Here is a 55633-nt window from a genome sequence, read left to right as displayed (position 1 = left end):
CGACGGTCGGCGTGACCTGCGACTGGCGGCGGGCCGACAGGAACGCCGAGATCTCCTGCGCGACGATCGCGCGGACCCCGGCGACGTCCTTGGCGGCGGGTACGTCGCGCAACTGCTCGGCGAGCATCGCCAGGTCGGTGAGGCGGACTCCCGGCAGCTCGGCGACGGCCGGGTCGACGTCGTGCGGCAGGGCCAGGTCGACGATCTCGAGCGGCTCGGTGCGGTCACCACGGGCGGCGTCGATCATCGCCCGAGTCACGAGCAGCCCGGCGGCGCCGGTGCAGGTGATGAGCACGTCGGCCTCGGGCAGCGCGCCGGGCAGTGACTCCAGCGGCAGCGACCGGGCGGCGTACTCGAGGGCGAGCCGGTCGGCCTTCTCGGACGACCGGTTGACGACGGTGACCGAGGCGGCGCCCAAACGCGACACCGTGGCGGTGGCGAGCGAGGCCATGGCTCCGGCGCCGACGATGACGACGCGCGCGCCGGCGATGCCGCCGCGCTCACCGGTGGCGTGGTCGAGCGCCGCGGTCACCAGGGAGGGTGCGGCGCCGTCGATGTCGGTCTCCGCATGGGTGCGCTTGCCGACACGCAGGGCCTGCTGGAAGAGGAGGTTGAGCGCCGGGCCGAGAGTGCCGAGCTCTTGGCCCGCCCGCAGGGCGTCGCGGGCCTGGCCGAGGATCTGGCCCTCGCCGACGACCATCGAGTCGAGGCCAGCGGCGACGTGGAAGAGGTGGGAGACGGCACCGTCGTCGTAGTGGACGTAGAGGTGCGGCACCAGCGACTCGGCCGGCTCGTCGGCGCGCTCGACGATGAGCCGGCTGACCTCCTCGACGCTGCCGTGGAAACGGTCGACCTCGGCGTAGATCTCCAGCCGGTTGCAGGTTGCGATGACCGCGGCCTCGGTGACGTGGTCGCTCGCCGCGGCGTCGATCGCCAACTTGCGGGCGCCGTCGGCATCGAGCGCGAGACGCTCCAGCAGCGCGACCGGCGCGGTCTTGTGCGAGATGCCGACAACGAGGACGCTCATGCGATCACCTCGGCGGCCGATGACTTGCGCTGCTCGTGGTAGGCGAGGATCTGCAGCTCGATGGAGAGATCGACCTTGCGTACGTCGACGCCGTCGGGCACCGCGATCACGCTCGGTGCGAAGTTGAGGATGCTGGTGATGCCGGCCCCGACCATCCGGTCGGCGACGTCCTGGGCGGCGACAGCGGGGGTGGCGATCACGCCGATGGCAACGCCCTGGTCCGCGACGATCTGCTCGAGGTCGTCGAACGGGCGTACGTCGACTCCGGCGACGACTTCCTGGTGGCGCTCGGGGTCGGCGTCGAGCAGGGCCACGACCCGGAAGCCACGGCTGCGGAAGCCGGAGTAGTTGGCCAGCGCGTGGCCGAGGTTGCCGATGCCGACGATGACCACGGGCCAGTCCTGGGTAACCCCGATCTCGCGGGCGATCTGATAGCGGAGGTACTCCACGTCGTACCCGACACCACGGGTGCCGTAGGACCCGAGGTAGGAGAGGTCCTTCCGCAGCTTGGCGCTGTTGACGCCGGTGGCGTGGGCGAGCTCCTCACTGGAGCAGGTGGCCGTGCCGCCGTCGACGAGCGTGGTCAGGGCGCGGAGGTAGATCGGGAGACGCGCAACCGTGGCCTCGGGAATGTCCCGGGCCGGGTCGGCAGAGTTCCGTGCGCTCACTGGGTGCTTCTTTCCAGCAGGCCGATCCCGGACTACGACGGTCCGTTTCAGGTCGGTCGGCCAGATCACTGTAGGAGTTTGTGAACGCGAGAACAAACTGAGCGGCCGGCATGTGACAAGCCCCACGCGGCTATGTCGAGTCGGCGGCCAGCGCAGCGCGAAGACGAGCGGGGTCGACGCGCCAGAAGTCGTGCTGGCGGCCGTCTACGAACGTCACCGGGACCTCCTCGCCGAAGCGGTCCACCAGTGCCGGGTCGGTGTCGATGTCGACCTCGGCGTACTCCTCGCCGAGCTCCTCGCACACGGCGGCGATGACCGTCCGCGCCTCGTCACAGAGGTGGCAGCCGGCGCGGCCGTAGAGGGTGACGCGCGCAGTCATTCGAGCAGGCCTAGCGCGCGGCGGCGTTCGAGACCGCGCAGCCTGCCCTTCTGCACCTTGCCGGTGACCGTCAGCGGGAGCTCGTCGACGACCTCGATGCGGGCCGGCTGTTTGAAGCGGGCCAGGCGCGTGCCGACGTGGGCGCGGACCGCCTCACCGAGGTCAGCGGGCGACGACTTCGGTGACGGGACGACGTAGGCGACGACGGCTTCTCCGGTGACGCCGTCGGGAGCGCCGATCACCGCGACGTCGGCGACGGTGGCCAGCTCGCGGATGACGTCCTCGACCTCCGACGGGTAGACGTTGAAGCCGGAGACGATCACCAGCTCCTTGATGCGGTCGACCAGGAACAGGTCACCGGACGCGTCGAGGAACCCGACATCGCCCGTGGCCCACCAGCCATCGGCGTCGGGACCGCCCGCGCCGTCGGGCCAGTAACCGCTGAAGAGGTTGTCGCCGCGGATGGAGATCTCGCCCGGGTCCTCGCCCGACGGGGTCGCACCCCGCTCGTCGACCAGCCGGATCTCGATGCCGGGCAGCGCCGCCCCGACCGAGCCGACCTGCGACACCTCGCTGCACAGCGTGCTCGTCACCACCGGCGCGGCCTCGGTGAGGCCGTAGCCCTGGTGGACCTCGATGCCCGAGACCCGGGTGAACTCCTCGATCACCTGCGGAGCCAGCGGGGCCGAGCCCGACAGCATCAGGCGCACGGGTCCGAGCCGCTCCGCGAGGTGCTCGACCGGCAGCCAGTGGGCGAAGACGGGCGGCGCCACGGGCACGACGGAGATCGCCTCGTCGTCGATAAGGTCGAGGGTGCCCTGGGAGTCGAACCGGTCGACCAGCAGCAGCTTCGCCCGATGCCGGAGCACTCCGCCGAGCACGGCGTTGAGCCCGTAGACGTGGAACAGCGGCAGCACGCCCAGCACTACGTCGTCGCCGTGGATCATCGGCGGCTCGACCTGCGCGACCTGGTCGATGTTGGCCAGCAGCGCGCGGTGCGTGAGCATCGCGCCGCGCGGTCGGCCGGAGGTGCCGCTGGTGTAGAGCAGGGCGGCGAGCTTCTCGGGGTCGAGCAGCGGCGGCACCGGCCGGGCCTCGGGCGCCAGCACGTCGTCGTAGGGCATCTCACCGTCGGCAGCCGGAGCACCCACCAGCACGACGCGAGGCGCGGAACCCAGCCGGGACACGGCTTCACGCACTACTGCGCCGGTATCGCCGTCGGCGATCACCACGCGGGCGCCGGAGTCGGCGAGCATCCGCTCGATCTCGTCGGCGGTCGACTTCGGATTCACGGGTACGGCGACCGCCTGGGCCCGCAGCACGCCGAGATAGGAGGTCACGAACTCGAGACGGTTGCCCATCACGACCATCACCCGGTGTCCGGCAAGCGCTCCAATGTGACCCAGACCCGTGGCCAGCCGGGCCACCTCGTCCTCGAGGGCGAGCCACGTGAGCGACCGCCCACCGGCCTCGACGACAGCCAGCCGTTCGGGACTCTCGTCGGCGGCGATGGCCACCAGCTCGGAGACGTCAGTGATGCGCGACATGAGGAGATACTTCCACACGCGTCGACCCCTCGAACTGCCTCTAGGCTGATGCCGTGACCCCGCCCGAGAAGCCCCGGCGCGCGCCCAACCTGCAGCGCCGTTCGACCCTCGCCGGCGAGGCAGCGGCCGCCGCCGCCGAGGTCGAAGCAGCGCTCGACCACCCGGCCGACGCGGGCAGCGCGGCATTCTTCGACGTCGACAACACCGTCATGCAGGGCGCCAGCATCTTCCACCTCGCCCGGGGCCTGCACCGCCGCGAGTTCTTCACGACCCGTGAGATCCTCGGCGCCGCGTGGAAGCAGGCCTACTTCCGCATCGTCGGGGTCGAGGACCCCGAGCACGTCGCCGAGGCACGCAGCTCGGCGCTCAGCTTCATCGCCGGCCACACCGTCGCCGAGCTCGAGGAGCTCGGCGAGGAGATCTTCGACGAGGCGATGGCGCACCGCATCTGGCCCGGCACCCGGGCCCTGGCCCAGCTGCACCTCGACCAGGGCCAGCGGGTGTGGTTGGTGACCGCCGCACCGATCGAGATCGCCACCACGATCGCCCGGCGCCTCGGCCTCACCGGCGCGATGGGCACAGTCGCCGAGCACGAGAACGGCGTCTACACCGGCCGCCTCGTGGGCGAGATGCTGCACGGGCCGGCAAAGGCCGAGGCGATCAAGGCGCTGGCCGCGCGCGAAGGGCTGGACCTGTCCCGCTGCTCGGCGTACTCCGACTCCGTCAACGACCTGCCGATGCTCTCGATGGTCGGCGACCCGGTCGCCATCAACCCCGACTTCCGGCTGCGCGCACACGCCCGGGAGCAGGGCTGGCGCATCCGCGACTACCGCACCGGCCGCAAGGCGGCCCGCGCCGGACTGATGGCCGCCGCCCTCGCCGGCGCCGCGAGCGGCACGGTCGCGGCCGGCCTGGCGATCAAGGGGTGGCGCGACCACTCCTGAGACGGCGCGGCTATCTCTCCCGAACGGGTTCACAACGTGCCCGTCCAGACCTACTCTTGAGTAGGCCCCGGGGGATGGGTCGTCTGGGAGGGCATTCAGGATGCTGGGAGAGGACGATCTTGCGCGCGGTCTCGATGTGCTCAGATCCTCCGTTCTCGCTGCCCTGAGGACCCCGCAGCTCTCCCCCACCGGCCCCTCCATCCTGTACGCCGAGGCGACAACGCCGTCCGACCGCGACACGATCGTCCCGGCCGGTGGCGGTGGCCCCGGCGACTTCGGCGATGCCGACCTGGCCACCTCCTCCGAGGAGTCCGAGGCCGATCGCACCCGGCTGATCGCCCTGGTCGAGCTGGCCCGCACCGGCGACAAGGAGGCGTTCGGCCTCCTCTTCGACCACTACCACGGCTCGGTCTACCGCTTCCTCTACTACCGCACCCGCTCGGCCACCCTGGCCGAAGACCTCGCGTCGGAGACCTTCTTCCGCGCGCTGCGGAGCATGAACAACTTCCGGTGGCAGGGCAAGGACTTCGGCGCCTGGCTGATGACCATCGCGCGCAACCTCGCCACCGATCACTTCAAGGCCGGCCGCACCCGCCTCGAGATGACCACCGACGACATGGCGGCCCACGACGACTCGACCGAGGGCCCCGAGGACGAGGTGCTCGCCGAGCTCACCAACGAGATCCTGCTGGTCGCCCTCAAGGACCTGCCCGACGAGCAGCGCGACTGCCTGGTCATGCGGTTCCTCCAGGGACTCTCGATCGCCGAGACCGCCGCGATCCTCAAGCGCAGCGACGGCGCCATCAAGCAGCTCCAGCTGCGCGGCGTACGCAACCTCGCCAAGCGGCTGCCCGAGGGGGTGCGGTCATGATGCAGGAAATGGTCCAGATGTCTGCCCCCGCCGCCGTAACCTCTCTCGTCCGCGCATCGTTGGATCGGTCAAAGGCGCTTTCCGGTGATGGGGCCGGAAGCCAGACGGATCAGCAAGGACGGCGGCGATGACTCCAGTCTTCACTGCGCGTCGACAGGCTGCAGAGTTCGAGAGCGGGTTGTCGGGGGGCCTCGTCCTCTCGAGCCTGTCGCGGAGCGACGCCGCCGCCCTCGCTCCGTTGCTCGACCTGGTCAGCCAGCTGCAGGCGGTCGCCCCGCCCGCACCGCGTGCTGACTACCTCACCGACCTGCGCGCGCGGCTGATGGTCGAGGCCGACTCCGTGCTCGTGACCGTCGACACCGCCGCCGAGGCCCGTCTTCGCCTGACGCCCAGCGACCCGACAGCGCGCCGCCGCGAGCGCCGTCTCGCGACCGTGCTCGGCGGGGCTGCGCTCATCGGTGCCACCGCCTCGGTGGCGGTCGCTGCCCAGGGAGCACTGCCGGGCCAGACGCTCTATCCCGTCAAGCGGGCCATCGAGAACGTCCGCACCGACGTCTCCACCAGCGACGGCGCCAAGGCATCCATGCTTCTGGCCAACGCCTCCGGCCGGCTCGACGAGATCGACCAGCTGGCGCGCGAGGGCTCCGCCGCCGGCATCGCGGCGCTGCCCGGCACGCTCGACACCTTCTCCGACCAGGCTGGCCAGGCGGCCGAGCTACTGCTCGACGACTACCGGCGCACCGGCCGCGAGGGTTCGATCACCGAGCTGCGCGACTTCACCGGCGAGAGCATGACGATGCTCGCGCGACTCGAGGGCACCCTGCCCGACGGCGCCCGCGACGAGCTGTTGCACGCCGCGCGCACCGTGGCGGCGTACGACGCCCGGGCCAACGCCGCATGCCCGACCTGCGCCGGCGCGGGTGTCACCGAGATGCCCTCTGTGCTGGCCTCGGCCGGCATCTCGACGGCGGTGACGATTCCGGCGTCGCTGCCGGGCATCGAGCTGCCGACACCTACCAACCTGCCCGGGGACAGCACGAAGGGTCACGGCAAGGGCAACGACACGGGCGGCACCGATGACGTGATCGACACCGTGCCCGTGCCCGTCCCTGAGCCGCCGACGCTGCCGCCCACGAAGAAGCCCGACCCGGACATCGGCAAGGACACCACCAAGACCGCGACCGATGTCATCGACACGATCACCGGCACCCTGACCGGCGCCACCGCGACCGACCGTGGTGTCGTCGGGGGCGTGGTCGTCGGGGTCGAGGACGTCGTCAAGGACACCGCCGAGGTGGTCGATGGCACGATCGGCACCGTTGGTGGCCTCACGGGCGGCCTGACCAACCCCTGATCAGCAGCTGTCAGCGGAAGACCGACTGGCGGTCGAGCAGCAACGTGTAGAGCGTCTGCTGGATCGTCTCGCGCACCTGGTCGGTGACGTTGAAGACGAGCATCGGGTCCTCGGCCTCGGTCGCAGCGTAGGAGTCGGTGCGGATGGGCTCGCCGAACTCCATCAGCCACTTCGACGGCAGCGGCACCATCCCGATCGGGCCGAGCCACGGGAACAGCGGCGTGATCGGGAGGTAGGGCACGCCCAGCAGCCGCGCCAGCGACGGGATGTTGCCGACGAGCGGGTAGATCTCCTCGGCGCCGACGACCGAGAGCGGGACGATGGGTACGCCGGTGCGTAGGGCCGCCGAGACGAACCCGCCACGGCCGAACCGCTGGAGCTTGTAACGATCCGACCACGGCTTGCCGATGCCCTTGAACCCTTCGGGCCACACGCCGACGAGCTCGCCGTTGGTGAGCATCCGCTCGGCGTCCTCGTTGCAGGCGAGGGTTGCGCCGGCCTTGCGGGCCAGGCTGCTCACCAGCGGCATCTTGAAGACCAGGTCGGCGCCGAGCGGGCGCAGGAAGCGGCCGGTGCGGTCGTGGATGGTGGACATCGTCATCAGGCCGTCGACCGGGACGGTGCCGGAGTGGTTGGAGACCACCAGCGCGCCGCCCTCGGTGGGGATGTTCTCGATGCCGCGCACCTCGATGCGGAACCACTTCTCGGCGATCGGTCGCAGGGCTGCCAGGAAGAAGCGCTCGGTGACCTCCTGGTCGAAGCCGTACTCGTCGACGGCGTAGCCGCCTTCGAGCCGGCGGCGCAGGAACGCCATGAACTCGGCCAGCCGGCGCTCCCACTGGTCGTCGAAGAGCTCGACGGCTGCCTGCTGGAACGCGGAGAGCCAGTCGGTGACTGGGATGCCGGCCATCGGGTGGCGGTCGGTTGCGGTCGTCGCACTGGTGACGGGGGCGGCTGCCGCGGGCGGTGCTGACTTCGGGGCGGGCGCGGATTTCACGGCGGCCGGCTCGGGAGCTGGCTTGGCCGGCGCCTTCTTCTTCGTCGGGGCCAGGCTTCGGGCGGCCGACGACGGCTTGGACCTGCCGGTGCCGCGGCCGGGACGGCCAGAGGTGCCGATCGGGATGATCTGCGCGTCGGACTCAGGCACTGACGACCCCCCTCGCGGTGCGCCGGGACGCGCCCAGAGAGACGCCGAAGTCGGCGAAGGCCTCTTCGGTGGTGAAGCCCGGCGTGAAGCCGAGCTCCGAACGCATCCGGGTGGTGTCGACGCCCCGACCGAACGTCAGGAAGCCGATCTGCTCGGGTGAGAAGTCGGCCAGCCGCGCCGATCGCAGCACGCTGCCGGTGCGACCGACGGCGAAGGCGGGCAGCGGCACGCTCGGCTTCTCGAGGCGGCGCAGCGCCTGGGACAGCATGAGTACGCCGTCGCCCGCGACGTTGAAGGTGCCGCTGACGTCGCCGGTGGCCGCATGGCCGAGCACCGAGAGCAGGTCGTCCTCGTGCAGGAACTGGAGCCGCGGGTCGTAGCCGAGCACGGTCGGCACGAACGGCAGCCGGAAGTAGGAGGTGATCGGGCTGACGACGTGCGGGCCGATCACGTTGGCCGCGCGGAGCATCGTCACCGCGACATCGGGGCGGCGGCGGGCGAACCCGCGGACGTAGCCCTCGATCTCGTAGACGTCCTTGGCATAACCCGAGCGGGGCAGCTGCTTGGGTCCCATGTCCTCGGTGAACATCGCCGGATCGCGGCTGCTCGCGCCGTAGACGGTGGTCGTCGACTTCACCACGAGACGGCGTACGCCCGGCGCGGCCTGGCAGGCCGCCAGGAGCTGCATCGTCCCGATGACGTTGAGCTCCTTCATCGTGTTGCGGCCCCCGGCGGTGCCGGGGGTCGCGATCACGCTCATGTGGACGACGGTGTCGACGTCTTCCTTGGCGATGACCTTCGCGATGACGGGGTTGCGGATGTCGGCGCGCACGAAGGAGACGGCGCCGATGTCACCCCGCGGCGGGACGACGTCCACGCCGATGACGCGATCAATGGAGGGGTCGGCCGCGGCCGCACGCGCGAAGCGTCGACCGATGTCGCGGGAGACTCCCGTGACCAGAACGACCCGCCCCATGATCGGGCAGGCTTACTTGCCGAGCTTGCGACGCTGCACGCGCGTCTTCTTCAGGAGCTTGCGGTGCTTCTTCTTGGCCATGCGCTTGCGCCGCTTCTTGATAACAGAACCCACGGGTAAACCTTTCAGCAAAAGTGTGTGGCGGTCGGACAGGAGACCAGACCGACCAGCACAGCCTACTTGCCGTGGGTCAGGGCAGAGAATCCGGTCTCGGCGCTGCCGGACCGGAGGTCACGATCGAGGGGGTCAGCCGGCGTTGAAGAAGCTCTTGTGGAGGTACTCGTTGACGTCTTCCTCGGTGACCCGGAAGGAACGACCCACGCGCACGGCAGGGAGCTCGCCGTTGTGCACGAGACGGTAAACAGTCATCTTCGAGACCCTCATCATCGAAGCGACTTCGGCAATGGTCAGAAACTTGACGCCTGACATGTCCGCTGCAGCCATGGTGTGCACCGATCCTCGCTGGCGGCACGGCACCGGCTTCCCCACCGGTGTCACAAACGTGGCGCATTGGTGAGACTAGGGCCTGGAGTGACCCGGGGGAAGGGTGTGACTGAAGAAACTTGAGTTGCTCCGGCGTGTCGCATTGCAAATGGCCCGTATGGGCCACCAGTCCATGCCCCGAGCGGCGGCCCCGCGTCGCCGGCCAGCCTAGGGAAACGGGTCCAGCCCGTGCAAGGGGAAGACGGCAGTCCGGGTGGCGTGGATGGCCCGGTCCAGCCAGGTCTCGGGGTCGTAGCCCTCGCTCCAGTCGCGCCAGGCGGGAGTCCGGCCGTCGGTCAGCCGGTGCGGGGGCGTACGTCCGATCATGGTGTCGACGTACTCCCGCCACATGGGCGGTGTCAGCGTCTCGGGGTCCAGCGGCCGGCCACCGACGATCGCAAGCAGGTGGGTCCACGCGCGCGGCACGACCTCGACGATGGCGTAGCCACCGCCACCGGTGACGACCCACTTGCCGCCGCAGATCTCGTGGGCGAGCTCGTGCAGGGCGAGGTACGCCGCCCGCTGGCCGTCGACGGACAGCATCAGGTGGGCGAGCGGGTCCTCCATGTGCGAGTCGCAGCCGTGCTGGGTGACCAGGACCTGGGGGTCGAACTCGCGCAGCACCTGGGGTACGACGGCATGGAAGGCGCGCAGCCAGCCACCGTCTGCAGTGCCCGGCGGGAGGGCGACGTTGACCGCCGTGCCTTCCGCGTCCGGACCGCCGGTGTCGTTGGGGAACCCGGTGCCGGGGAACAGCATCTGGCCCGTCTCGTGCAGCGAGATCGTCAGCACCCGCGGGTCGTTGTAGAAGAGCACCTCGACCCCGTCGCCGTGGTGCACGTCGACGTCGACGTACGCGACCCGCTCGACGCCCTGGTCGAGCAGCCACTGGATGCCGACCGCGATGTCGTTGTAGATGCAGAAGCCACTGGCCTTGTCGGCCATCGCATGATGCAGGCCCCCGGCGATGTTGGCGCTGTGCAGGGACTCACCACTCCACACCTGCCGGAATGCCTCGACGGTGGCGCCGACGACGTGCGCGGCGGCCACGTGCATGCCCTCGAAGACCGGGTCGTCCTCGGTGCCGAGGCCATGGTCGAGGTCTTCGGCGCCCGGCGTCGTGCCGCACCGCGTGACGGCATCGATGAAGTCACGGCTGTGCACCGTGGCGATGAGGTCCTCGTCGGCCATCGGCGCGGGCACGACGTCGAGGTGCTCGAGCACCCCGAGCTCCTCGGCCAGCCGCATCGTCAGGTCGACCCGCAGCGGCGACATCGGGTGAGAGGGTCCGAAGTTGTATTCGGTCAGGGTCTTGTCGAAGACCACGCTTGCCGGTCCGGGACAGTCCACCATGGCCGCGAGGCTACTCCGCAGTCACCGCAAGGTGGTTCAATGGACTCGTGCCGAACACCTCGATCCAGCTGTGGTGGGCCGCCTGAGGCGGACCACCCTTCGAGCACACCCATCGAACAGGCCGCCCACGGGCGGCCTGTCGTCATTTCGGCAGCAGGTCTCCGCGGGCGCACACACCCACGGAGAACCTCATGACCACACTCTCGCTCATCAAGCCCACCGGCCACCTCACGCTCGGCAACCTGCTCGGCGCACTGCGCCCGATGGCCGAACGGCAGGACGACGCCTTCTACGGCATCGCCGACCTGCACGCCCTCACGGTGCGGCACTCCCCGGCCACCCTGCGCGCGCTGACCGACGAGATCGCGACGCTGATGCTCGCCGTCGGTCTCGACCGCTCGACGCTGTTCGTGCAGAGCAGGGTGGCGGCGCACACCGGGCTGGCTTATGTCCTCGAATGCACGGCGTACACGGGTGAGCTGAACCGGATGATCCAGTTCAAGGAGAAGGGTAGAGGCGTCGACTCGACGCGTGCGTCGCTCTACACCTATCCGGTGCTGATGGCGGCCGACATCCTGCTCTACCGACCCGAGCAGGTGCCGGTCGGCGACGACCAGCGCCAGCACGTCGAGCTCACGCGTGACCTGGCGATGCGCTTCAACGCGACGTACGGGCCGGTCTTCACGGTGCCGGAGATGACGGCGCCGCCGGCCGGGGCGCGGGTGATGTCGCTGTCTGACCCGACAACCAAGATGGGCAAGAGCCACGACGACGCGGCCGGTGTCGTCCACCTGCTCGACCCGCCCGACGTCGTACGCCGCAAGGTCTCGCGCGCGGTCACCGACTCCGACGTCGGCGCCGATGCCGTGCGGCCCGACCGGGAGGCCAAGCCGGGCGTCACCAACCTGCTCGAGATCCTCACCGCGTGCGGGGGCTCGGCGACCGGCATCACGACGTACGGCGCGCTGAAAGCCGCCGTCACCGACGCGGTCGTGGCGGCGCTCGACCCGATCCAGAAGGCGCACGCCGACCTGGCCAGCGACCCCGGGCATGTGCAGTCGGTCTTTGCAGCAGGTGAGCAGCGCTGTCGCGACGTCACCGCTCCGGTGCTCGCCGCTGCCCAGGCCGCGATCGGCCTCTAGCGTCGGTGGTCGCGCGCGAACTCGACGAGGCCCGCGCTGCGGCAGCGACCTGGACACGCACCATCCGCACACCCCCAGAAGTGGTCATGCGCTGGCCCCGGTACGCCGCTAGTTTCAGGCCACACTCGACCCGTTGGGAGGTCGGGCACCACAACTCGTTCGGGGGCGCCGATGTTCGAGTCGGTCCCCGTCCCCCACCAGCCGCGCAGCAAGACGTCGCCAGCGGAGTCCGGCAAGCACCGCGCCGACGCAGACGCAGACGCCCAGACCGCTGACGCGACCCAGGCAGTTCCCGGTCCTGTGGGGACTCCCGGAGGGACGGGCGAGCCACCCCCGCCGCCCTCGCCGCCGGCCGCTGCGCCCCTCGACGAAGCAGCCTCTGTGGTTGCGGCCGACGCGCAGCATGTCCGGCCGACCATCGCGTTCGTCATCGCCCTGGTCGCCCTCCTCTTCTTCGCACAAGCACAGACACCGCGCGTGGTGGTCCTGGCGGTGTTCGTCGTCTACGTCGCCATCGCCACGCTGTGGGTGCGCGAGCAGTACGCCGAATCGCTGGCAGGGCAGCTCACCGCCCCGACCTTCACGTTCGTGAAGTGGGCCCTCCTCGTCGTGGTCGTCGTCATCGGTGCCGGGCTCCTCTACGATCTCGTCCACCCCCCGGTGCCTGAGAGCTGGAAACTGCGGCCCAGCACCTTCTACCTCGCCGGCATCCTGGGCGTGTACTTCATCCTCGGGTACACCCTCGCCCGCAACCGTGCCCTCATCGACGACGAACCCGGCCCCGGGAAGGGGCTGCGCTGGCGCCTTCGGAAAGTCCGCGCCTCCTTCAAGGCGCTCACCGTCACCCTGCTCCTCGTCGGCGCCGTGTTCGCCGCCGGGCTACTGCTGCTGGGACGCGACCTGAACTGGGTCGCGGCCCCGCTTGTCGCGGTGGCCGTCTTCGCGTTCCCGTGGGTCGCCAGCCTGATGTCCGAGCACGCCATCCGGCACTTCACCGTCAACGGCGCGGACCGTCGCATCCTCGCCATGCTCATCGGCGGCGTCATTGCGATCGCCAGCCTCGTCACCGTGCGGCTCGTCACCGGGAACACCGTCGCAGTCCTGGGCATGGCCGGCCTGCTGCTCCTCATCTTCGCGCTGGCCTCCTTCACGCTCGCGGACATCGCCGTCGTCCTCGCCGTCGTCGCCCTCATGGGGCTCACCCCCCGCCAGGACAAGGAGCTCCCGGCACCACCAGCCGCCGAGGGCAACCAGGTGCTCGTCTCGCTCGGAGACTCCTACATGTCCGGTGAAGGCGCCGGCACGTTCATCGTCGGCACCGACGAAGGCGACGCGAACGAGTGCCGACGCGCCAGGACCGCCTGGGCTCCCCTGGCCGGATCCCAACCGCCGTTCGACGGGGTGGTCTTCCTGGCCTGCTCGGGCGCCGACACCTACAACATCCGGCGCACCATCGGGTTCCCGCAGAAGCCGGCCCCGGCGCCGGCTACCGGTGAAGAACTCACCCAGCTCGAGGCGTACGACCTCATCGCGCCGCACATCCCCGAACCGGCCCTGGTCGTGCTGTCCATCGGAGGGAACGACGCCGGGTTCGCCTCCATCGGCCTCACCTGCCTGGCACCCGGAGACTGCAACGACCCCGAGCCGGAACGACTGTGGAGCGACGGGAACCTCGACCGGGTCGAGAACCGGCTCCGGCAGACCTACGAAGAGGTCGCCTCTACATTCGCGGAGTCACCCGTTGCGGTCGTGCCCTACCCATCCCCGATCGACGCGGACAACGCACCGTGCCCTGAAGCAGACTTGTCGGAAGGCGACGTCCAGTTCATCGGCGACTTCCTCACCAAGCTCAACGACCGCATCAGGGCCGCCGCCCGCGACTACGGCTTCTACGTCGTGGAGAACACCACCACCGCCCTGACCGACAGCGACCTGCGGCTGTGCGACCCGGACAACAACGGCCGGCCCGGCCTGAACTTCATCGGCCTCCGTTCCGTCGGTGGCCTCGCCGGGCAACGGTTCAACCCGACCCAGTGGCACCACAACAGCCTCCACCCGAACGAGCGTGGCCACGCCGCCCTCCACGTCGCGTTCCAACGCTGGCTCGAAACAGCCGGCGGCCTGGACAAGCTCGTGAAGGTCAAGGACCGCATCAACCCCGACCGCCTTCCCCCGGTGTCGGAGAAGGACACGAACGTGGCCGGGAAGTGCTGGACCTTCGACATTGAAGGTGACGACGGGTGCAAGGCGCAAAGCGAGAACTGGGCCGCTCGCTCCGCCGCGGCAGCCGTCCTGCTGTGGGGCATCCCGGTCGCCCTGGTGCTCCTCATCGCGTGGGTCGGCTCTGTCGCGTTCTTCGGGTGGCGCCGAAGCGAAGCCGCCCGACGCCGCGACGAGGAGCTCTCCGCGGGCGACGTCGAAGCCTGAGCGGCTCGGAAGGAACGCCAGTCGAGCCGGGGCGTTGTGGCTCGAGACTGCCTGGTCAAGCCCGTCTATTCGTCGCGCGCTGACAGTCGGTTCGAACAGCCCCTTGCTCCGCCTCCCGCGCGTGGCATGGGGAGGGTCCAGCCTGAGTGCGAATGAGTCAGAGTCGATGGTGTGCGATGAGCGCCCGTGCCTGCCAACTGCTCTGCGTGGTCGCGGCGATGCCAACGCCGGCGGCCCACCTGCCTGAACGGCACCCGTCCAACGGCTGCTTGTTTTCCTCAACCCGTCGGAGACAGCCCACGAACCAGAGCCGCCGGGTGAATTGAACATGTTCAAAAGATGGCCTACAGTTTGGACCACAAGAAATTGAACACGTTCAACAATGAGAAACGGAGCTCAACCATGGACTGGACCGTCGGCGCCTACCTCGCCTACCTCGCCGTGACCATCCCGCTCGTCGTGTGGGTCGCGCGCACCCTGTCGCGGCACGGCAAGGTCTTCCTCGCCGACGTCTTCGCGGGCAACGACACCCTCGCCGAGGCCGTGAACACGCTGCTGGTGGTCGGCTTCTACCTGCTGAACCTCGGCTTCGTCAGCCTCTACCTGCGGATCGACGCACCCGTCCCCGACCTCGGCGGGCTGGTGGAGACGCTCAGCGTCAAGGTCGGCGTCGTGACGCTGACCCTCGGCGCACTCCACTTCGTCAACGTCTACGTCTACGTCTTCAACGCGATCCGTCGCCGCAGCCGGATGGAGTCGCTGCGCAGCGCCCCGGTCGCGCCGCAGGGCTACCTGCCCCCGGCGCAGCAGTACGGCGCCGCCTACCCCGCGCCGGGCCGTGCCTGAGCGCCGCGTCGAGGGGCTGACCGTCCTGTACGACGCCGACTGCCCGCTCTGCACGCGCTTCCGTGGCTGGCTGATGACGCAGGCACTGATCGTGCCCCTCGACCTGGTCGCGGCCGGCTCGGACGAGGCCAGGCGGCGGTTCCCGTCGCTCGACCACGCGCGCACGCTCGAGGAGATCACGGTGGTCGGCGGCGACGGCTCGGTGTGGACGCACGAGCACGCCTGGGTGATGTGTCTCTGGGCGACCCGGGCGCACCGCGGGCTGGCCGAGCGGCTGTCCACCCCGCGCTGGCTGCCGCTGGCCCGCGGCGCGGCGTACTCCGCTGCCGGACTGCGGTCGCTGCTCGGCAGTAGCCCGGCTGTGGGAGGTGACTACCCTGAACGCTGTGCCGGAACCTGCCGCCCGATCGCCCAAGGCTGAGCAGACCCGCGGCGCGATCGTCGACTCGGCGCTGCGGCTCTTCCGCAGCCAGGGCTACGACAAGACCACGATGCGCTCGATCGCCAGCGACGCCGGCGTCTCCTTGGGCAACGCCTACTACTACTTCGGCTCGAAGGAACACCTGATCCAGGCGTTCTACGACCAGATGCAGGTCGCGCACGCGGCCGCCGCGGCCGACGTACTGGCTCGCGAGTCTGCCTTCGCGCCCCGGCTCGCCGGCGTGCTGACCAGCTGGCTCGAGGTGGCCGAGCCCAACCACGAGTTCGCCGGGCAGTTCTTCCGCAACGCCGCCGACCCCGCGAGCCCGCTCTCGCCGTTCAGCCCCGAGTCGGCTTCGGCCCGCGACGCGAGCATCGAACTCTTCCGCACGCTCGTCGACGGCTCCGACGTCAAGCTCGCGCCGGCCCTGCGCGCCGAGCTGCCCGAGCTGCTGTGGCTCGCGCAGATGGGCATCGTGCTGTTCTGGGTGTACGACGCGAGCGAGCGCCAGCGACGCACCCGGCTGCTCGTCGAACGGATCGTCCCGATGCTCGACCGGCTGGTCCGGCTCTCGCGACTGCCCGTCGTACGCGGTGTGGTGGACGACCTCATCGGGCTGCTGGCGACGCTGCGGAAGGTCTGACCCCTCGCATGCGAGCCGTGATCTTCGACCTCGACGACACCCTTGTCGACCAGAGCTCGGCCGCCCGGACGGCCGCCATCGCATGGGGTCGAGACCGCGGCGCCGCCGGCGAGGACGACGACCTGGCGCGTCGCTGGTCCGAGATCTCCAATCCCCACTACGCGCGCTACCAGCAGCGTCTGGCCACGTTCGAGGAGCAGCGTCGGGCCCGAGTGCGCGAGTTCCTGCCGCACCTCGACCTGCGCGACGACGCCGTGGCCGACCGTGAGTTCGACGCCTACCTCGACCTCTACGTACCCGCGTGGGCCTGTTTCCCCGACTCGGTCCGGACCCTGCGTCGCGTGCGCGCGGCGGGGCTGCTTGCCACGGTCCTGACCAACGGCGACCACGAGCACCAGACGCTCAAGCTCGAGCTGGTCGGGCTCAGCAATGAGGTCGACGCGTTGTTCACCTCCGACCAGTTCCCGCTCGGCAAGCCCGACCCGCGCCCGTTCCTCGGCAGCTGCGCCCGGCTGGGGGTCGCGCCCTCCGAGGCGGTGATGGTCGGCGACTCGGTCACCGACGACGTCGAGGGTGCGATCGCGGCCGGCCTGGCCGGCGTACTCCTCGATCGGCGGGATCGACACCCCGACACAGAGCACACCAGGATCAGGTCGCTCGACGACCTCGATGTGTGTGCCGGTGCCAGACTGGAGACATGAGCACCCCACAGGTCAACCCGTCGGCGCTGCGGCTGGAGTTCCCGCAGTCGCTCGCCGTCTACGCGACGTACGCCGAGGCGCAGAAGGCGGTCGACCACCTCTCCGACAAGGAGTTCCCGGTCGAGAACTGCATGATCGTAGGCACCGAGCTCAAGCAGATCGAGCGCATCACGGGCCGGCTCACCTACAGCCGGGTGGCAACGCTCGGCGCACTGTCCGGGCTCTGGCTCGGCGCATTCGTCGGACTGCTCTTCGCGGTCTTCGTCGACGGCAACGTGCTGGCGATGCTGATCTCGACGGCGCTCGCGGGCCTGCTCTTCGGCGCGATCTGGGCGATCCTCGGCTACGCCGCGACCCGCGGGCAGCGCGACTTCTCCTCGGTCAAGGCTGTGGTGGCCACGCGCTACGAGGTGCTGGTCGAGCACAAGCACCGCGAGCAGGCGCGCGAGATCCTGGCTGCCGAGCCCGGGCTGCTGCCCGACCCATACGCGAGCTAGCGGCAGCTACTTCTTCTGGCGCCGGCTGCCGGCGTGCCAGTCCTCCTGCACCCCGGTCTCTCCCGGCGAGACGCCGAAGGACGGCAGCTGCGGCTGTTCGCGCAGACTGCGCTTGAGCTCGGCGAAGCCCGGGAACGTCGCCAGGCCGACGACGTGGTCCCACAGCTCGCCTGCCTGCTCGGGCGTGGGGAGCCGGCTGATGACCGGGCCGAAGAACGCCGCACCCTCGGGCGGCGCGATGTGGAGGATGGGCGTGCCGACGTCCTTGCCCGTCAGCGCGAACGCCTCGTCGGTCTCGGCCTGGATCTGGTCGTCGCGGCTCTGGTCGTCGAGGTGTTGCACCAGGTCTGCCGGCAGGCCCACCTCGGCGAGGGCGTCGGTGAGGATGGCAGCGGCATCCGCGGCGTCCCGCCCCGGTGCTCCCTCAGTCTCGAAAATGCGAGTGCCCAGCGCCTCGTAGAGCCGGGCCACTGCCTCCGGACCGTGCTCGTCGCGCACATGGGCGCAGGCCCGCAGCAGGCGGAGGCCGAAGGTGTGCCCGGCTTCGTACTCCGGCGGGAAGTGCGCGTCGTAGTCGACGTCCTTGTTGATCAGCCGCAGTGAGATGAACCGCCACTCGACGTCGTACGCGCGTTGCTCCTGCACCAGCCGGACCCACTTGCTGGTCATCCACGCGAACGGACAGGTCGGGTCGAACCAGAAGCGAACGTCGGGCCGGGTCGCGGTCGTCATCTAGCCAGCATGGCACTGGACTGGTTCCCGAGCCGTACGAGTCCGGGCTAGATGCCCTCGGCCAACGCCCGTGAGCGATCGCGCGCGGCCTCCATCGCAGCGAGGAACGCCGCCCGCACCCGATGGCTCTCCAGCTCGCGCAGCGCTGCGGCGGTGGTGCCCGCTGGCGACGTGACCTGCTCACGCAGCACCGTCGGGTGGGTGCCGGTCTCGCGGAGCATGACGGCCGAGCCGACCAGGGTCTGTACGACGAGCTCGGTCGAGGTCGCACGGGGCAGGCCGAGGTGCACGCCGGCCTCGATCATGGACTCGACGACGTAGAAGATGTAGGCCGGGCCGGAGCCGGAGATCGCGGTGACCGCGTCCATCTGCTTCTCGGGGACGCGCAGCACCTTGCCGCACGACGCCATCAGCGACTCCGCCTCGACCAGGTGCGCGTCGTCGCAGTGCGAGCCGGGCGAGATGGCGGCCATGCCCTCGTCGACGAGCGCCGGAGTGTTGGGCATGACGCGTACGACGGCCACGCCGTCGGGCACGCGCGCCTCGATGAACGCCGTGGTGATGCCGGCCGCGAGCGAGACGATGAGCTGGCCGGGGCGCAGCTCGGGCGCGATCTCGGCGAGCAGGTCGCCCATGTCCTGCGGCTTCACGACGAGAGCGAGGGTCTCGGCCTTGCTGGCGGCTTCGCGGTTGCTGACGACGGCGACGCCGTAGCGCTCCTCGAGCTCGCGGGCCCGGTCGGGTCGCTTCTCGCCGACGAGCAGGTTGTCGACGCGACGGCCGGCCCGGACGAGACCGGAAAGCAGGGTCTCGCCCATCACTCCGGCGCCGAGGATCGCGGTCTGGGTCATCGGACTACTTCTTCGAGACCAGGGAGCGGACGAACATGGCGAGATTCTGCGGCTTCTCGGCCAGGCGACGCATGAGGTAGCCGTACCACTCGGTGCCGTAGGGGATGTAGACGCGCACGGTCTCGCCGCTCTCGGCCAGCCGCTTCTGCTCCTCGGGACGGATCCCGTAGAGCATCTGGAACTCGTAGGTGCCCTGGGCACGGCCGTAGCGGCTGGCGAGGCTGGACCCGATCTGCACCATCCGCGGGTCGTGGGTGGCGATCATCGGGTAGCCGTCGCCGGCCAGCAGGACCTTGAGGCAGCGCACGTAGGACTTGTCGATCTCGACGCGCGACTGGAACGCGACCTCCTCGGGCTCGAGGTAGGCGCCCTTGCACAGCCGCACCCGCGAGCCCTCGTAGGCCAGCGCCTTGCAGTCGGCCTCGGTGCGGAAGAGCGAGGCCTGCAGCACGGCACCGGTCTCGGGGAAGTCCTTGCGCAGCTCGCGGAGGATCTGCAGCGTCGAGTCGGTGGTCTTGTGGTCCTCCATGTCGAGGGTGACCGTGGTGCCGGCGTTGCGGGCCGCCCGGCAGATGGCGCGGGCGTTCTCGAGGGCGATCTTGTGGCCGCTGTCGGGCAGGAACTGACCCACCGCCGACAGCTTCACGCTGACCTCGGCCTTGCGCGACAGACCGCGCGCGGCGAGCTGCTCGAGAAGGTCCTTGTACGCCGCCACGGTCGCGTCGGCCTGCCCGGCGTCGAGCACGTCCTCGCCGAGGAAGTCGAGCGTCGCGGTGAGGCCGTCCTCGACGAGCCCCGCTGTCGCGTCGGCCGCCGACCCGGTGCTCTCACCGGGGACGTAGCTGGCCACGATGCCGGACGAGACGGGCATCGTGGAGATGAGCTTCTTGACCTGTTCCGACCGGGCGAGCAGCAGGATCGGCTGACGGAGCAACGACATGCACAGGAGATTACGCCGTACGTCTCCGCAAGGTGACAGCACCAAGGCCAAGGCCGGCGACCGCGAAGCACGCGACGATCGCGACGTCCTGCCACACCTCGCCGGAGCTCGCACTCGACACCAGGTGCTGCATCGCGTCGACGGCATACGAAAGGGGCAGGACGTCGCTGATCGTCTCGAGTACGTCGGGCAGCTGGGGCCGCGGGACGAACAGCCCGCACAGCAGGATCTGCGGCACCACGACCGCCGGCATGAACTGCACCGCCTGGAACTCCGTCTGCGCGAACGCGCTGACGAACAGACCCAGCGCCGTGCCGAGCACCGCGTCTGCGACGGCCACGGTGGTGAGCAGCCAGACCGGGCCGGTGATGTCGAGCCCGAGCAGCCCGACGCTGACGCCGACCGCGAGGGCCGACTGGACCGCGGCGACCAGCCCGAATGCCACGGCAAAGCCGAGGAGGAAGTCGAGGCGCCCCATCGGCATCGCGAGGAGGCGTTCGAGGGTGCCGCTGGAACGTTCGCGCAGGGTCGTGACGCTGGTGACGAGGAACATCACGATGAAGGGGAAGAGGGCGAGCAGGCCCGGACCCACCCGGCTGAACGTGCCGCCCGGGGTGTCGTTGAACATCCACCACAACAGGGTCATCAGCAGCGTCGGGAGCACGACGAGCATCGCGAGGGTGCGGTGGTCGCGCCGGATCTGGGTGAGTACCCGGCCGGCTACGGCGAGAGTGATCCGGGGGTTCATGCCGCCTCCACAATTTTCAGGAACGCGGCCTCGATGTCGTCGGAGCCGGACCGTTGCTTGATCTCCGCAGGTGTGCCGTCGGCGATGATCTGGCCGTCGCGCATCAGCAGCAGCCGGTCGCAGCGGTCGGCCTCGTCCATGACGTGGCTCGACACGAGCACCGCGGTGCCGGCGTCGGCGAGGCGGTGGAAGAGCGCCCACAGGTCGCGGCGAAGCACCGGGTCGAGGCCGACGGTTGGTTCGTCGAGGACGAGCACGTCGGGCTTGCCGAGCAGCGCGACCGCGAGGCTGGCCCTCGACCGCTGGCCTCCGCTGAGCGTGCCGACGGTCTGGTCGCGGTGGCCGGCCAGGTCGACGGCGCCGATCGCATCGTCGATCCCGGCCGTGCCGATGCCCAGCACCCGGGCGAAGAAGCGGAGGTTCTCGGCGATCGAGAGGTCGTCGTACACGCTGGCGGCCTGGGTGACGTAGCCGACGCGGTCGCGCAGCGTGCTGTCCCCGGCGGGCGTGCCGAGGATGGTGACGGTCCCGCTGCGGACCTGCTGCACGCCGACGATCGAGCGCATCAGCGTCGACTTGCCGCAGCCGCTCGGGCCGAGCAGGCCGGTCACACCGGGGGTGACGTCGAGGGAGATGCCGGGGAGTACGTCACGGCCGCTGCGGACGACGAGCAGGTCGTGTACTTCGATGACGTTATTCATCATGTGTTGAATTATGCGCTGCGTGCCAGGGTCTGGCAAGGGGGCGCGGTCCGGAGCATGCTGGGATCTCCACCACACTCCGGGAGGGCGCGATGCCGATCGTCACTCAGGTGAAGGTCCACCAGCCTGTCAAGAACCAGCTCGTCGGCCGCGGGTTCGTGGTCGCGGGCGTCGGTGCGGGCTTCGAGGGCACGATCGGGTTGCGCGTCCTCGACTCCCGCGGCCTCGAGCTCGCCACCGGCTCGGCCCAGTCGGCCGGTGGGATGACCGGGATCGGCGAGTTCAGCGCAACGCTGGAGATGGCGTCCCCACCCCGCAACGGCACGACCGTCACCCTCCAGGCGTTCGGCGACAACCCCGGGCTCCCCGACGAGGGACCGGCACCGGGATTCGACCTCGTCGAGGTGCCGGTCATCGTGTTCCCGGGCCTGCGTGGCTGGTTGCTCTACCGCGTGGTCCGCGGCGACACGCTCTCGTCGATCCGCCGCCAGCTCCGTCCGTTCACGAAGGCGACCGTTGCCCACATCGTCGCCGCAAATCCGCGGATCGACGACCCAGACGTCATCAGGGTGGGGTGGAAGCTGCGGGTGCCGCAGCTCGACTGAGGATCGTCAGGGCAGGGGGCCCGTGAGGTAGCGCTGGATCGTCGGGGCGTACGTCGCCACCACCTGCTCTCCGCTCATCGATGCGAGCGGCTCGACCTGCAGCACGTAGCGCATCAGGATCAGCCCGATCACCTGGCTGGCCACCAGCGACATCCGGTGCTCAGGCCGGTCGATGCCGAGCGCCACCCCGATGGGTTCGATGACGACTGGCAAGAAGCCGTCACTCAGCAACCGGTGCCCCGCGGGATCCATCACCGCTCTCGCCACCGCCAGCAATGAGGGCCGCACCTCCGGGTCGTCCCACACCGAGAGGAACGCGGTGAGGAACCGCTCGGCCGCGCCGTCGGGTCCGCCGGCAACGACAGGTGCCACGACGACCCGGGGGTCGATGGGTATCTCGAGCGCGGCCAGGAACAGGTCGTCCTTGGTGCCGAAGTAGTGGTGCACCAGCGCCGGATCGACGCCGGCGCCCGTGGCGACGCCGCGGATCGTCGTACCCCGGAAACCCTTCTCGGCGAACGACGCCTGCGCCGCTTTCAGCACCGCGGCGCGGGTGTCGGGGGCGCCCGGGCGACGGCCCCTCGACGCGGGTCGAGCGCGAGCTGGCATGGCGACGAGAGTACGCCGACGTGCTCGAGGCCAGGCCGACGCTCGGCACTGAACCGTCCACGTCACTGAACGGACCAATAGGCGCTCCGGAGCGCTGGGCCAGGCGTGAAGGCAGCCGGCGCCCAGCCCCATTGGTCCGTTGGTTGACGAAAACTGCCGCTACCGGGCGGGGACCGCGAAGTGCGCGCGGGCGAACTCGAGGGACTCGCGCAGGTCAGCCTCGCGTTCGGCTCGGGTGGTGCAGCGGCGGGTGTTGATCTCGACCACGATCTGGCCGTCGAAACGGGCCGCGGCCAGGTGGGCGAGGAAGTCGGCGGCGCCGGTGGTGCCGCGGCCGGGCACGAGGTGCTCGTCCTTCGCCGTGCCGACGCCGTCGGTGAGGTGCACGTGCTTCAGCCGCTTGCCCATCCGGTCGGCCATCGCGATCACGTCGGAGCCGGCGATGGAGGCGTGGGAGAGGTCGAGGGTCATGTGGGCGTAGGACTCCTCGGAGGGGTCCCAGCCGGGGACGTACATCTCCATCGCCTTCGAGACGCGCGGTCGCGAGGAGGCACGCCACGGGTACATGTTCTCGACTGCGAAGGCGATGCCCGTCGACACCTCCAGGGCAGCGATGCCGTCGACGAAGCCGGCGGCGTACTCCTTCTGCCAGCGAAACGGCGGGTGTACGACGACCGTCGAGGCGCCGAGCTCGGCCGCCATCTCGGCGGAGCGTTCCAGCTTGCCCCAGGGTTCGGTGCCCCAGACCCGTTGGGTGAACAGCAGGCAGGGTGCGTGCACCGCGACGACGGGCAGGCCGTGGTGCTCGGAGAGCTGGCCGACCGCGGTCTTCTGCTGCGAGAGCGAGTCGATGCCGACCATCACCTCGATCGCGTCATAGCCGAGGGAGGCGGCGTACCCGAAGGCGTGCGCCGTCGACTCGGGGTAGACCGAGGCGGTCGAGAGGCTGATGGAGACGGTCACGGGACCCTGATCTGGTCGAGGCGTTCGAGGATCACGCCCTCGCGCAGCGCCCAGGGGCAGATCTCCAGCTCGCCGAGGTCGAAGATGTCCATGACGGCCTCCGCGACGAGTGCGCCGGGCACGATCTGATGGGCGCGGCTAGGCGAGACGCCAGGCAGGTCAGCAAGCTCGGCGGGCGGCATCGCCCTCAGCTTCGGGATCCACTCGGCCAGCGCGGCAGCAGGCAGACTGCGCGCGACCAACGGGCCTTCGCCTGAAGACGCGGCCCCGCAGATGCGTGCCAGGGAGCGGAAGGTCTTCGACGTCGCGGCCGCTCGATCGGGCCGGCCGGCACGCAGCAAGTGCCCGGCGTCGCGGGCGATGTCGGCGCGGATCTGCCTCCGCAGCCGGCGGATGGCGTCATCGTCGGGCGTCGCACTCCCGAACCACTGGCGGGCCAGCCGTGCTGCACCCAGCGGCAGCGACCAGGCGACGTCGGGGTTCTCGTTGGTGCCGCCGGCGATCTCGAGCGACCCGCCACCGATGTCGAAGACGGCCAGCCGGCCGGCCGACCACCCGAACCAGCGGCGTACGGCGAGGAAGGTCAGCCGCGCTTCGTCCTCGCCGGACAGCACCTCGATGACGGTGCCGGTGCGGTCGGCGACATGGGCGAGCACTTCGTCGGAGTTGACGGCATCGCGCACCGCGGAAGTGGCGAAGGCGAGCATCTCCTCGCAGCCCTTGTCCTCGGCGACCGACATCGCCTCGGCCGTGAAGCCGGTCAGCGCGTCGATGCCCTCGGTCGTGACGGCACCGGCGGCGTCGAGGTGCTCGGCCAGCCGCAGCGGCTGCTTGTGGGAGTACGCCGGGAGCGGGGCTGCGCCGCGGTGGGCATCGACCACGAGCAGATGCCCCGTGTTGGAGCCGATGTCGAGGACGCCCAGGCGCATGGGTCCAACCTAATGGACGCTAGGTTGACGTAGTGCCTGAAGTGGATCCAGTCTTCCCGCGCGCCTTCGTCGAGTTCGCCGATCCGGCTGACGATTCCCAGACGTTCCGGTGCGACCTGACGTGGCTGACGTCGAGCTACATGTGCATCTTCGGGCAGGGCTGCCAGGGCATCTACGAGGGTTCGCCCGACACCGGCTGCTGCACGCTCGGCGCGCACTTCTCCGACAAGGCCGACGAGAAGCGGGTCGCCGGGTACGTCGCCCAGCTGACGCCCGAGCAGTGGCAGTTCCACCCCGGCCGGAAGGTCAAGAAGTCCGACTGGGTCGAGGTCGACGACGACGGCGACCGCAAGACCCTGGCCATCGAGGTCGACGGGCAGAACGGCTGCGTCTTCCACAACCGCAGCGACTTCGCGACCGGCGCCGGCTGCGCGCTGCACGGGCTGGCGCTGGAGCAGGGTCGCAACCCGCTCGAGACCAAGCCCGATGTGTGCTGGCAGCTGCCGATCCGGCGGACGTTCCGCACGGTCGAGCGGCCCGACGAGACGTCGTACACGGAGGTCAGCATCGGTGAGTACGACCGGCGTGGCTGGGGGCCGGGCGGGCACGACCTGGACTGGTACTGCACGGCCAACACCGAGGCGCACGTCGCGCCCGAGCCGCTGTACATCACCAACGAGCCCGAGCTGACCGAGCTGATGGGTCCGGCTGGGTACGCCGAGCTGGCGAGGCACTGCGAGGCGCACCTGCGGTCCCGGTCACTGCTGGCGATCCACCCCGCCGACCCTCGCTGAGGACGAAGCAACCGGAGGTTTGACGTCGTTCCTCACGGTTTGAGTGCGTTGCGCAACTACGGCAGAGCGAAGGGATCCCCAGCTGACCGGGTATCACGACAGAAAACCCGCCGAGACTTCTCGACATCAAGACACCCGACCCCAGTGTCAAGGCGACCGACCACGCGGAACAGAATGCAGTCATGCGCCTGGACCACCTCTCGTTCGCCGCCGGACCCGACGGCCTCGCCAGCACCGCCCAGCGCCTGGGGGAACTTCTCGGCAGGGACTTCACCGATGGTGGAGTCCACCCGCGCTTCGGCACTCGCAACATGACCCTGCCGCTCTCCGAGGGCACCTACCTCGAGATCGTCGAGGTCCTCGACCACCCCGCCTCCGACAAGGCCCCGTTCGGGCAGGCCGTGCGTGCGCGCTCACTGCTCGGTGGCGGCTGGCTCGGCTGGTGTGTGTCGGTCGACGACATCCACGAGATGGAGCAACGCCTCGGCCGTGAAGCCGTCAAGGGCAATCGGCACCGCCCCGACGGCACCGAGCTGCTGTGGAAGCAGATCGGCGTCAACGGCCTGATCAGCGACCCGCAGCTGCCGTTCTTCATCCACTGGGAGGTGCCCGCCGAGCTGCACCCCGGCCACGGCGCCGACGGTGAGTACTCCCTCGCCTGCCTCGAGATCGCCGGTGACTCCCAGCGGGTCAGCGAGTGGCTCGGCCAGTCGGTGGAGCAGCCGCTCGAGGACGTCAAGGTCGACTGGGTCGCCCCGAACGGCGCCCCCGGCATCATCGCCGCGCAGATCCAGACCCCCTCGGGTCTCGTCCGCATCTGATGCTCGACGGGGCCATCCCGAGCCCCAACATCTGGCACCACACGGCGACGTACGAGCTCGAGAACCGCGCCGCAGACCCGCACGGCCTCATCCTCGACGCGATGCATTCGGTGACGGACTGGGCCGGGCGTGACTTGCTCGACCTCGGCTGCGGCACCGGGTTCCACCTGCCCCTCTGGGCTGGTACGGCGCAGCGCGTCGTCGGCATCGAGCCGCACCCCGACCTCGTGGGGCTGGCCCGCCGTCGTACACGCAGGCTGGAGAACGTCACTGTCATGTCCGGCCTGGCCGAGGCCATTCCGCTGCCCGACGCCAGCGTCGACGTCGCGCAGGCGCGCTGGGCCTACTTCTTCGGCCCCGGCTGCGAGCCCGGGCTGGCCGAGCTCGACCGGGTCGTACGTCGCGGCGGCACCGCCTTCGTGATCGACAACGACGCGCGGCGCTCGACCTTCGGGGGCTGGTTCCGGCGCGGCTACCCGATGATCGACCCCGACGAGGTCGAGCGGTTCTGGTCGACGCACGGCTGGACCCGCCTCGCCGTCGACATGGGCTGGCGGTTCGAGACCCGGGCCGACCTCGAGAGCGTCGTACGCATCGAGTTCACGCCCGCGCTGGCCGACGAGCTCCTGGCCGCTCACGAGGGCACCGACGTCGACTACGCGGTCAACGTCTGGTGGCGCCGCTTCTGAGCTGAGTCAGTAGTTCCCGAAGCTGATGACGGGGGCGGGGCCGAACATCGGATCCGCGTCCGGGGCCAGGGTCAGCTGGACCTTGGTGCCCGCCTTCTCGCAGGCACCAGTACTGACCGTGCACCGCACGACCTGGATGGTCTGCTTCCCGGCGGTCTCTCCGTCGTTCAGGGGAATGAGGAGCGCGTCGTCGCTCTCCCAGCCAGCGGCGCCCAGCCACTCGAAGTGGTCATCGGCCAGCACGTCGCCCGGAGCGTCGAACGACGTCCACTCGCCGTTCTGGACGTCCCAGAGCTCCGGAAGGTCGTCGGTCAACAGCCAGCGACCGTCGGGCGAGAGGTCCAGCGACTCGCCCAGGTAGCGCCCCAGGCAACCGGTCGCACCCTTCAACCACTTCGCGTCGCGCAACGCGTACGACGTGGTGCACGTGTTCTGCTTCTCGCCATAGTCGTAGGTCATCGCGAGACCTGCCGTGCCGCCGGCACTAGAGCGCACATCGCTGCCGGGAGCCCCGAGCCGGACCGTGGAGCCGTCAGGGCGCAGCAGCCACTCGGTGCCCATCCCCTCACTCGTGGGAACCCCTGAGTAGACGAGACCCTCGTCGCTCCAGCCGGCGATGACCAGCGAGTTCGCATACTTCAGACTCGGGCGTTCGAGCAGCAAGGGGTCGTGCGGGATATCGGTGAGGTCGTCGGTCACGACGTCGACGACGCGATTGCCGTAGGCCACTTCCCGCCCGTCTGGCGAGACGAAGGCGACGCCAGTGCCGCCGTTCACCTCGTCCGGGTACGGCGCGAGCGGGCGTAGCGCTCCGTCCGCGGACAGAACCGCAGGCGCCAGCTCGGGGGCATCGGTGCGCAGCATGACCAGCCAGCCACCCACCACCCGCTGTGCGGGGCGGGCCGTGTCGACCCGGCCGTCCACGACGACCCGGGTCTCGCCGTCCCTGAGTCCGTCGTCGGTCCACATCGGCAGGGCAGGCATCGGCCCTTGCGGCAGGGAACGTGCCCACTCCAGCTGTGCGGACGGCACCTTCGACGCCGGGTCGCTGGCAATCCGTCGTCCACCTTCGGAGCCGAGCGCCGGCACGAGCATCGCACCAGTGAACGCCGCGACCGCGCCGCAGGCGATCAACGTCCCGGTACGACGCCGGCGCCGTTGGCGCCCCAACCGCAATGCCTCGTGGGCGAACCCGACAGGTGCCTCGACCGCGCGGGTCACGTTGAAGAGGTCGCGCTTCATGCGTTCCTCGAGCTGGGTGTCCATCGTGTCTCCTCCTTCACGTCCTCGTCGGCCTGAATGGCCGTGCGCAGCGCCGCGATGCCCCGCGACGCATGGGCCTTGACCGAGCCCTGGCTGCAACCGAGCGTCCGGGCGATCTCGGCCTCGGAGAGGTCCTCGTAGTAGCGCAGCACCAAGACCGTCCGCTGCCGTGGTGACAGCGAGGCGAGCAGCTGCCACACGGCTTGGCGATCCCCAACGACATCTGCCGCGCCGGCTGGGCGATGCGTCGTCTCGGGCACCTCGTCGACGAGCACCTCGGGCCGGCGGGCCCGACCACGGGTGCGGTCGATCGCGGCCCGCGTCATCGTCGTGCGGACGTAGGCCTCCTGCGCTCCTTGCCTGCGGATCCGCCACCACGCGACGTACGCCTTGGCGAGGGCCCCCTGCACGAGATCTTCTGCCGCATGCCGGTCACCGGCCGTCAGCAGGGTCGCGGTCCGCAGCAGGGCCGACGAGCGCGCCTGCACGAACTCGACGAAGTCTGCGTCCTTGTCCACCGAGATCCTTTCCTTGGTCCTCAGTGGAAGAGACGACGGCGGGGTCGGCGCGGTTGACACCGCACGGTCAGCTCGAGCCGCGCACCGTCAGCGTCGGCGTGAGCAGCACTCCCGGCTGGGCGACCGGCGGAGTGGCAAGCAGTCCTTGCAGGGCCTGCACGATCTCGACAGCGACGTCCTCGAGCGGCTGCCGCACCGAGGTGAGCCCCGGTGGCACGACCTGGGCGACCTGCGAGTCGTCGAAGCCGACCACGGCAACGTCGCGCCCGGCGACCAGGCCGCGGTCGGTGAGGGTGTGCAGCACGCCCATCGCGAGGGTGTCGGAGGCGCACACGAACGCCGACGGCTGGGCCTCGTCGAGGAGTACGGCGCTGGCGCCACGCCCGCTGCCGATGGTGTCCTCGACCCGGCTCGCGAGCCCCGTCGTACTCAGGCCGCGGGAGTGCATGGCGTGCAGCCAGCCGGCGCGCCGGTCCTCACCGATGAAGGAGTCCTTCTTCCAGCCCATCCAGGCGATGCGTGTGTGGCCCTTGTCGAGCAGGTGGTCGGTGGCCATCGCGGCGCCGGCCGCGCCGTCGACGTCGACCCAGGCGTGGGTGGCGTCCGGATCCTCCCAGGGGCGGCCGAAGGCGACGAACGGCGCCCGCTGCCCCGTGAGCCACGCGGCTTGGGGCGCGCCCAGGTAGGTGTCGGTGACGATGAAGGCGTCGACCGCGGTCGAGCGCAGCAGGTGGTCGTAGGCCGACAGCGGCTCGGTGTCGTCGTCGGCGAAGAGCAGCACGTGGTAGCCACGCTCGGCCGTCGCCTCGACCAACGAGTGCACGAACCGGTCCATCAGCGCGTTGGCGGTGCCCTCCTGAGCAGGCGTGAAGCGGAGCCCGATCAGGTGGGAGGAGCGAGTGCGCAGGCTGCGGGCCGCGCGGTTGGGTGAGTAGCCCAGCTCGTCGATCGCCGCACGCACCCGCGCGAGGGTGTCGGGGCGTAGGAGGTCGGGGTTGTTCACCGCGTTGGAGACCGTCTGCCGCGAGACGCCGGCGCGCTCGGCCACGTCAGCAAGTGTCGTCGGGGCGACCGGTTGGTTGCCGATGGCTCGGCTCGCCCTCAGCTCCGGATGCGACATCCCCGACTCCTTGATCGTTCCAAAAGCGTCGTCAGCATAACCCTGCGCGTCCTCATCGGGAGTGTCGGTGGCCTCGCCTACCGTGCGGTTCATGAGCAAACAGCCACGGGTCCGGGCCGCCTACCGCTGCTCTGAGTGCGGGTGGGAGACCGGCAAGTGGGTGGGCCGCTGCGGCGAGTGCCAGGCGTGGGGCTCGGTCGCCGAGGCCGCCGCCCCGACCATGCGGGCCGCCGCCACGCCCGTCACGACCCCGGCCGTGCCGATCGGCCAGGTGTCGGTCAGCGAGTCCGCCTTCCGCACCAGCGGGGTGCCCGAGCTCGACCGGGTCCTCGGCGGCGGGCTGGTGCCCGGCGCCGCGATCCTGCTGGCCGGTGAGCCCGGCGTCGGCAAGAGCACGCTGCTGCTCGAGGTGGCCGCCCAGACCGCGCGCGCCAAGGAGCGTGTCCTCTATGTCACCGGTGAGGAGTCCGCCTCCCAGGTCCGGCTGCGGGCCGACCGCACCGGTGGCGTGCACGACGAGCTCTACCTCGCGGCCGAGACCGACCTCGGCGCCGTGCTCTCCCACATCGAGCAGGTCCGGCCGACACTGTTGGTCGTCGACTCGATCCAGACCATCGGCGCCTCCGGGCTCGACGGCGCGCCGGGCGGCGTGACCCAGGTCAAGGAGGTCGCCGCGGCGCTGATCCGGGTGGCCAAGACCCGCAACATCACCACGGTCCTGGTCGGCCACGTCACCAAGGACGGCACCATCGCGGGCCCGCGTGTCCTCGAGCATGTCGTCGACGTGGTGCTGCACTTCGAGGGCGACCGCAACTCCCGTTTCCGCATGGTCCGCGCGATGAAGAACCGGTTCGGCCCCGTCGACGAGGTCGGCTGCTTCGACCTCTCCCCCGAGGGCATCCGCCCGGTCAGCGACCCGACCGGCCTGTTCGTCGAGCACCACCACCAGCAGGTGCCCGGCACCTGCGTGGCGGTGACGATGGAGGGTCGCCGGCCGATGCTGGCCGAGGTGCAGGGTTTGGTCACCCCGAGTGCGGCCGAGCGCCCGCGTCGTACGACGTCCGGCGTCGACTCCTCACGCGTCGCGATGGTGCTCGCGGTGCTGCAACAGCACGGCGGCATCCGCCTGCATGCCCACGACGTCTTCGTGTCCACCGTCGGCGGCGCCAAGCTGCACGACCCCTCCAGCGACCTCGCCGTCGCGGTGGCGCTGGCGAGCGCGACGTTCGGTGTGCCCGCGCCGACCGGCGTGGTGGCGATGGGTGAGATCGGGCTTGCCGGCGAGCTGCGGCGAGTGCGCGACCTGCCCCAGCGCGTCGCCGAGGCAGCGAGGCTCGGCTTCAAGGTCGCGGTGGTGCCCAGCGAGCGCAAGAGCGCAGCCGGGCCCCGCTCGCCCGAGAGCTGGACCGTCGACGGCATGCGGGTTCTCGACGTCCCCGACGTCGTCTCGGCGTTGCGACTGCTGCAGGTGACGAAGCCGGAGAAGGCCCACCTGCGTCCCCTAGACTGACGCCGCGACGCGCCCGGTCCGGGCAACACCAAGCGCCGCATCGACGTGGGACGGGGAGCACCGTGGTCGGCACCGAACGCTCGGAGGAGACGCTGCGCCTGCGCGCGACACTGGCGTCTATCGCGCCGGGCACCCCGCTGCGGGACGGCCTGGAGCGCATCCTGCGCGGCCGCACCGGCGCGCTGATCGTGATCGGCCAGGACAAGCTGGTCGAGTCGATCGCCACCGGCGGCTTCGTGCTCGACGTGCCCTTCACCGCCACCGGCCTGCGAGAGCTGGCCAAGATGGACGGCGCGATCATCCTCGACCGCGACATCACCCGCATCCAGCGTGCGGCGGTGCACCTGATGCCCGACCACACGATCCCCTCCGAGGAGACCGGCACCCGGCACCGCACCGCCGAGCGGGTGGCCAAGCAGACCGGGTACCCGGTCATCTCGGTCAGCCAGTCGATGCAGATCATCGCGGCGTACGTCGGCGACACCCGGCACGTCCTCGAGGAGGCCGGCCAGATCCTCTCCCGCGCCAACCAGGCTCTGGCGACGCTCGAGCGCTACAAGCTGCGCCTGGACGAGGTGTCTTCGACGCTGTCGGCACTGGAGATCGAGGACCTCGTCACCGTCCGCGACGTGGCCGTGGTCGCCCAGCGGCTCGAGATGGTCACCCGCATCGCGCGCGAGATCGAGGACTACGTGCTCGAGCTCGGCACCGACGGCCGGCTGCTCTCGCTCCAGCTCGAGGAGCTGGTGACCGGCGTCGACGCCGAGCGCGAGCTGGTGATCCGGGACTACCTGCCCGGCGGGCGACGAGGTCGCTCACCCCAGGAGCTGCTGGCCCAGCTCGAGGCGCTCTCCCCCACCGACCTGGTCGACCCCGGCTCGGTGGCCCGGGCGCTCACGCTCGGCAGCGGCGAGCACCTCGACGGTGCCGCCGCCCCGCGCGGCTACCGGCTGCTGGCCAAGGTGCCGCGGCTCCCCAGCACCGTCGTCGACCGGCTGGTCGAGCACTTCGGCGGACTCCAACAGCTGCTCTCCGCCGGCATCGACGACCTCCAGGCAGTCGAGGGCGTGGGCGAGCTCCGGGCCCGCAGCGTGCGCGAGGGACTCTCCCGGCTGGCCGAGTCGAGCATCCTCGAGCGCTACGTCTGACGTCGTACTCGGGCGGTAGTCCGGGGCAAAATGTACGTCCCCAGGCTCAACAGCGCACGGTTTGCCCCGGACTATCCCGACTTCCGATATCGGTCACTCGCCGTTCGGCTCGACCGCGCCCGAGGGCTCGCCGGAGGCGCCGCCCTTCTTGGCCTTCGCGTCGGGCATCGGCTGGACGGTCTTGGTGACCGTCACCGGCGACGGCACGCCGAGCTCGAACTGCACGTCGACCGGTTCACCGGCGTACGTCGCGGCGAGCACGTGGTACCACCCGGCATCGACCCAGTCGGCCTTCGAGCAGTCCTCGTCGGAACGCCGTCCGCTCCAGGTCGCCGGGATCGAGGTGTCGTAGTCGCGGTAGAGCGTGACGTCCTGGGTTGGGATCGACTTGGGGCACTCGCGGCTGGCCCAGATGTCGTCGTCGCCCGAGGTGATCTTCAAGGTGACGGTGTCGGCCGAGACCTGCCAGGTGCAGGCGGGCGTCACCTTGGTGCGGAAGTTCAGCACGAACTGCACCTGGCCACCGCCTTGCGCACCGGCGACGGTCGGCGTGACGACGACGTCCTCGTTGGTGCAGACACCGGTCGCGGTCGGCAGCACCGGCGCCTCGGGCGTCTTTTCGACCGGCTTCGCATTCTTGCCGTTCTTCTTGCCGGCGGGCTCGGACGGCGTCTCGTTGGTGGACTCGGTCTGTGACGGTGCCGGAGCGCTGTCCTGCAACTCGGCCGCAGCCTGCTCTGCCTTCGGAGTCTCGGACTTCGCGTCGGAGCCGCCGCCCAGCACCCGCGCGATGCCGAACACGAGGAGGAACACGACGCCGAGGAGCAGCAGTCGCCGCGTCCAGTAGACCCGAGGGGGCAACGGACCCTTCGGCGAGGTCAACGCGGTCATGCCGTCACGCTAGCCAGCGGGGCGCTCGCGATCGGGTTGCCACTCCGGGGGCCGTACCATCGGCCGCGATGAGCGACCTGCACGCGCCGATCCTGCGGTGGTACGGCGACCACCAGCGCGACCTCCCGTGGCGGGGGCCCGAGGCGAGTGCCTGGTCGGTGCTCGTCTCCGAGTTCATGCTCCAGCAGACCCCCGTCGTCCGCGTCCTCCCCGTGTACGACGCGTGGCTGGTGCGGTGGCCCGAGCCCGCCGACCTGGCCGCCGAGCCGGCAGGCGTTGCCGTGCGCGCGTGGGGCCGCCTCGGCTACCCACGCCGCGCCCTGCGCCTGCACGCAGCAGCCCAGGCGATCGTCGAGCGACACGGCGGCGCCGTGCCTGCGGCGTACGACGATCTGCTGGCGCTGCCGGGTGTCGGTGACTACACCGCCGCCGCGGTGGCCAGTTTCGCGTTCGGGCAGCGACACGTAGTGCTCGACACCAACGTCCGCCGGGTCTTCGCCCGCTCGGTAAGTGGCCTCGAGTTCCCGCCGGCGTCGGTGACCCGGGCCGAGCGCGACCTTGCGACCACCCTCCTGCCCGACGATGAGTCCACCGCGGCGACCTGGGCGGTGGCGGTCATGGAGCTCGGCGCCATCGTCTGCACAGCCGCCAGTCCACGATGCGGCGACTGCCCGATCGCCGACCAGTGCACGTGGCGCGCGGCCGGCTTCCCGGCGTACGACGGCCCGCCGCGTCGCGGGCAGGCCTGGGCCGGCACGGACCGTCAGTGCCGCGGCCGAATCATGGCCGTGCTGCGCGAGACCGAGGGCTCGGTGCACCGCTCGCGACTCGACGTCGTGTGGGCCGACGATGACCAGCGGGTCCGCTGCCTCGCGTCCCTGATCACCGACGGGCTCGTGGTCGAGGCGGCGGCCGAAAGCTACGCCCTGCCCTGAAATGACGAACGGCCCATCCCGCTGCGGGGATGGGCCGTCCTTCAGCTTGCGATCACTCGGCCTTCGGCACGTCGATGGGTCCGGCGCTGTCGTCGGGCCCTTCGAGCGGCGGCAGCTCAGCGTCCGAGACGTCGGCCGAGACGTCAGCCGTCTCGAACGGCGGCATGTCGGGCAGCGCGTTGACCTTCTGGCCGTGGAACGTGAACGTCGCGGTCGGGCCTTCGCCCTCCACGTCTACCAGCACGATCTGACCGGGACCGATCTCTCCGAAGAGCATCTTCTCGGCCATGATGTCCTCGATCTCGCGCTGGATCGTGCGGCGCAACGGCCGCGCACCCAGCACCGGGTCGAAGCCCCGCTCGGCCAGGAGATTCTTGGCCGACTGGGTCAGCTCGAGCTGCATGTCACGGTCCTTCAGTCGCAGCTCGACCGCAGTGATCATGTTGTCCACCATCGAGACGATCTGCTCGCGTGACAGCGGCGGGAACACGATGATCTCGTCGACACGGTTGAGGAACTCCGGGCGGAAGTGCTGCTTGAGCTCGTCCGACACCTTCGCCTTCATCCGGTCGTAGGAACCCGCGGCGTCACCCGACTGCTGGAAGCCCAGGCTGACGGACTTGTTGATGTCACGCGTGCCGAGGTTGGTCGTCATGATGATGACGGTGTTCTTGAAGTCGATGACCCGGCCCTGCGAGTCGGTCAGGCGACCTTCCTCGAGGATCTGCAGCAGGCTGTTGAAGATGTCGGGGTGGGCCTTCTCGACCTCGTCGAACAGCACAACCGAGAACGGCTTGCGCCGCACCTTCTCGGTGAGCTGGCCGCCCTCTTCGTAGCCGACGTAGCCGGGAGGCGAGCCGAACAGCCGCGACACGGTGTGCTTCTCGCTGAACTCGCTCATGTCGAGCTGGATCAGCGAGTCCTCGTCGCCGAATAGGAACTCTGCGAGCGTCTTGGACAGCCACGTCTTACCGACACCGGACGGGCCGGCGAAGATGAACGAACCACCGGGACGCTTGGGGTCCTTCAGGCCCGCACGAGTACGACGGATGGCCCGGCTGAGCGCCCTGACGGCCTCTTCCTGGCCGATGACGCGCTTGTGCAGCTCGTCCTCCATCTTGAGCAGCCGGGTCGACTCCTCCTCGGACAGCTTGACGATCGGGATGCCGGTCGCAACCGCCAGCACCTCGGCGATCAGCTCCTCGTCGACCTCCGCGACCTCGTCCATGTCGCCCGCGCGCCACTGCTTCTCACGCTCGGACTTCTTGAGGATCAGCTGCTTCTCCTCGTCGCGCAGGCGCGCGGCGGCTTCGAAGTCCTGGCCGTCGATCGCGCCTTCCTTGCGCCGACGGACCTCGTCGATCTTGTCGTCGTACTCACGCAGGTCGGCAGGCGCGGTCATCCGGCGGATGCGAAGGCGGGAGCCGGCCTCGTCGATGAGGTCGATGGCCTTGTCCGGCAGGAACCGGTCGGAGATGTAGCGGTCGGCCAGCGTCGCCGCCGAGACCAGGGCCTCGTCGGTGATGGTGACGCGGTGGTGGGCCTCGTAGCGGTCACGCAGGCCCTTGAGCATCTCGATCGTGTGGGCGATCGACGGCTCGGCCACCTGGATCGGCTGGAAGCGGCGCTCGAGGGCGGCGTCCTTCTCGAGGTACTTGCGGTACTCGTCGAGGGTGGTGGCACCGATCGTCTGGAGCTCGCCGCGCGCCAGCATCGGCTTGAGGATCGAGGCCGCGTCGATGGCGCCCTCGGCCGCGCCGGCGCCGACGAGGGTGTGGATCTCGTCGATGAACAGCACGATGTCGCCGCGGGTGCGGATCTCCTTGAGCACCTTCTTGAGGCGCTCCTCGAAGTCACCGCGGTAGCGGCTGCCCGCCACGAGCGCACCCAGGTCGAGCGTGTAGATCTGCTTGTCCTTGAGCGTCTCGGGCACGTTGCCCTTGACGATGTCCTGTGCCAGGCCCTCGACGATCGTCGTCTTGCCGACACCGGGCTCACCGATCAGCACCGGGTTGTTCTTCGTACGCCGGGAGAGGATCTGCATGACCCGCTCGATCTCCTGCTCGCGACCGATCACCGGGTCGAGCTTGCCCTCGCGGGCAGCCTGGGTGAGGTTGCGGCCGAACTGGTCGAGGACCAGCGAGGACGACGGCGCCTCGGCGCCTGCCGCGCCGGAGCTGGCACCGGCAGCCGTGGACTCCTTGCCCTGGAAGCCGGAGAGCAGCTGGATGACCTGCTGGCGGACCCGGTTGAGGTCGGCGCCGAGCTTCTGCAGCACCTGGGCGGCAACTCCCTCGCCCTCGCGGATCAGCCCGAGCAGGATGTGCTCGGTGCCGATGTAGGAGTGGCCGAGCTGCAGCGCCTCGCGCAGGGACAGCTCGAGCACCTTCTTGGCGCGCGGCGTGAAGGGGATGTGGCCGCTGGGGGCCTGCTGGCCCTGGCCGATGATCTCCTCGACCTGGGCGCGCACTGCCTCCAGGGAGATGTCGAGCGACTCCAGCGCCTTGGCAGCGACGCCTTCGCCCTCGTGGATGAGGCCGAGCAGGATGTGCTCGGTCCCGATGTAGTTGTGGGAGAGCATGCGGGCCTCTTCTTGGGCCAGCACGACCACCCGACGGGCTCGGTCTGTGAACCGCTCGAACATGTGCGCTCCTCGCCTCCGTGAGGCAGTGGGAAAAACCTTCGTCGAACCCGCGACTTCGTCAGTTGTGGGTCACTGAGTCCAACTCGCGGTCCAGCCTACGTGTTCCCGCCTCGCAAAGCAGAGTGGTCCGCTGAGAGCGAACGCCCGACGGTCAGCGGACAGCGAACTCCGTGATCACTGCCGCGTGGTCCGAGGTCCACTCGTTCAGCGCGTGGTCGGGCTCGGGGCTCGGAGTGCCGGCAACCACGGCGTCCGAGTCGGTAACGCGCCACTCGCCCTTGGCGTACACGAAGTCGATCCGGTCCTGCGGCTCTGGCTGCCCCACGAACTCGTCGTAGCCGTAGCCCCCGGTGAACGTCTTGTACACCGGGGACCAGGTGATGCCCGGCTCGGCCACCGGGTCGCGGTGGATCCTGCGATAGGTATCGACCAGTCCGGCGTCCGTGGGGATGACCGACGCGGGCCACAGCACCCCGGCGGCGTAGCCGCAACGTTGGGTACGCGGGCTCCAGTCCAGGTGCGAGGCTGCGTTGAAGTCACCGGTGAGGAGCACCGGCGTCGCGTCGGATCGGCGCAGGTCTCGACCCATCTCGGCAACGATGTCGGTGATCTGCCCGGTCCGGCCGGACTGCCCTTCCTTGGCGAAGAGCTGGTCGATGGGCAGGTGGCCGAAGCAGGCGTCGTACGGACCGTACGGCGTGTAGCCGAGGTGGGTGATCCAGACAGTCACGTCCGTCCGGCGACGGGCATCGAGGCGGACCGTTGCGCTGATGGCCGGCATGCCCGACTCCGAGGGCAACGGGCTGCGCTTCACGATGGGGTAACGGCTCAGGATGCCCAGGTCGTAGCCGGCCTGGTAGTAGTCCCAGCCGAGCGCCTCGCCCAGCTCCTTGGCAGACGTCCCGAAGCTTTCCTGGACGCCGATGACGTCGACGTCGCGGTCGAGCAGGAACCGCAGCTGCTTCTCCCGGTAGTCACTTACGTTGGTGCCGCCGTACCACATGTTCCACGTCATCACCTTGACGTCGGGCACGAGCTCGGCATTCGGGCCCCGCACGTCCACCGTGATCGTGGCGCGGGTCGACTCACCCGCGGAGTTCGACGCTTCGACCGTCGCGACGGCAGGGCGTCCGGCGCCCGGTCACCGGGGCACGCCGGGAAGGTTCGTTGAGACTGGGTCCTGAGCGTCGATCGAGGCCTGGACCGCTGCCTGGTGGGTCCCTCCCACCACGGCTGCGGGTACCTAGTGGTCCGCGTGGGAAATAGTCATCGGGTTGATGAAGTGAAATCATGGGCGCATGGCGAATCGACCTGCTCCGGCCCTGGTGCTGCGTGATGGTGACCGGGACAAGCTCGAGCGACTGACTCGCTCCTCGACGGTCTCGGCTGGTGCGGCTCAACGGGCTCGGATCGTGTTGCTGGCAGCCGACGGGGTGCCGAACGACCAGATCTGCGAGCTCGTCGGGTGCGGCCGTCAGAAGGTGCTGCAGTGGCGGGGCCGCTACCAGGGCAAGGGCATGGCCGGGCTCCTCGACCGGCAGCGTCCGGGCCGTCCGCGCACGATCGACCATCGCAAAATCGTGGCCGAGACACTGAAGCCCCCGCCGAAGAAGCTCGGCGTGACGCACTGGTCCACGCGGCTGTTGGCGGCTCGGTTGAAGGTCAGCGCCTACACCGTCGCGGAGGCTTGGCGTTCCTACGGGGTCAAGCCGTGGCGCTCGGAGTCGTTCCGGTTCTCCACCGATCCCGAACTCGAGGCCAAGGTCATCGACATCGTCGGGCTGTACCTGAACCCGCCAGAGAACGCGATCGTGCTGTGCGTGGACGAGAAGTCCCAGATCCAGGCACTGGACCGCACCATGCCGGTCCTTCCGATGCAACCCGGGCTCGTCGAACGCCGCTCTCACGACTACGTCCGCCACGGCACCACCACCTTGTTCGCCGCGCTGGAGATCGCCACCGGGAAGGTCACCGCCGCTCTCAAGCCGCGGCACCGCAACCAAGAGTTCCTCGCGTTCCTCAAGCAGGTCGAACGCGCCTACCGCGACGTCGTCGACGAGACCGGCCAGCCCGTCGATCTGCACCTGGTGATGGACAACTACGCCGCCCACAAACACACCAACGTGAAGAACTGGCTCATCGAGAACCCGCGCTTCAAGATCCACTTCACCCCGACCCACGCCTCCTGGATGAACCTCGTCGAGGTCTGGTTCTCCCTCATCGAACGCCAAGCCATCCGCCGCGGCGTGTTCACCTCGGTCAAGGACCTCAACACCAAGATCCGCACCTACATCGACTGCTGGAACGAACGCTCCCACCCCTTCGTCTGGACCAAGACCGCCGACGAGATCCTCACCAAAGCCAACCGGATGAAGACTTCAAATCCGGACCACTAGAGCCGAGCTTTCCAGCAGGTGCCGAACCTGCAGATGTCCGCCACTCGCGCAGCCGATTCACGGCAGTGCGTCGGTTGGCACCGGGGTGAATGCAGCGGATCGGGGCACCTCCGTGCTGATGGTCAAGTCGAACGCGTCTGGGGACCCGACTGTTGCGACGGTAGCGGGCATAGCAATGGATCTGAAGTAGTTGCCCTCGACGAGGACAATGTCCGGTTGCTGGAGGTGAGGCGACCTGTGCACCGGCTTCTGATCATCCAATTCACGCCCGCCCAGCTTCACCAAGCACTCGTGGATGGTCCACAGCTTCACGGCCTCTCTGTCGTCGCCGTTGTTCTCACCGATGGGAAGAAGTCGGACCATGGCGTCGCGGTGGTGCGGCTGCGGAGGGAAGTCTGCACAGTCGACGGCGATGGGCCCGCATCGACTGGCTGCCACCGCCACGGCGTCGGTTGCGTAGGCAAACGAGACGTGGACGGGCAGGTCGACGACGTGGGGACGACCGTGTGGGCCACCGCAGGTGGAGCACGTCTGGACGAGGGTCACCTGGGCGAGTTCGAGGGCCAACTGCTCGGCCACGACAATGCGGGCCAGCGCGTGGCCAACGGTGAAGTTTCGTCGCGCCTTGCCCGAGACTAGGTTGTCGCAGCGGATCAGCTCGGGCCCGCTGAGGAAGCTGCGAGCAGTGCCGAGAGCAAGCTGGCTCAAGGCCGAAGGCTTGATGATGCGCAGCTGAGCCGTGGACTCTTTGTCGACTCTCTGAAAAGACATCGCTTCAAGCCATCCGTCATGCACCCCGGGAGAGACCGGCTCGGGTCTCCCCAGTCATCTCAGTGATGATCATGTGCGGGCGCCCAGCCGTGTTCCCTCAAGGTCGAAGAGGGCGACCATCATGTCGCCATGGCTCGCGGAAGCGTGGGGTAGTCGGTGTATCCCTGGGCGCCACCGGAGTAGAAGGTTGCCTCGTCGGGCTCGTTGTACGGGCCGCCGCTGTGGATCCGTTCGATCAGGTCCGGGTTGGCCAAGAATGCCGAACCGACGCACACTGCTTGCGCCAGACCCGTGTCGAGCAGTTCCGCCACCTCGGGGTCCCACTGTCCGGCAGGAACCTGGCGACTGGGGTTGACGATCATCGGACCTGCCCATAGCGACCGCACCATCCGCGTGTACGCGGGGTCAACGGTCTCCAGTACGTGCAGGAATGCAATGGGCGGAAGAGCCTCCAGCAGAGCCGCATAGGTCTGCTGCACGTCGCCTTCGTCGATGTCGTTGTACGGGTTTCCCGGAGAGATCCTCAGGCCCACCCGGTCCGGCCCGATGGCGTCGGCCACGGCGTGCACGACCTGTTCGGTGAGCTTTGCGCGGCGCTTCGGGTCGCCGCCGTGCTCATCGTCTCTGTGGTTCGTGTTGGCGGACAGGAACTGGTGCAGCAGGAACCCGTTGCCGCCGTGGATCTCGACGGCGTCGAACCCGGCATCCATGGCCAGGCGTGCCGCGCGGACGAAGTCGTTGACCTCCTCGTTGATCTCCTCCGGCGTGAGCGCGCGCGGCTCGGGGTAGTCCATGAGCCCGTCCGGTGTGAAGCAGGAACCGGCCGCCGGGATGGATGAGGGGGCGACGGACTGGTGAGCGCTGGGGTACAGGGACGGGTGTCCGATGCGGCCGGCGTGCATGAGCTGGACTGCGATGAGTCCGCCGCGCGCATGGACTGCATCCGTCACTTCGCGCCAAGCCGCGGCTTGGGCTTGGTTGTGGAGGCCGGGGGTATTCATGAAGCCCTGCCCGACCTGCGTGGGCTGGGTGCCCTCGGTGATGATCAGACCGGCGTCGGCCCGCTGCGCGTAATAGGTAGCCATCAACTCTGTTGGTGTGCCGTCGGCGTTGGCCCGGTTGCGCGACATAGGTGCCATGACGAGCCGGTTTGCCGGGCGTAGCGCACCGAATGTGGTGGGTTCGAACAGATCAGGCATGGGAGATCTCCTTGTCACGGTCTTGCATGGATGCAGATTCGGCGAGGTGTGTTGCGTGCGCCGCCGCGAGGTGGCCGGCGACTTCGGCGGTGCTGACCAGGACGGCCATGTTGGCTTTCGATGAGCGTCCGTCGGTGGCGCGGTCGACGGACCGCATGAGGAACTTGGTGACGTCCTTGCCGGTGATACCGATGGTGCTGGCCTCACGCAATGCGTCCTCGACTGCGCATTGGGCTTCGTCGAAGTCGATGGCATCCTCTTCCCGCGGCGGGGTCGTGACCAGGACGGCTGTCGCGTTGCCCATCGACCAGTGCTGCTGTGCCGTCTTTGCCAGCAGCACTGGGTCGTCAACGCGTTGGGGGCTGCGCGAGCCGCTGGACCGGCAGTAGAACGCCGGAAAGTCGTCCGATCGATAAGAGACGACCGGGACGCAGTGGGTCTCCAGGAACTCCAACGTCAGCGGCAGGTTGAGGATGTTCTTTGCTCCCGCACAGACGACCATCACCGGAGTTCGGGTGAACTGGATCAGGTCTGAGGAGATGTCCATGGTGTCTTGCACGCCGTGGTGAACTCCGCCGATTCCGGCTGAGCAGAAGTGTTTGATGCCGGCGGCGTGCGCGGCCACAACCGATGACGCAACCGTGGTCGCGCCCATGCCACCGGCAGCCAGCGCGTGGCCCATGTCTCTGCTGCTGATCTTGGGGATCTTCTGGCTGGTGGCGAACCGCTCGATCTGTTCGGCGTCCAGGCCGATGAGAACGCGGCCGGCGTCGATGCCGATCGTGGCCGGGACCGCACCGCCAAGACGCACCGCTGCCTGCACCTTGATCGCGGCCTCGGCATTGTGGGGGTATTCAAGACCGTGGGTGATCACGTTGGACTCGAGCGCAACCACCGGAGTGCCGTCGTGTAACGCCGCAGCAACCTCAGGACTGAGGGCGATGGGTGGGCTGGTACTCACGTTCGCTCCTTGGTGGCCCCGGATGGGGGGCGGGTCGTGGCACCGAGCGTGCTTCGCAGACCGCGGAAGTTCGTGCCGCAGCCAGGTGCCGCAGCTCATCGGTGCTGAGCGCTTCGCCCAGTGGCTCAACGAGCTGTGCGCGGACCGCCTCGGCGAGCTCGTCGATGTCTTCTCCCAGCAGGGAGTAGTGATCTCCTTCGAGAGTCAGCACGGTCGGTGCTGCCGCGGAGTACTCCGGGGTGGCGTCGAGGAAGGAGTAGTCGTCCCCAGTGGCCTTCAGAACGCTGACCCGCGCGTTGAGCTGGCGCCCCGAGAGCTCCTCGAAGGTGTACTCGAATTGGAAGGTTCGCTCGACGATCCGCACGATTCGCCGGATCACGTCGCCTTCGAGCCCAGGCATGGTCGCGGCCATGAAGACCACGAAGGTTTCCTCGTCATGGACCTCACGCAGGCATTGCTCAACCTGGTGGCCGCGGACCGTGCTGGCGAACACCGAGAATAGGATGCGCACGTACTTGGCGTCGTCGTAGCTGGCGCTGCGGCCCTCGCTGGGCCCGTCGCCTTCCACCTGAGGGTTGCCGGGGCAGATCAGCAGCAGGTTGTCCACGACGTGGCCTGCCTTCTCCAGCTGCCACGCCGCCTCGAACGCCACTCGGGCTCCGAAGGAATATCCCATCAGCGTGTATGGGCCTTGCGGCTGCACGCGCTGAATTTGGTCGATGTCGGCCCGCGCCATCGAGCCGATGCTGGCGATAGGCTCCTCGCCGGCATTGATACCCCAAGCCTGAACTCCGAAGACCGGCCTGGCGGACATGGACTTGCCGAGCCCGGTCAGATTCATGGGTGAGCCACCCAGGCCGGGCCAGCAGAAGGCCGCGCGGCCAGTGGTGCATCTGTTCAGCACAATCAGGCGGGAGTCGTCATGCCCGGTCGCGTCCACCTGCGCGGCCAGGTCCCGCAGTCGCGGGTACCTAAACAGGGTTTGGACCTTCAGGCCGGCATCGCGGTCATGGTTGATGCGGTTGACCAGGCTCACCGCGGTCAGCGAGTCTCCGCCCATGGCGAAGAAGTCGTCCTCGGCGGACACATCTTCATACCCGAGGAATCGTGACCACAGGCCAGCGAGCCGCCGCTCGGTGTCGTTGTGGGGCTCGACGATTTGCCTGCCCGATGTTGCTTGTTTGAGTTGGACGGTGTCAGCCAGGGAGCGGAGATCGATCTTGCCGTTCGGGCTCAGTGGCAGCCGGTCAAGGACCAGGGTCGTGGCGGGGACCATGTAGTACGGCAGGGCCCGCCTCAGGTCGTCCTTGATCATCTCGGCGGGTCCGCGCATGTGGACCTCGTCCTCGTCCATGCCATCGCTGCCGATCTGGCTTTGGGAGACCTTGCCTCCGACTGCGAAGTAGGACGCCCCGGGAGTCTCGCCTGCATCCCGGAGAAGTGCGTCCAGGCGCAGCGAGGCTGGAAGGGGGTGGCCGGTCTTTGAGCTGTATCCCGACGCCATCAGACCGAGGCCGTGCTTGTTGCTTTGCACACGCTGAAGTGCACGCCCAAGGGCCACATACTCGAGCCACTGACCTGGGCTGCGGGTGACGATGGAGATTCCGAATCGCGACCGGTTGTACGCCTCCTGGTTGATGGCGATGACGTGGCGCGGCTCGATAAGGTCCGGCCCGAGCCTGGTCAGGTCGCCGTCCTCAAGCCGGTACAGGCCGGACGGCAGTTCTGCGACGCCTTCTGCGTGGGCCTGCACGTAGTAGGTGACAATGTCGGGGAAATGGCCCTCGCCTTGGGGCACAGCCTCGAAAGAGCCCAGATACGTGTCCGAGACCCCTGGTTGAAGGCTCGCCGCCGTGGACTGCTCGAAACCCAACGGACGCAGTGACAGACCTTGATCGATAAGCGCTTCCTCAAGCGTGCCGAGCATGTGACCTACCTCGATCTCAAGCACCTCGCGGACGTTGTTCTTGTAGACCGTCTCGATGGCCTCCTGCCGGCCCAGGAAGTGGAACGTCAGCCCTGGCGGATCTCCGGAGTCGGCATGACCGGGGTCGACCCCCTCCACCAGGTGGAGCTGGTGGTTGATCGGGTGGTAGTAGTACGTACCCGCCGCTACGTCAGCGGTGTTGCGGACGGTGACGAAGAGCTGGGTGGCGTACAGGGCTCCGGGCGAGGCGTATGCGAGCTTGGGCAGGAGGCGCTCTTGGCTGTGGAACTGACCGAACCAGCGCAACAGCTCGCTGAGTCCTTCGTAGGTCAGGTCTGAGAGCTCGCGACGGTAGTGGGGGCGCTGGGGCTCGACGAGAGCACCGAGGATGTTGTCGCGGGTTACGGCGCCACCGTTGTAGTTGCGGTAGGTCTTGCGGGAGAAGGCCGTGCGACGCTGATGCTGTGTGCCTGCCTGGTGAAGCAGCGGCAAGACAGGTAGGTCCCTCAGCTCATCGTCCGTGCGGACGCCCGGGTTGGACAACTGGGCACGGACCTGCACCCGGCTTGCCTTGGATTGGTGGTGCGACCCGTGGTTTCCCTGGTCCATCAGGGCGGCCTGCTTGGGGTCCATTTCGATGCAGGCGACCAAGACGTCGCGCCCCGTGCGGGCGTCTTCGGTCACCAGCGTGGCGGCCTTGCGCACCCAAGGGTGTTCTTCGATCCGGTGGCTGACCTCGTCGAGCTCGATCCGGTGCCCGTGCAGCTTGACCTGGCTGTCGCGGCGGCCGACGAAGTACATGACGCCTTCGCTGTCCCGCCTGACGATGTCACCAGTGCGGTAGTAGCGCTTGCCGCCCGCAGCGGGCACCGGAACGAACTTCTCCTGAGTCAGGTCGGGGCGGTGAAGGTAATCGCGCGCCAGCTGGGGACCCGCGATCAACAACTCGCCCTCTTGGTCAACCGGCAGCGGCTCCAGGTGCGGACCTACCACCAGCACCTCGCAGCCGTCCACTGGCACGCCGATGGGCACTGTGGGTCCACTCAGTGGAATGTCGCTCGGGGTGAGTGTGTGGCTGGTCGCGTTGATCGTGCACTCGCTGGGCCCGTACAGATTGGTCAGCGCAATGCCCGGCAGCGCGGCCAGCAGGTCGCGAGCCAGGACCGCGCTGAGCGCCTCCCCACCGCTGTAAACCCGCCTCAGGCTCGGCACGGTATCGAGGCGTTCAGTCTCGACCAGGGCGCGGAGAAGAGTTGGCACTGCCTGCAAAGTTGTGACGTCATTGTCGCGCATGGCGTCGATCAACGCGCCGGGGTCACGGTAGAGCCCCGACTTGCCGAGCACGATCCGAGCGCCGGTGGCGTTGGCCAGCAACTCCCACTGCGCGGCGTCAAAGCTGATGGGTGTCTTGTGGAGGATGGTTGTCCGCGCGCCCAGGTGGTCTTGGGCCTGCAGCCAGCGAATCTGGTGCGTGATGGCCTCGTGCGAGATTGCCACCCCCTTGGGACGGCCAGTGCTGCCGGAGGTGTAGATGACGTACGCCAAGTCTTGGGGCCGGGGCTCTGGCAGATCCCGGGCATGTTCAGGCAGGTCAGCCGCACCCGCAAGGCCCCGAATCTGGATGTTGTGTGGCAGGGCGTCACGCAGGTTGTCCGAGAGGCCGGGACTGGTGAGCACGACAGATGCACCGGAGTCCGCGACCATGTAGGCCAGCCGGTCTTCGGGGTATTCAGGCTCGAGCGGCAGATAGGCGGCCCCCGAGCGCAGCACCCCCCAGACAGCTACAACCAAGTCAATGGAGTGTTCAAGGAGCACTCCGATGATGCGGTCGTCAATGGTGGACGAGGAAGGGCGCTGCATCAGCTCAAGCGCCAAGGCGGTGCTGCGGACCTTGAGCTCATGGAAGGTCAACTGTTGATCGCCATGCGTTACGGCTACCGCGTCCGGACAATGACGCGCGTGTTCATCCAGCATGTCCATCAAAGTGGCGACGCCATGTTTGTTGGTAGACATATCTTCCCCGATTTCGGTTGATTCTCCGATGATTGAACGAAAAAGAACCGGCTAGCTGACCGCGCCCGAGACCGGCACAGCCGGTTCTGGCGGGCCAGGCTGCGGGCCCGACAAGGAAGGTGTGCGCTGAGTGACCACGATGGAGGCAACGATGAGCGCGGCGCCGGCGACCTGGACCAAGGTCAGGGACTGGCTGAGAAAGACGAAGCCGAGGATGGCCGCGGTCAGCGGACTGAAGAAGCCCAGGAACGACACCACCAGCGCCGGCAGCCGTTCAATCCCGCGGAACCACACCGTGTACGCGATGAGAGCGCCGATCACGGCAAGATACGAAAAGCCCGCGACGTTGGTTCCGGTGATCTTCGGTGGCAGGCCCTCAAGGAACACCATGGCAGGCAGCAGCAGGGCGCCGCCCAACGCAAGCTGAACGCCGGTGAAGCCCAAGAGACCCGTGCCGGGCGGGCGTCCCCACCGCTTGGTGAGCACAATTCCCGCGGCCATGCTCAATGCGCCGCCCAGGCCAGCAAGGACACCGACAGTCGTGAGTGTGGCTTCGGAGCGAAGAACGAGAAGACCCACACCCAGGGCACCCATGGCGCATGCAATGACATGCCCCGTTCGTATCCTCGCCCCGAGAAGGACAGCACCAAGCAGCAGCACGAACAACGGCTGCACCGACATGACAAGCGCGGCGACCCCGCCGGGCAACTCGTACGCGGCAACGAACAACAGGAAGAAGAACAAGCCGATGTTCAGCGCGCCCAGCACCGCGGTCTTCAACCACCAGATCCCGTGTGGCAGCGTGCGTGTCACCAGCATCAGCAACAGGCCGGCTGGCAGGGCTCGGACCGTCGCGGCGAGCAGGGGACGGTCCTCAGGGAGGAACTGCGTGGTGACCAGGTAGGTCGAGCCCCATACGATTGGCGCGAAGGCGGTGAGCGACAGGTCACTGGGTGAGAGTTTGCTCATGGCCTGGCGACGTCCGTCCCGAAGTACCGGTCACCGAAGTCGCCGATCCCAGGCACCATGAAGGCGTTTTCGTCCAGGTCGCGTTCCACCGATGAGGTGACGATGGTCAGATCGGGGTGCTCGTCCAGGACTCGTTCCAGGCCCGGAGGGGAAGACATCACGTTCACCGCGATGACGCTTGAACTCGGGGTGCCCGCCTCGGCGAGGACATCGAGAGCGGCTAGGAGCGAACCACCGGTGGCGAGCATAGGCTCGAGCAGCAAGACGTGCTGATGCTCCATGTCCGGAGGGAGGTGGAAGTAGTAGAGGCGGGGTTGCTTGGTCGACTTGTCGCGCTGGATCAAGATCTTGCCCAACCGCATGCCTGGGACAACCGCCCACAGCTCAGACTCAAGACTCTCACCGGCACGGACGACCGAGACGGCACAAGCCTTCTCGGTGACGACCAAGCCCTCGAACACGTGTCCAGCCGGGGTCAGGACAGCGTTCCGCTCGCTGGGCAGCAGCCCCACCGCCGCCTCGAGCAGCATCCTGAAGACGCGGCGCGAATGCGTGGTGAACACCTCGCGGCTGGCCTCCCGGTCCCGGATGAGAGTGTGGGCTGCCAGGAGAGCAGGGGTTGCCGGCAACACGTGCACTCGCGGGTGGCCGACAAACTCGCTGACCTCGCTCAGTGCCGCGCCGCCAGCGCTCTCAGAGCGTAGCGAAGGCATTCCGAGCCTCCTGGACGAAGCGGACTACCTTGTCGCGGTCCTTACGACCGTCGGCGCCCTCGAGGAGGGTGTGCGCGTCGACCGCTGCGGGACGTACGACGCGGACCGCTTCGGCCACGTTCTCGGGCGTCAGTCCACCGGCCAGCATCAACGGCTTGTCCGACCTGGCTGCGAGCTCGGCACTGACCGACCAATCGTGGGTCTTGCCCGTGGCACCCTTGGCCGCGGTGGCAGGGTCGAACGTGTCGGTGATGAACATGTCGACAAATTCCTGGCTCTCGTCGACCTGGGCCAGCAGTTCCGCGAGGTTGTTCTCGCGGACCACCAGCGACTTCAGCACCTGCAGGTTCGGGCGCAGCTGCTTCAGCGTAGCGAGCTCGGCTGGGGTCACGTCACCGTGCAGCTGCACGATCGAGCAGCCCAGCTCATCGCAGAACTCCGCCACCTCGGTCGCGACGGTGAGGTAGCTGATCAGCACGCCGGCTCGGTCGGTCGGCAGGTTGCGGATGATGGCCCGCGCGTCGTCCTCGCTGATGTCGTTCTTGCCGGACGGCAGGCGCAACGGGAAGCCGAGCCAGTCGACACCGCACTCGACCAAGAGGTCGGCCTCGCCTTTGTCGATGATTCCGGCTACCTGGATCTGGTTCTTCATGGATTCCCCTAGTTCTCGATGTGCTTGGAGACGCCGAACCGGCGCCCGTACGTGCTGTCGAAAATGTGCTGGTGGCTCAGGCGGCCCGGGTGCGCAGGCAGCTGGTCGGCGTAGCCGACAGCCATCACCAGGGCGATTACGAGGTCATCCCTGTCGTCGATGCCGATGGCCTTCTTGACCTGCTCCTCGTCCCAGCCGTTCATGGGCGCGGTGGCCAACCCCTCGGCCTGGGCGACGAGCATCGCGAACGACGCCACGATCATCGCGTCCTTAACGGCGTACTCGCGAAGGAGGCCGCGGTCCTTGAGGTCCTGCTGGAACCGCACCGCGGCCCTGGCCGAGCCGCGGGAGTAGTCGGGTGTCCACGCCCCCCGCGAGATGGCCGCGTCGTGCACAGCCGAGCGGTCCAACTTCGGGTCGTCAAACTCGCCCACGAAGACAAACAAAGCTGGCGCCGCGGCTGCAACCCTCTGACCTCCAGTTGCCTGGATGAGGTCTTCACGAACAGTCGGGTCGGTGACGATCACCATCGAGCGCGACTGGTGGTTCCAGCTTGAGGGTGCCTCCATAGCCAGCGTGGCCACTCGGTGAAAGAGCTCAGCGGGCACAGGTCGTGCCGACAGGTCCCGGACGGATCGACGCGCGGCGACCGCTTCGGCGACACTCATGATGACCACTGTTTCACCTCGTAGTGTTCGCTAACGAACTGTTCGATAGTGAATAGTGTACATGCTGTAATGTTACGGGTCAACGAAGGAATGGCAAATGAAACGCGACGTAGTCGACAACATCTTGGAGCAGTGGAACAGAGAGCGCCCCGACCTAGACGTCAGCGCAATGGGCGTGATGGGTCGACTCAACCGGGCCAGCGGAATGGCGCATGCTGACCTCCGACAGTTCATGAACCAGTTCGGGCTCGAGCCCTGGGAGTTCGACGTGATCGCCACGCTGCGTCGCGCACGCGCCGATGGTCCGCTGACCTCGGGTCAGCTGGCGGGCATGACGATGGTCGGATCGGCGGCGATGACGCACCGGATCGACCGTCTCGTGGAACGCGGGCTGGTACATCGGGAGACCAACCCGGCAAACCGCCGTCAGCTGCTCCTTTCGCTGACATCGCGGGGCGCGACCCTGGTCGATGACGTGGTCGGGCACCACGTCGACAACCAGCACAAGATGCTTGCTGCGCTGGACGCGACCGAGATCCAGACATTCGCAAACCTGCTCCGCAAGTTCCTGCTCTCACAGGGCGACGAATTCGACTGACTGCGGCTCTGATTGGACACGACCTGGCCGTCAGTTCAGCGCGACGCGAGTAGCTGGCGCGCCACCGGTGACCGCGGGACAGGGCTTCCAGATCATCGGCGCTGTCACCAACGACGAAGCAGGCACCTCGGTGGCGGGTGCCGGCGACATCAACGGCGACGGCAAGGACGACCTCTTGGTCGGTGCGCCCTGGTCCGACTACGGAGGGCGCACCGACGCGGGCAGCGTCTACGTCGTCTGGGGAAAAGCCACCGGCACCGCCGTCGACCTCGCCAACCTCGACAACCAATCGGGCGGAGGCTACCGGATCGGCTGGGCGACCTCCGAGACGTAGGGCAACACCGCGGTCACGGCGCCCCGTCGCGCTGCGTGCCGCCACGGCCGCACGGTGTATGGGGCCAGGATCGGCGGATAGAGGGCGGGCACCTGCGACCACAGGTTGGCGCCGCCCAGGACCAGCAGGTCTCCGGTCGGCCCTGCAGCCACCGCTTTGAGCTCCGTCGGCTCGAGCAGCTCCTGGAGATCGAGGTCAGGCAACCTCACCACCACATGCAGGCCTAGGCGTCCGGCCTCCTCAAGCACCGTCACCAGACCTGCCGTCAAGACGTCAGCCAGCCGGCACCCGGCGTCCATGCCTGCGTCCTCGCCGTCACGGCCGTGCAAGAACAGCTCCTGGAGCAACGGAGCGACGAGCCTCTGGGCGGGCGTCCCGACCACGAGGTGCTCGAGGCGGATGCTGCCGACACCGACGCACCTCGATGGTGCGACGAGGCGAGCTCGTCCACGCTGGGAGCAGTGCAGTAGAGGTCGAGGCCGCGCACCATGCAGGCACTGCTCGCGACCTGCATGGACCGTGGACGCGCGACCGGGATGGTGCCACGCGGAGTCGCGAGCCCCTCGGGTCCCAGGCTGACCTGCTCGCCGTGCTGCAGCGTGTGGGTCCCGATCGTGAGCCATCCGTCGGCCAGCGCGCCACCGGGCACCGCGGCGCAGAACATCCCTCGAGCACGGGAGACCACGGCCAGGTGCGACGTCGCGCCGACCGACCGGCATATGTGACCGACTGGGAGCTCGTCACGCCCGAGCCAGGTCAGCCCCGCCCGGTCCTGGACCACGAGCACCGGACCGAGGTCAGCGGGCGGGTCGCCGCCCTCGGAGGCGAACCACACGGTGGCGTTCTCGAACGCTCCCGTAGCCAACGGGGTGAGCACGCTAGCGTGCCTCGGCCGAACCGGCAGCGACGTCGCTCGCCACCTCTTCGGAGTGTTCAGCGTGCCGCCAGACATTGAGGGCCATGAACAGGTTGATGACGACGAACGACCCGGCGCCGCCGAGGAGCACCGGACGGAAGCCGATCGCCTCGGCGAGCAGCGGCGCCGCGATCGAGGCGACGAACGCGGGCAGCAGCCAGGCGGCCAGCAGCAGCGACTGCACCCGGCTGATGAGCTCCTCCGGGATCCGCCGGTAGAGCTCCTGGTTGAGGATGATCCGTGCCAGGGTGCTCTGGACTCCCGTGATCACCGCCAGGGGATAGATGAGCATGTTGGTCGGCGCGAGGGCCAGCAGGATGTAGATCGGCACGTCGAACAGCCCGAGGAGGACCACGAACGTCAGTCGGTCTGGCGTTCCGATGCGCCCGCTCAGCACCCCTCCGAGGATGCCGCCGATGCCGATGGCGCCTCCCAGGAAGCCCCAGATCAGCGAGCCCCCGTCGGGAGAGGCCACGAGCAGCGCGGCGGGCGCCAGGACCAGGAACGGCTGCACGATCATCAGCCACGCCACGGCGTAGTTGCTGAGTGCCCAGGCGAACTGCGGTCGGTCGGCCACGGCCTTGAAGCCGTCGCCGAGCTGGGTCAGGAAGGACTCCTGCGCCTTGGCGCCGGCGGCCGCGACGGGCAACCGGCTCGGTGTCGACCTCAGCACCGAGACAGCGAGCACGGCGAACGAGACGCCGTTGATGGCGAAGCACCAGGCGGGTGAACCGAGGAACACCAGGAGACCACTCGCCCCCTGGGCCGTGATGTGGCAAACCGCGCGGGACGTCCCGAGGAACGCCGTGGCCGAGTGGAGCTCGTCGGCGTCCGAGTAGATCTCGCGGAGCAGTCGTCCGACCAGCTCGCCCAGAGCACCACCGTCCGGGCCCGCAAACGGTCCCCGAGCACACCCCCGACCAACGTCACCACGATCTGCGGAAGCCGCGAGGCCGCGAGGGCCAGACCGAACGCTGCGACCGACCCGGTGTACTCCAGGACGGCGAACGCCAGCGCGAGAGGGATCAGGGAGTCGCCGAAGCCCGAGGCGACGTTGCCGACCAGGAACCAGCTTCCGGGCGTCTTGCGCAGGAGGACCGTGTAGCGGACGCCATCACGATCGCCGTCGCTCACGCGAGGCCAGCTTCATAGGCGTGGCGTCGACACTCCTTCACGATGCGCACCTTCGTGTAGTCGATGCTCGACGTGTCGGTGATCTTCGCCTGGCCACCCTTCTCCGACGGAGGGACACGGTGGACGTTGCTGAGAATCTTCGGCAGGTCTGCCGGTGGCGTTCCGATGTCCTTGCGCTCCTGCCCGAGGTACTCGATGTCGTTGATGATGCAGTAGTAACGGTTGAGGCACTGGGGCAGGTTGCGTGCCCAGACGTATCAGCTCGAGGTCTGCTCGACATCGGTTCCCTGCGGGCTCGGCGACAGCAGGTTGTAGTTGGAGACGAGGTTCTTGGTCTGCGGGAGCGAGGCCGTCACCATGGGGACGAAGTTGAGGTCGCCGGTGGTGGCGGACTCGAGGGTCAGCGGACAGCGAACTCCGTGATCACTGCCGCGTGGTCCGAGGTCCACTCGTTCAGCGCGTGGTCGGGCTCGGGGCTCGGAGTGCCGGCAACCACGGCGTCCGAGTCGGTAACGCGCCACTCGCCCTTGGCGTACACGAAGTCGATCCGGTCCTGCGGCTCTGGCTGCCCCACGAACTCGTCGTAGCCGTAGCCCCCGGTGAACGTCTTGTACACCGGGGACCAGGTGATGCCCGGCTCGGCCACCGGGTCGCGGTGGATCCTGCGATAGGTATCGACCAGTCCGGCGTCCGTGGGGATGACCGACGCGGGCCACAGCACCCCGGCGGCGTAGCCGCAACGTTGGGTACGCGGGCTCCAGTCCAGGTGCGAGGCTGCGTTGAAGTCACCGGTGAGGAGCACCGGCGTCGCGTCGGATCGGCGCAGGTCTCGACCCATCTCGGCAACGATGTCGGTGATCTGCCCGGTCCGGCCGGACTGCCCTTCCTTGGCGAAGAGCTGGTCGATGGGCAGGTGGCCGAAGCAGGCGTCGTACGGACCGTACGGCGTGTAGCCGAGGTGGGTGATCCAGACAGTCACGTCCGTCCGGCGACGGGCATCGAGGCGGACCGTTGCGCTGATGGCCGGCATGCCCGACTCCGAGGGCAACGGGCTGCGCTTCACGATGGGGTAACGGCTCAGGATGCCCAGGTCGTAGCCGGCCTGGTAGTAGTCCCAGCCGAGCGCCTCGCCCAGCTCCTTGGCAGACGTCCCGAAGCTTTCCTGGACGCCGATGACGTCGACGTCGCGGTCGAGCAGGAACCGCAGCTGCTTCTCCCGGTAGTCACTTACGTTGGTGCCGCCGTACCACATGTTCCACGTCATCACCTTGACGTCGGGCACGAGCTCGGCATTCGGGCCCCGCACGTCCACCGTGATCGTGGCGCGGGTCGACTCACCCGCGGAGTTCGTCGCTTCGACCGTCGCGACGGCAGGGCGTCCGGCGGATCCGGCGAGCGGGGTGCCGCGCACGGCACCAGCGGCATGCACGCGCAACCACTCGGCGCCCGACACCTTGCGGAAGGTCAGCCCCTCCTGATCGCCCTGGACGATGCCGTCGATTTCGGCGCGGTAGCCGGTGTAGGCCCACGCGTTGCGCAGCGGGACGACCGACGTCGCGAAGTGCAGAGGCTCGTCATCGACCACGGTGAATCTGACCGGTTGTGCCAACCAGGCGTAGCCGTCGTCCTCGAGTGCGTAGGCGACGTAGTTGCCGGGCGCGAAACCGGTGGTGGGGAAGCTCACGGACCCGCTGGCATCCGGGATGTAGCGGTAGGTGAGCGACGGCGCGACGTACTCCTCCTGGACGGGGCCGTTGCCCGGGTCGCGGTACAGACCCACCCAGTTCTTGGGACCGGCCGGACTGACGTCGTACTGGAAGCTCACCGGTTCACCGACGGTGACTCGCGCCGAGTCGACGGTCAGCGTGCCGGTCGTCACGACCGCAGCCGAGGCTGCGGCTGCGGCTGCGGCGCCTGAGGCCAATGTGAGACCTAGGGACACGAGGAGGAACAGATGCTTCAGTGGCGCGCGCATGCGTGGCCTTTCCAGAGATTGATGCATGCAACGTGTCAAACGCGCGAGAACAGCGCTCGAGCCAGCTGTGTCGCACGGGTGACGGCGAGGTGACAACTCGCTCTGGTGCGGTGTCAGTGCGCGGCGTCGTACGCCTCACGCACGTCGGCCGGGATGCGGCCGCGGTCGGGCACGCTGCGCTTGTTGGCACGCGCCCAAGCACGCACCTCCTTGGCGTTGACGCCCGAGGTGCTGGCCGCACCGGCACGACGGGTACGGCGACCGGACCCGACCTTGCGGGCATGGCCGACATAACCGCTGAGCGCGTCGCGCAATGCGCTGGCGTTGCTTTCACTCAGGTCGATCTCGTACGACGCGCCGTCGAGGCCGAACTGCACGGTTTCGCTCGCATCCCCACCATCGATGTCATCGACCAGGATGATGCTGACCTTTTGCGACATGGCACTCCCTCAAATTTGGTGCGCTCTATTCGAGCGAGCACGGATAATTTTCCCCGTGCGCATATCCTGCCGTCAATTCGAGGAATTGCAAGTTGCCGCGTCAGTTCAAGCCGCAGTCTTGACATTTCCGGACCGATCGGCGATATCCGCCGGACGGACGAGGTCTCCCACCTCCGTGCGATAGCCGAAGGTCTGCGACTCCGCATCCGTCGAACCGATGAATCCGCTCTGCTCCAGGTCAGCGATCGCCGCGCGCACGGACGGATCGGCGCTGCCGTCGACCGTGCCGGCCAGATCGGCATACAGATCCAGCCCGTGGTTGCCCGCACCGGCATCGAAGTTGCCGGTGCGCACGTCGGCACGCACAGTGGTGTGACGGGCACTGGCGCGGTTGTCCTCGCCATCGAGAGAAGGCACCAGGTCGGCGGAGTTCTCGAGCGAGAGCACCGAGACATTGTCGGGAATGCCGAACGTGCCCACCGGGGCGCCCGCGGTCACCACGTGGGTCACGTGATATCGAAAGTCGGGATCGGCGCTCAACGCGGCGGCCTGCATTCCGCCCTGGGAGTGGCCCACCATCAGCACCGGATCGTCGGATTGCACACCGGCCTGCTTCATTGCCAGGGAAATGGCCTGCCCGTAAGCCGTGTCGTCGCCCGCGATGAGGTTGAGGTTGGAACCCAGGTTGCGAATGGCGTGCTGGTCGACGAAGTCGTCGGTGCCCGGCAGGTGCACGATCCATCGGGTCTCACCATCAGGACCCGTCAGCCGCTGGATGGTGATCTCACCGTCACCTTCACCGGCCGTCGCCGCCAGGTCGCGGATCAGGTCTTCGACACTCGCGGGCACGTCGTACGGCTCGTCGACCGTCGTGGGCACCGCCGTGCCGGCGTAGTCGCCGAACAGCAGCTCGCCGAGGTCGTCGGCAGCCGACCCGGTGGTCAGGTGCAGGCCGTCGAGCCCGAGCGCTCCCATGAGCGGACCGCTCACCGGGTTGAGCGCGAGGCCGTCGAGCAGCCCACCGCCACCGTTGACGACGGCCTGCACCAGCTCGGGGTTGGCCTCCGCCCAGGCCACGACGTCCAGGTCGGTCACGAGCGTCCGGCTGACCCGTCTCGCGACGAGGTAGG

At 68.7% G+C, this 55633-nt stretch carries 57 protein-coding genes (2 of these 57 cut by a window edge); 20 read left to right on the top strand and 37 right to left on the bottom strand.

Going from position 1 to position 55633, the window contains the following annotated elements:
- The 4 genes from H4Q84_RS16500 to H4Q84_RS16485 form a co-directional block, all read right to left on the bottom strand.
- Positions 1-1027 carry the 5' portion of a glutamyl-tRNA reductase gene (locus H4Q84_RS16500; protein WP_248580172.1) on the bottom strand. It extends 284 nt beyond the left edge of the window, so only the first 1027 of its 1311 coding nucleotides appear in the window; its start codon is at positions 1025-1027; its stop codon lies beyond the left edge, outside the window.
- A complete protein-coding gene (locus H4Q84_RS16495; RefSeq protein ID WP_248580171.1) occupies positions 1024-1695 on the bottom strand; it encodes a redox-sensing transcriptional repressor Rex in 672 nt (223 codons plus the stop codon). Before H4Q84_RS16495 ends, H4Q84_RS16500 begins: the two co-directional genes overlap by 4 nt.
- Positions 1696-1825: 130 nt before the next feature.
- A complete protein-coding gene (locus tag H4Q84_RS16490; RefSeq protein ID WP_248580170.1) occupies positions 1826-2074 on the bottom strand; it encodes a glutaredoxin family protein in 249 nt (82 codons plus the stop codon).
- On the bottom strand, positions 2071-3621 hold the full coding sequence (locus H4Q84_RS16485) for an AMP-binding protein (protein ID WP_248580169.1): 1551 nt from the start codon (positions 3619-3621) through the stop codon (positions 2071-2073). The genes H4Q84_RS16490 and H4Q84_RS16485 overlap by 4 nt, the downstream gene beginning before the upstream one ends.
- Before the next feature lie 53 nt (positions 3622-3674).
- Between H4Q84_RS16485 and H4Q84_RS16480 the strand changes: the two genes are divergently transcribed.
- The 3 genes from H4Q84_RS16480 (at position 3675) to H4Q84_RS16470 (ending at position 6790) form a co-directional block, all read left to right on the top strand.
- On the top strand, positions 3675-4565 hold the full coding sequence (locus tag H4Q84_RS16480; protein ID WP_248580168.1) for an HAD-IB family hydrolase: 891 nt from the start codon (positions 3675-3677) through the stop codon (positions 4563-4565).
- A 100-nt stretch (positions 4566-4665) separates the two neighbouring features.
- Positions 4666-5436 (top strand): sigma-70 family RNA polymerase sigma factor, encoded by a 771-nt coding sequence (locus H4Q84_RS16475; RefSeq protein WP_248580167.1) that lies wholly within the window; start codon positions 4666-4668, stop codon positions 5434-5436.
- A gap of 127 nt (positions 5437-5563) precedes the next feature.
- On the top strand, positions 5564-6790 hold the full coding sequence (locus tag H4Q84_RS16470) for a DUF5667 domain-containing protein (protein ID WP_248580166.1): 1227 nt from the start codon (positions 5564-5566) through the stop codon (positions 6788-6790).
- A 10-nt stretch (positions 6791-6800) separates the two neighbouring features.
- Here H4Q84_RS16470 and H4Q84_RS16465 read toward each other — a convergent pair whose 3' ends face one another.
- From H4Q84_RS16465 to H4Q84_RS16445, 5 genes are all read right to left on the bottom strand, one after another.
- Entirely contained in the window at positions 6801-7937 is a 1137-nt protein-coding gene (locus tag H4Q84_RS16465) for a lysophospholipid acyltransferase family protein (protein WP_248580165.1), read from the bottom strand.
- A complete protein-coding gene (locus tag H4Q84_RS16460) occupies positions 7930-8913 on the bottom strand; it encodes an NAD-dependent epimerase/dehydratase family protein (protein ID WP_248580164.1) in 984 nt (327 codons plus the stop codon). Before H4Q84_RS16460 ends, H4Q84_RS16465 begins: the two co-directional genes overlap by 8 nt.
- Positions 8914-8925: 12 nt before the next feature.
- On the bottom strand, positions 8926-9027 hold the full coding sequence (locus tag H4Q84_RS16455; protein ID WP_008356322.1) for an AURKAIP1/COX24 domain-containing protein: 102 nt from the start codon (positions 9025-9027) through the stop codon (positions 8926-8928).
- A 132-nt stretch (positions 9028-9159) separates the two neighbouring features.
- A complete protein-coding gene (locus H4Q84_RS16450; RefSeq protein ID WP_248580163.1) occupies positions 9160-9357 on the bottom strand; it encodes a helix-turn-helix domain-containing protein in 198 nt (65 codons plus the stop codon).
- Between the two features lie 207 nt (positions 9358-9564).
- A complete protein-coding gene (locus H4Q84_RS16445) occupies positions 9565-10749 on the bottom strand; it encodes an acetoin utilization protein AcuC (RefSeq protein ID WP_248580162.1) in 1185 nt (394 codons plus the stop codon).
- Between the two features lie 191 nt (positions 10750-10940).
- On the opposite strand from H4Q84_RS16445, the gene trpS reads away from it, so the two are divergent.
- The 7 genes from trpS (at position 10941) to H4Q84_RS16410 (ending at position 17426) form a co-directional block, all read left to right on the top strand.
- The gene (trpS, locus tag H4Q84_RS16440) at positions 10941-11891 is read left to right on the top strand and encodes a tryptophan--tRNA ligase (RefSeq protein ID WP_248580161.1); all 951 of its coding nucleotides are present in this window, start codon (positions 10941-10943) and stop codon (positions 11889-11891) included.
- A gap of 171 nt (positions 11892-12062) precedes the next feature.
- Positions 12063-14318 (top strand): SGNH/GDSL hydrolase family protein, encoded by a 2256-nt coding sequence (locus tag H4Q84_RS16435; RefSeq protein WP_248580160.1) that lies wholly within the window; start codon positions 12063-12065, stop codon positions 14316-14318.
- Between the two features lie 402 nt (positions 14319-14720).
- The gene (locus H4Q84_RS16430) at positions 14721-15164 is read left to right on the top strand and encodes a hypothetical protein (RefSeq protein WP_248580159.1); all 444 of its coding nucleotides are present in this window, start codon (positions 14721-14723) and stop codon (positions 15162-15164) included.
- Positions 15157-15585: a DCC1-like thiol-disulfide oxidoreductase family protein gene (locus H4Q84_RS16425; protein ID WP_248580158.1), complete on the top strand. Its 429-nt coding sequence runs from the start codon at positions 15157-15159 to the stop codon at positions 15583-15585. The genes H4Q84_RS16430 and H4Q84_RS16425 overlap by 8 nt, the downstream gene beginning before the upstream one ends.
- Entirely contained in the window at positions 15551-16228 is a 678-nt protein-coding gene (locus H4Q84_RS16420) for a TetR family transcriptional regulator (protein WP_248580157.1), read from the top strand. Before H4Q84_RS16425 ends, H4Q84_RS16420 begins: the two co-directional genes overlap by 35 nt.
- A gap of 8 nt (positions 16229-16236) precedes the next feature.
- A complete protein-coding gene (locus tag H4Q84_RS16415) occupies positions 16237-16929 on the top strand; it encodes an HAD family hydrolase (RefSeq protein WP_248580156.1) in 693 nt (230 codons plus the stop codon).
- Complete coding sequence (locus tag H4Q84_RS16410) at positions 16926-17426, top strand: general stress protein (RefSeq protein ID WP_248580155.1); 501 nt, start codon at positions 16926-16928, stop codon at positions 17424-17426. Before H4Q84_RS16415 ends, H4Q84_RS16410 begins: the two co-directional genes overlap by 4 nt.
- A 6-nt stretch (positions 17427-17432) precedes the next feature.
- Here H4Q84_RS16410 and H4Q84_RS16405 read toward each other — a convergent pair whose 3' ends face one another.
- From H4Q84_RS16405 to H4Q84_RS16385, 5 genes are read right to left on the bottom strand one after another with little or no spacing between them, the layout of a single operon-like run.
- Positions 17433-18158, bottom strand: a complete 726-nt coding sequence (locus H4Q84_RS16405; RefSeq protein WP_248580154.1) for a hypothetical protein — start codon at positions 18156-18158, stop codon at positions 17433-17435.
- 47 nt (positions 18159-18205) lie between these two features.
- Complete coding sequence (proC, locus tag H4Q84_RS16400; RefSeq protein WP_248580153.1) at positions 18206-19009, bottom strand: pyrroline-5-carboxylate reductase; 804 nt, start codon at positions 19007-19009, stop codon at positions 18206-18208.
- Between the two features lie 4 nt (positions 19010-19013).
- A complete protein-coding gene (locus H4Q84_RS16395; protein WP_248580152.1) occupies positions 19014-19949 on the bottom strand; it encodes a proline dehydrogenase family protein in 936 nt (311 codons plus the stop codon).
- A 10-nt stretch (positions 19950-19959) separates the two neighbouring features.
- Entirely contained in the window at positions 19960-20697 is a 738-nt protein-coding gene (locus H4Q84_RS16390) for an ABC transporter permease (RefSeq protein WP_248580151.1), read from the bottom strand.
- Positions 20694-21401 carry an ABC transporter ATP-binding protein gene (locus H4Q84_RS16385; RefSeq protein ID WP_248580150.1) on the bottom strand — a complete coding sequence of 236 codons (708 nt, stop codon included), beginning with the start codon at positions 21399-21401 and terminating at the stop codon, positions 20694-20696. Before H4Q84_RS16385 ends, H4Q84_RS16390 begins: the two co-directional genes overlap by 4 nt.
- An 89-nt stretch (positions 21402-21490) precedes the next feature.
- On the opposite strand from H4Q84_RS16385, the gene H4Q84_RS16380 reads away from it, so the two are divergent.
- Positions 21491-22003, top strand: a complete 513-nt coding sequence (locus H4Q84_RS16380; RefSeq protein ID WP_248580149.1) for a Gmad2 immunoglobulin-like domain-containing protein — start codon at positions 21491-21493, stop codon at positions 22001-22003.
- Positions 22004-22009: 6 nt separating this feature from the next.
- On the opposite strand, the gene H4Q84_RS16375 is transcribed toward H4Q84_RS16380, so the two are convergent.
- The 3 genes from H4Q84_RS16375 to H4Q84_RS16365 all read right to left on the bottom strand — a co-directional run bounded on the left by H4Q84_RS16375 (position 22010) and on the right by H4Q84_RS16365 (position 24504).
- Entirely contained in the window at positions 22010-22612 is a 603-nt protein-coding gene (locus tag H4Q84_RS16375; protein ID WP_248580148.1) for a TetR family transcriptional regulator, read from the bottom strand.
- 159 nt (positions 22613-22771) lie between these two features.
- Complete coding sequence (locus H4Q84_RS16370) at positions 22772-23575, bottom strand: sugar phosphate isomerase/epimerase (RefSeq protein WP_248580147.1); 804 nt, start codon at positions 23573-23575, stop codon at positions 22772-22774.
- Positions 23572-24504, bottom strand: a complete 933-nt coding sequence (locus H4Q84_RS16365) for a Ppx/GppA phosphatase family protein (protein WP_248580146.1) — start codon at positions 24502-24504, stop codon at positions 23572-23574. Before H4Q84_RS16365 ends, H4Q84_RS16370 begins: the two co-directional genes overlap by 4 nt.
- Before the next feature lie 32 nt (positions 24505-24536).
- On the opposite strand from H4Q84_RS16365, the gene H4Q84_RS16360 reads away from it, so the two are divergent.
- The 3 genes from H4Q84_RS16360 (at position 24537) to H4Q84_RS16350 (ending at position 26808) form a co-directional block, all read left to right on the top strand.
- On the top strand, positions 24537-25298 hold the full coding sequence (locus tag H4Q84_RS16360; protein ID WP_248580145.1) for a hypothetical protein: 762 nt from the start codon (positions 24537-24539) through the stop codon (positions 25296-25298).
- Between the two features lie 182 nt (positions 25299-25480).
- Positions 25481-26119, top strand: coding sequence for a VOC family protein (locus H4Q84_RS16355; protein WP_248580144.1), 639 nt, complete (start codon positions 25481-25483; stop codon positions 26117-26119).
- Positions 26119-26808 (top strand): class I SAM-dependent methyltransferase, encoded by a 690-nt coding sequence (locus H4Q84_RS16350; protein ID WP_248580143.1) that lies wholly within the window; start codon positions 26119-26121, stop codon positions 26806-26808. Before H4Q84_RS16355 ends, H4Q84_RS16350 begins: the two co-directional genes overlap by 1 nt.
- Positions 26809-26814: 6 nt before the next feature.
- On the opposite strand, the gene H4Q84_RS16345 is transcribed toward H4Q84_RS16350, so the two are convergent.
- From H4Q84_RS16345 to H4Q84_RS16335, 3 genes are all read right to left on the bottom strand, one after another.
- Positions 26815-28074: a hypothetical protein gene (locus tag H4Q84_RS16345; protein ID WP_248580142.1), complete on the bottom strand. Its 1260-nt coding sequence runs from the start codon at positions 28072-28074 to the stop codon at positions 26815-26817.
- Positions 28047-28589, bottom strand: coding sequence for a SigE family RNA polymerase sigma factor (locus H4Q84_RS16340; protein ID WP_248580141.1), 543 nt, complete (start codon positions 28587-28589; stop codon positions 28047-28049). Before H4Q84_RS16340 ends, H4Q84_RS16345 begins: the two co-directional genes overlap by 28 nt.
- 67 nt (positions 28590-28656) lie before the next feature.
- Positions 28657-29802, bottom strand: a complete 1146-nt coding sequence (locus H4Q84_RS16335) for a LacI family DNA-binding transcriptional regulator (protein ID WP_248580140.1) — start codon at positions 29800-29802, stop codon at positions 28657-28659.
- On the opposite strand from H4Q84_RS16335, the gene radA reads away from it, so the two are divergent.
- Positions 29801-31219, top strand: coding sequence for a DNA repair protein RadA (gene radA, locus H4Q84_RS16330; RefSeq protein ID WP_248580139.1), 1419 nt, complete (start codon positions 29801-29803; stop codon positions 31217-31219). The genes H4Q84_RS16335 and radA overlap by 2 nt on opposite strands.
- A gap of 62 nt (positions 31220-31281) precedes the next feature.
- Positions 31282-32367 carry a DNA integrity scanning diadenylate cyclase DisA gene (gene disA, locus H4Q84_RS16325; RefSeq protein WP_248580138.1) on the top strand — a complete coding sequence of 362 codons (1086 nt, stop codon included), beginning with the start codon at positions 31282-31284 and terminating at the stop codon, positions 32365-32367.
- A gap of 93 nt (positions 32368-32460) precedes the next feature.
- Here the strand turns inward: disA and H4Q84_RS16320 are convergent, their stop codons facing one another.
- Entirely contained in the window at positions 32461-33258 is a 798-nt protein-coding gene (locus H4Q84_RS16320; RefSeq protein ID WP_248580137.1) for a hypothetical protein, read from the bottom strand.
- A gap of 68 nt (positions 33259-33326) precedes the next feature.
- Here H4Q84_RS16320 and H4Q84_RS16315 point away from each other — a divergent pair, with 68 nt between their 5' ends.
- On the top strand, positions 33327-34193 hold the full coding sequence (locus tag H4Q84_RS16315; protein ID WP_248580136.1) for an A/G-specific adenine glycosylase: 867 nt from the start codon (positions 33327-33329) through the stop codon (positions 34191-34193).
- Positions 34194-34245: 52 nt separating this feature from the next.
- On the opposite strand, the gene H4Q84_RS16310 is transcribed toward H4Q84_RS16315, so the two are convergent.
- Complete coding sequence (locus H4Q84_RS16310; RefSeq protein WP_248580135.1) at positions 34246-36837, bottom strand: ATP-dependent Clp protease ATP-binding subunit; 2592 nt, start codon at positions 36835-36837, stop codon at positions 34246-34248.
- Between the two features lie 151 nt (positions 36838-36988).
- On the bottom strand, positions 36989-37894 hold the full coding sequence (locus tag H4Q84_RS16305; protein WP_248580134.1) for an endonuclease/exonuclease/phosphatase family protein: 906 nt from the start codon (positions 37892-37894) through the stop codon (positions 36989-36991).
- 241 nt (positions 37895-38135) lie between these two features.
- On the opposite strand from H4Q84_RS16305, the gene H4Q84_RS16300 reads away from it, so the two are divergent.
- Positions 38136-39233: an IS630 family transposase gene (locus tag H4Q84_RS16300; protein WP_248580133.1), complete on the top strand. Its 1098-nt coding sequence runs from the start codon at positions 38136-38138 to the stop codon at positions 39231-39233.
- A 57-nt stretch (positions 39234-39290) separates the two neighbouring features.
- Here H4Q84_RS16300 and H4Q84_RS16295 read toward each other — a convergent pair whose 3' ends face one another.
- From H4Q84_RS16295 to H4Q84_RS16260, 8 genes are all read right to left on the bottom strand, one after another.
- Positions 39291-40004, bottom strand: coding sequence for a hypothetical protein (locus tag H4Q84_RS16295; RefSeq protein ID WP_248580132.1), 714 nt, complete (start codon positions 40002-40004; stop codon positions 39291-39293).
- A gap of 119 nt (positions 40005-40123) precedes the next feature.
- The gene (locus tag H4Q84_RS16290; protein ID WP_248580131.1) at positions 40124-41203 is read right to left on the bottom strand and encodes an alkene reductase; all 1080 of its coding nucleotides are present in this window, start codon (positions 41201-41203) and stop codon (positions 40124-40126) included.
- Positions 41196-42164, bottom strand: a complete 969-nt coding sequence (locus H4Q84_RS16285; RefSeq protein ID WP_248580130.1) for a pseudouridine-5'-phosphate glycosidase — start codon at positions 42162-42164, stop codon at positions 41196-41198. The genes H4Q84_RS16290 and H4Q84_RS16285 overlap by 8 nt, the downstream gene beginning before the upstream one ends.
- The gene (locus tag H4Q84_RS16280) at positions 42130-46104 is read right to left on the bottom strand and encodes an amino acid adenylation domain-containing protein (protein ID WP_248580129.1); all 3975 of its coding nucleotides are present in this window, start codon (positions 46102-46104) and stop codon (positions 42130-42132) included. The genes H4Q84_RS16285 and H4Q84_RS16280 overlap by 35 nt, the downstream gene beginning before the upstream one ends.
- A 51-nt stretch (positions 46105-46155) precedes the next feature.
- A complete protein-coding gene (locus tag H4Q84_RS16275; protein WP_248580128.1) occupies positions 46156-47073 on the bottom strand; it encodes an EamA family transporter in 918 nt (305 codons plus the stop codon).
- Entirely contained in the window at positions 47070-47786 is a 717-nt protein-coding gene (gene upp, locus H4Q84_RS16270; protein WP_248580127.1) for a uracil phosphoribosyltransferase, read from the bottom strand. Before upp ends, H4Q84_RS16275 begins: the two co-directional genes overlap by 4 nt.
- Entirely contained in the window at positions 47767-48438 is a 672-nt protein-coding gene (locus H4Q84_RS16265) for a phosphoribosylanthranilate isomerase (RefSeq protein WP_248580126.1), read from the bottom strand. Before H4Q84_RS16265 ends, upp begins: the two co-directional genes overlap by 20 nt.
- A gap of 8 nt (positions 48439-48446) precedes the next feature.
- Positions 48447-49106, bottom strand: a complete 660-nt coding sequence (locus H4Q84_RS16260; RefSeq protein WP_248580125.1) for a nitroreductase family protein — start codon at positions 49104-49106, stop codon at positions 48447-48449.
- Between the two features lie 97 nt (positions 49107-49203).
- On the opposite strand from H4Q84_RS16260, the gene H4Q84_RS16255 reads away from it, so the two are divergent.
- Together H4Q84_RS16255 and H4Q84_RS16250 are read left to right on the top strand one after the other, a co-directional pair.
- Complete coding sequence (locus H4Q84_RS16255; RefSeq protein WP_248580124.1) at positions 49204-49704, top strand: MarR family transcriptional regulator; 501 nt, start codon at positions 49204-49206, stop codon at positions 49702-49704.
- Positions 49705-49771: 67 nt separating this feature from the next.
- Entirely contained in the window at positions 49772-50038 is a 267-nt protein-coding gene (locus H4Q84_RS16250) for an integrin alpha (RefSeq protein ID WP_248580123.1), read from the top strand.
- Here H4Q84_RS16250 and H4Q84_RS16245 read toward each other — a convergent pair.
- The 6 genes from H4Q84_RS16245 to H4Q84_RS16220 all read right to left on the bottom strand — a co-directional run.
- Positions 50005-50247, bottom strand: coding sequence for a hypothetical protein (locus tag H4Q84_RS16245; protein ID WP_248580122.1), 243 nt, complete (start codon positions 50245-50247; stop codon positions 50005-50007). The genes H4Q84_RS16250 and H4Q84_RS16245 overlap by 34 nt on opposite strands.
- A 56-nt stretch (positions 50248-50303) precedes the next feature.
- The gene (locus H4Q84_RS16240) at positions 50304-50915 is read right to left on the bottom strand and encodes a hypothetical protein (protein ID WP_248580121.1); all 612 of its coding nucleotides are present in this window, start codon (positions 50913-50915) and stop codon (positions 50304-50306) included.
- A 1-nt stretch (position 50916) separates the two neighbouring features.
- Positions 50917-51807 (bottom strand): MFS transporter, encoded by an 891-nt coding sequence (locus H4Q84_RS16235; protein ID WP_282580354.1) that lies wholly within the window; start codon positions 51805-51807, stop codon positions 50917-50919.
- Positions 51808-52488: 681 nt separating this feature from the next.
- Positions 52489-53967: an endonuclease/exonuclease/phosphatase family protein gene (locus tag H4Q84_RS16230; RefSeq protein ID WP_248580120.1), complete on the bottom strand. Its 1479-nt coding sequence runs from the start codon at positions 53965-53967 to the stop codon at positions 52489-52491.
- 209 nt (positions 53968-54176) lie between these two features.
- On the bottom strand, positions 54177-54503 hold the full coding sequence (locus H4Q84_RS16225) for an Lsr2 family protein (protein WP_248580119.1): 327 nt from the start codon (positions 54501-54503) through the stop codon (positions 54177-54179).
- Between the two features lie 105 nt (positions 54504-54608).
- A protein-coding gene (locus H4Q84_RS16220) for a hypothetical protein (protein ID WP_248580118.1) crosses the window boundary here: on the bottom strand, positions 54609-55633 show its 3' portion. The gene runs 412 nt beyond the window's last position; only the last 1025 of its 1437 coding nucleotides appear in the window; its start codon lies beyond the right edge, outside the window — the gene reads right to left on this strand; it ends in the stop codon at positions 54609-54611.

Source organism: Nocardioides sp. InS609-2 (assembly GCF_023208195.1).
GTDB lineage: Bacteria > Actinomycetota > Actinomycetes > Propionibacteriales > Nocardioidaceae > Nocardioides.
The sequence above is the reverse complement of the archived record's forward strand: the minus strand, read 5'-3'. Positions and strand labels throughout refer to the sequence as shown.

Excerpts from the sequence above, each read along its gene's own strand:
- H4Q84_RS16350 (WP_248580143.1), top strand. The coding sequence starts at position 26,119 with ATGCTCGACGGGGCCATCCCGAGCCCCAACATCTGGCACCACACGGCG.
- H4Q84_RS16430 (WP_248580159.1), top strand. The coding sequence starts at position 14,721 with ATGGACTGGACCGTCGGCGCCTACCTCGCCTACCTCGCCGTGACCATC.
- upp (WP_248580127.1), bottom strand. The coding sequence starts at position 47,786 with ATGCCTTCGCTACGCTCTGAGAGCGCTGGCGGCGCGGCACTGAGCGAG.
- H4Q84_RS16290 (WP_248580131.1), bottom strand. The coding sequence starts at position 41,203 with ATGCCTGATCTGTTCGAACCCACCACATTCGGTGCGCTACGCCCGGCA.
- H4Q84_RS16390 (WP_248580151.1), bottom strand. The coding sequence starts at position 20,697 with ATGAACCCCCGGATCACTCTCGCCGTAGCCGGCCGGGTACTCACCCAG.
- H4Q84_RS16300 (WP_248580133.1), top strand. The coding sequence starts at position 38,136 with ATGGCGAATCGACCTGCTCCGGCCCTGGTGCTGCGTGATGGTGACCGG.
- H4Q84_RS16365 (WP_248580146.1), bottom strand. The coding sequence starts at position 24,504 with ATGCGCCTGGGCGTCCTCGACATCGGCTCCAACACGGGGCATCTGCTC.
- trpS (WP_248580161.1), top strand. The coding sequence starts at position 10,941 with ATGACCACACTCTCGCTCATCAAGCCCACCGGCCACCTCACGCTCGGC.
- H4Q84_RS16295 (WP_248580132.1), bottom strand. The coding sequence starts at position 40,004 with ATGTCTTTTCAGAGAGTCGACAAAGAGTCCACGGCTCAGCTGCGCATC.
- H4Q84_RS16470 (WP_248580166.1), top strand. The coding sequence starts at position 5,564 with ATGACTCCAGTCTTCACTGCGCGTCGACAGGCTGCAGAGTTCGAGAGC.
- H4Q84_RS16355 (WP_248580144.1), top strand. The coding sequence starts at position 25,481 with ATGCGCCTGGACCACCTCTCGTTCGCCGCCGGACCCGACGGCCTCGCC.
- H4Q84_RS16405 (WP_248580154.1), bottom strand. The coding sequence starts at position 18,158 with ATGACGACCGCGACCCGGCCCGACGTTCGCTTCTGGTTCGACCCGACC.
- H4Q84_RS16280 (WP_248580129.1), bottom strand. The coding sequence starts at position 46,104 with ATGTCTACCAACAAACATGGCGTCGCCACTTTGATGGACATGCTGGAT.
- H4Q84_RS16490 (WP_248580170.1), bottom strand. The coding sequence starts at position 2,074 with ATGACTGCGCGCGTCACCCTCTACGGCCGCGCCGGCTGCCACCTCTGT.
- H4Q84_RS16225 (WP_248580119.1), bottom strand. The coding sequence starts at position 54,503 with ATGTCGCAAAAGGTCAGCATCATCCTGGTCGATGACATCGATGGTGGG.
- H4Q84_RS16260 (WP_248580125.1), bottom strand. The coding sequence starts at position 49,106 with ATGAGTGTCGCCGAAGCGGTCGCCGCGCGTCGATCCGTCCGGGACCTG.
- H4Q84_RS16315 (WP_248580136.1), top strand. The coding sequence starts at position 33,327 with ATGAGCGACCTGCACGCGCCGATCCTGCGGTGGTACGGCGACCACCAG.
- H4Q84_RS16475 (WP_248580167.1), top strand. The coding sequence starts at position 4,666 with ATGCTGGGAGAGGACGATCTTGCGCGCGGTCTCGATGTGCTCAGATCC.
- H4Q84_RS16485 (WP_248580169.1), bottom strand. The coding sequence starts at position 3,621 with ATGTCGCGCATCACTGACGTCTCCGAGCTGGTGGCCATCGCCGCCGAC.
- H4Q84_RS16345 (WP_248580142.1), bottom strand. The coding sequence starts at position 28,074 with ATGGACACCCAGCTCGAGGAACGCATGAAGCGCGACCTCTTCAACGTG.
- H4Q84_RS16265 (WP_248580126.1), bottom strand. The coding sequence starts at position 48,438 with ATGAAGAACCAGATCCAGGTAGCCGGAATCATCGACAAAGGCGAGGCC.
- H4Q84_RS16395 (WP_248580152.1), bottom strand. The coding sequence starts at position 19,949 with ATGTCGTTGCTCCGTCAGCCGATCCTGCTGCTCGCCCGGTCGGAACAG.
- H4Q84_RS16415 (WP_248580156.1), top strand. The coding sequence starts at position 16,237 with ATGCGAGCCGTGATCTTCGACCTCGACGACACCCTTGTCGACCAGAGC.
- H4Q84_RS16450 (WP_248580163.1), bottom strand. The coding sequence starts at position 9,357 with ATGGCTGCAGCGGACATGTCAGGCGTCAAGTTTCTGACCATTGCCGAA.
- H4Q84_RS16445 (WP_248580162.1), bottom strand. The coding sequence starts at position 10,749 with ATGGTGGACTGTCCCGGACCGGCAAGCGTGGTCTTCGACAAGACCCTG.
- H4Q84_RS16460 (WP_248580164.1), bottom strand. The coding sequence starts at position 8,913 with ATGGGGCGGGTCGTTCTGGTCACGGGAGTCTCCCGCGACATCGGTCGA.
- radA (WP_248580139.1), top strand. The coding sequence starts at position 29,801 with ATGAGCAAACAGCCACGGGTCCGGGCCGCCTACCGCTGCTCTGAGTGC.
- H4Q84_RS16410 (WP_248580155.1), top strand. The coding sequence starts at position 16,926 with ATGAGCACCCCACAGGTCAACCCGTCGGCGCTGCGGCTGGAGTTCCCG.
- H4Q84_RS16380 (WP_248580149.1), top strand. The coding sequence starts at position 21,491 with ATGCCGATCGTCACTCAGGTGAAGGTCCACCAGCCTGTCAAGAACCAG.
- H4Q84_RS16385 (WP_248580150.1), bottom strand. The coding sequence starts at position 21,401 with ATGATGAATAACGTCATCGAAGTACACGACCTGCTCGTCGTCCGCAGC.
- H4Q84_RS16375 (WP_248580148.1), bottom strand. The coding sequence starts at position 22,612 with ATGCCAGCTCGCGCTCGACCCGCGTCGAGGGGCCGTCGCCCGGGCGCC.
- H4Q84_RS16255 (WP_248580124.1), top strand. The coding sequence starts at position 49,204 with ATGAAACGCGACGTAGTCGACAACATCTTGGAGCAGTGGAACAGAGAG.
- H4Q84_RS16320 (WP_248580137.1), bottom strand. The coding sequence starts at position 33,258 with ATGACCGCGTTGACCTCGCCGAAGGGTCCGTTGCCCCCTCGGGTCTAC.
- proC (WP_248580153.1), bottom strand. The coding sequence starts at position 19,009 with ATGACCCAGACCGCGATCCTCGGCGCCGGAGTGATGGGCGAGACCCTG.
- H4Q84_RS16275 (WP_248580128.1), bottom strand. The coding sequence starts at position 47,073 with ATGAGCAAACTCTCACCCAGTGACCTGTCGCTCACCGCCTTCGCGCCA.
- H4Q84_RS16310 (WP_248580135.1), bottom strand. The coding sequence starts at position 36,837 with ATGTTCGAGCGGTTCACAGACCGAGCCCGTCGGGTGGTCGTGCTGGCC.
- H4Q84_RS16335 (WP_248580140.1), bottom strand. The coding sequence starts at position 29,802 with ATGAACCGCACGGTAGGCGAGGCCACCGACACTCCCGATGAGGACGCG.
- H4Q84_RS16435 (WP_248580160.1), top strand. The coding sequence starts at position 12,063 with ATGTTCGAGTCGGTCCCCGTCCCCCACCAGCCGCGCAGCAAGACGTCG.